We start from the raw sequence: 56154 nt of genomic DNA, 5'->3' as shown, positions 1-56154 counted from the left end.
TACGGCAATATCACTCCGGTTCCGATGATGCCGGGTTTTATTCGCGGCGTAATCAACCTCAGAGGAGCGGTAGTGTCGGTCGTAGACTTGAATGCCCGCTTTGGCAATGCACCTTCGGTCATCACTCGCCGCAGTTGCATCGTCATTATTGAGGGGGTGGCCCCGCAGGGCGATGAACCTGTAGGTCAGGATATTGGCGTTGTGGTGGATTCCGTATCGGAAGTACTGGGTATCCCACAAGCAGATATCGAGCCCCCACCCAGTTTTGGTGCCCGCATCCGGGCCGATTTCATCAGCGGCATGGGCAAGGTCAACGGCAAATTCGTCATCCTCATCGATACCGGGAAAGTGTTGTCACTCGATGAGATGGCTCAACTCAACGAACTGGCCCAGCCACAGGCAAGGTTGCCACAAGGCAACCTGCAACCCTCCTGAACAGGCCTCCATACTCCACGACATGTAGCATAAGGAAACGCTCATGACCCAATCACTCTTAGGAAAACTCTTCGGAGACAATGCCACCGAAGTGAGGCAGCGGACCCAGTTACTCGACGCAATCGGCCAGCTGCAACACGCAGTCTTGGCAGAGCAGGTTCCAGCACCACTCGATCTTTCCGGTATGGATAGCCCCTTGCGTGAAGTAGGACATGCCATCAACGAGGTGGTCACCTTGCTCAGTGACAAGCTGGAACAGAGCCGCAACGACATTAAAAAGAACCAAGTATTGCTCCATGAGAACCAGCTGGTTCGCAAAGCCCTCGACTGCGCCAGCACCAACGTGATGATTGCCGATACCAATCTCGACATTATCTATATGAACGAGGCTGTGACCGGCATGCTCAATCAAGCTGAGACCGACATCAAGAAAGAGCTCTACAGCTTCAACGCCAATCAGCTGATGGGCGCCAACATCGACAGCTTTCATAAAAATCCCGGCCATCAGCGCGCCATGCTGGCCAAACTCAACAGCACCTACCGCACCCAGATACAGCTGGGGGGGCGCACCTTCTCCCTGATCGCCAATCCGGTCTTCAACGATACCGGAGAACGGTTGGGATCCGTGGTCGAATGGGCCGACAGAACTAAGGAGGTAATGATAGAGAAAGAGATGTCCGACATTGTGCAGGCCGTGATCAATGGCGAGCTGCACCGCAGGATGGAACTTGCTGGCAAGAGCGGCTTCTTTCAGGCGATGGGAGAAGGGATCAACCAGATTGCCGAAGTGATCGACAGCACCCTCAACGACGTCATCCGGGTCGTGCAATGTCTGGCAAAAGGTGACCTGACCCAACAGATTGAGGCGGACTATCCAGGCGTGTTTGGCACCACCAAGGATGCACTCAACAAGACCATCGCATCGCTCACCAACATCGTCACCGAAGTGCGCGGCGCCTCTGACAACCTCTCCAGTGCCGCCGAGCAGGTAAGCGCGACCGCCCAGTCGATCAGCCAATCCAGCAGTGAACAGGCCTCCAGCATGGAGGAGACCAGCGCCTCCATCGAGCAGATGAGCGCCAGCATCAACCAGAATACCGACAATGCCCAGGTCACCGATGGCATGGCCAGCAAGGCAGCCAAAGAGGCCGTAGAGGGAGGAGAAGCGGTCAAACTGACTGTGGATGCCATGAAACAGATCGCCAGACGGATTGGCATCATCGATGACATCGCCTACCAGACCAATCTGCTGGCACTCAACGCAGCCATCGAAGCTGCGCGGGCAGGCGATCACGGCAAAGGCTTTGCCGTAGTGGCGGCGGAGGTGCGCAAGCTGGCCGAACGCAGCCAGGTGGCAGCACAGGAGATTGGCGAGCTGGCCTCCAGCAGTGTCGAGATGGCGGAAAAAGCAGGTCGTTTGCTGGATCAGATGGTTCCTTCAATCAACAAGACCTCGGATCTGGTGCAGGAGATCAGTGCCGCTTCGGTTGAGCAATCCACCGGTGTCAGCCAGATCAATCAGGCCATGAACCAGCTGAGTCAGGTTACCCAGCAGAACGCTTCTTGCAGCGAAGAGCTGGCTGCCACAGCAGAAGAGATGAGCAGCCAGGCTGAACAGCTGCAACTGGCCATGGAGTTCTTTACCCTGGAGGCCCACGCCAAAGAAGGTAAAGCAGCCACCTCGCATCTTCACCCCAATACCCGAGGTCGCTTCATGAACGAGAGCAATGCCAACAGTCGGGAACGAGCCGCCACAGTCCAACGCCCCACGGGCGATGGCGATTTTGTCCGGTTCTAGTTACGGGAGAGGCGTTGCCTCTCCCATCTCCGACAACACAGGTAGAGGGACAGTTTTTTGTATCAAACCCAGCTGCATGATGATGAGTTCTCCCGTTTCCAGCGCTGGCTTCATCAAACGGCGGGGATAGAGCTGTCTCCTGCCAAGAAGGCGCTGGTAGCCAGCCGCCTGGCGAAACGCCTCTGCCACTATGAGCTGGATAGTTATGACGACTACTTCCAGCTCATCATGAACGATCGCAGCAGCGAACTGCAGCTGGCGCTTGATCTCCTTACCACCAACGAAACCTACTTTTTCAGGGAGCCCAAACACTTCGAGTTTCTGACGCGGGAGATAGTCTCAGCGCTCCCGCCCGAGCAACTACTGCGGGTCTGGAGCGCTGCCAGCTCATCCGGCGAGGAGCCCTACAGTCTGGCCATGACCCTCGCGGAAAAACGCAGCACCTTCAACTGGGAGATCCTGGCCTCCGATATCTCGTCCCGGGTGCTGGAACAGGCGATGAGCGGTCGCTACCCCATCGAGCGGGCGCAAAATATTCCACTGCCCTTTTTGATGAAATATTGCCTCAAGGGTGTGGGCCTGCAGGAGGGCATCTTCATCATCGATCGCAAGTTGCGGGACAAGGTGCAGTTCATGCAGATCAACCTCAATCAGGATCTGCCAGACATCGGCATGTTTGACGTCATCTTCATCAGAAACGTGATGATCTACTTCAACAAGGAGACCAAAGGGCAAGTTTTGCAGCGGCTGGTACCCAGACTCAAACCCGGTGGCTACCTGCTGGTGAGCCACGCCGAAAGCCTGCATGGCCTGCACCACGGCCTGCAGCTTGTCTCTCCTTCCATCTATCAGAAGAGATAAGCCATGACTCGGGAGGTGATCCTGCAACCGGGAGAGCTCTTTTTTGGCAAGGAGGATGTAGTGGTCAGAACCGTACTGGGCTCCTGTATTGCCATCACCTTGTGGCATCCGGAGCAGAAACAGGGAGGAATGTGTCACTACATGCTGCCAAGTCGGCGCAATCCCTCTGCCAAGCTGGATGGGCGCTATGCCGATGAGGCCCTCGCCTTGTTGCTGCAAGCGGCCAGTCACTATCCCGCCCCCATCCATGAATATGAGGCCAAGTTGTTCGGGGGTGGCAACATGTTTACCGAGCCTCAATACGCACAGAGCGACAACAATGTCGCCGCCAAAAATATTCAGGCAGCCTGGCAGCTGACCCGACACCTTGGCCTTGATATCAAGGCTCATCATCTTGGCCATAGCGGCCACCGAAGCTTGCTCTTTGAGCTCAGCAACGGCAGTGTCTGGCTCCGCCATCATCGTCTGCCACATCAACGGGAGTCGCGAGAATGAAGCAGATCCGGGTCATGCTGGTGGATGATTCCGCCGTGGTCAGACAGGTATTGCAAGCGGTGCTGGAGCAGGAGCCTGATATCCGGGTGATAGCCACAGCATCGGATCCCTTGTTTGCCCAGGAAAAACTGAAGAAAGAGTGGCCTGACGTCATCGTGCTCGATGTGGAGATGCCCCGTATGGATGGCATCACTTTTCTCTCCAAGATCATGGCAGAGCATCCAACCCCGGTGGTGATCTGCTCCTCCCTCACCGAAAAGGGGGCCGAGACCACCTTGCAGGCAATGGCTGCCGGCGCGGTGGACATCATCACCAAACCGACCATGGGGATAAAAAGCTTTCTGCAAGAATCTGCCCACGACCTGGCCATGGCGGTACGTGCCGCGGCCCAGGCCAACCTCAAGCGCGTGGGCAAGCCCTCCTCTGTACCGGTCAGCACCAAGCTCAACGCGGATGCCATGCTGGCGCCCAACCAGCACGCCATGGCACAAACCACCGAGCGGCTCATCGCCATCGGCACCTCGACCGGCGGCACCCAGGCGCTGGAAGCCGTGCTGACAGCCTTGCCCCGGGTCAGCCCCGGCATTGTCATCGTGCAGCACATGCCAGAGAAATTTACCGCCATGTTTGCAGAACGGCTGAACGGGGTCTGCCAGATAGAAGTGCGGGAGGCGAGGAACAATGACCGGGTGATCCCGGGGCTGGCGCTGATAGCCCCCGGCGGCAAGCATATGCTGCTCAAACGCAGCGGTGCCTACTATCACGTCGAGGTAGTCGACGGGCCGCTTATCAACCGCCATCGCCCCTCGGTGGATGTACTGTTTCGCTCCGTCGCCAAATATGCCGGCAAGAATGCCACCGGCATCATCATGACCGGCATGGGGGATGATGGTGCCCGGGGATTGCGCGAGATGCTGGATGCGGGTGCCAACACCTATGCCCAGGATGAGGCCTCCTGCGTGGTCTTCGGCATGCCCAAGGAAGCGATCAAGCTGGGAGCTGCTCGCCATGTGCTCCCCTTGCAAGAGATGCAATACGCCATCCTCGGCAAGTTAGTATCATGACGCACCGCTGTCAGATAATGCCAACGACCACCAGCACAGACATAGCTGATATCGCTACACCTGATTGGGTTGCGGAACATCAAATTCGAGGGCCAGCAGCTTGGGAATGTCCGGTCGTTCTGACCGTGCCACCTTATAGCGGTGTGCGCCCGGCGGTTTGGATGCCAACCCGGCATCCTTCATCAGGGGCCGCACTTTGGATCGGCCAATCTGATACCCCAACGCCCGCATCATCGACATCAAGGCGCGGCTGCCCGCTGAGTTCCGGCTCTATTTGAACAAACGGCGCAACTCACAGCGCAGCTGCATACGCTCACGGTTAATCGTCCGCCTGCGGGCCAGATAGTCTTAAAAACAGGAAGTGGGCACATCGAAAGCGCAGCAGACCAGAGTGATGGAGGCCCGCTCCCTTAATCGGTCTATAAGCGCGTACGTGTGAACTCGTCCGCTATCAAGAGAGCAGTAGCTTTTAGTATGTCCTTTTCGCGCTCGAGCCGGTTGATGCGGGCTTCCAGCTCCTGGACTTTCTGCTGCTCCGGAGTCAGTGCTTTACTGATATGGGGAGTGCCGGTTCGTTCGGATTGGAGTTGCTGAACCCTGCGGCGAAGCACGGTTTCACCGACATCCAGTGAACGGCTTGCTTCGGGGGACTGAATATCCCTGGTAGAGCACCAGGGATGCGGCTTCCAGTTTGAACTCGGCAGTAAATGAGCGACGCAATCTTGTCATTAAACACCTCAGGTTATGGTGGCGACTGTACCACCTAAAATGGTATTCGGGATGGTTAAACCACAACAAATCAATCCCAAAAAGCGAACAACAATGTCATTAAGGCTTAACTGACTTACATTTGAGTCGAGAAGCTTCTTTTTGGCTGTTGTTACGATTCGGACTGATAAGTATCAGGCTGGAGCACTCTCCTGCGCAGACGGCGCAAAGGGGCGCAGCCGCAGGAAGAAGACCGGCAAGACCACCAGCACCATCAGGAAGAAGATGCCACCGCCGAGAGGCTCGAACAGCACGCCGCAGAGCGCCATCAGGGCCGCCACCGTCATGCCGAGGCCAAGGGCCGCATAGAGCGCCTGAGTCGGGATCAACTGCTCGGCGGGCAGCTGGCGAGTCATGAAGCGCACAGCCCCCAGATGGCTCATGCCGAACGTCACCGAGTGGAGCAATTGCCCCAGCACCAGCACCCACAACTCGGTCGAGGCACCCAGCAATACCCAGCGCACCACACAACCGATGGCACCGGCGATAAAGAGACTCTGGGCGCCAAAGCGCTGCAAGAAACGCTTGTCGGCGGCAAACATACAGATCTCCGCCACCACCCCGAGCGCCCAGAGATAGCCGATGATGGTGCCGCTATACCCTTGCGCCTTCCAGTAGATGGCACTGAAACCGTAATAGGCGGCGTGGCTCCCCTGCAGCAGCGCTGTCAGCAGCAGGAAACGGCGCACCGGTGCGCTGCGCAGGGTTGCCAGCAAGGACGCCTTGGCCCGCTCGCCCTGACTATCCTGTGGCGCCGGATAGAGCGGCAGCCAGCTGAGCAGCAGCATCAGCGCCAGCCCCGCCACCATGGTGTGCAAAATCCAGTCACTACCGAAGTTGCCCACCAGCGCCCCCACCAGGGTAGAGGCGACAATAAAGGCAAACGAACCGCACAGCCGCACCTTGCCGTAATCGAGGTGCGCCTGCACCACCATGCGGGTCGCCAGCGCCTCCCCCACCGGCATCAGGGTCGGATAGATAAAGTTCGCCAGCAGGGTCAAGCCCACCAGCCACCAGAGGTTATGACTGAGATAGAAGCCGAGAAACGCCAGCAGACTGAGCAGGGAGAGCAACCGGGTAACCGGCAGCAGATGGCCCGCCCCCTTGATCTGCCCCATCACCATCAGGTTGCCGGCAAAGCGGATCGCCATCCCTGCCCCCAGCAGGAGACCAATCATCTCGGCGCTGACGCCCACCCCCTCCAGCCAGAGCGACCAGAACGGCAAGTAAGCGCCGTAGACAAAATAGAAGGCGCCGAAAAAGAGCGCTAACCAGGAGAACGCGGGCATAAATCCTCTGCAACCGGATGACGGGAGCAGAATGATAACCCATCCGCCCCCGCAGATCCCGATGGAAACCCCGCGAAGAAAACGAAAAAACTTCAATAAAATTGAACTATTACCGAAGAGGTGGGGTCTACTTGGTAACACCTCCTCCTGGTTAGTGTTGCAATCCTTCCACCCGCCCATGGCGGGTTTCTTTTTAGGCAAACATCTGCTCTGCGCCATCGTCACAACATGGCGGCGACAAAAAAGGGGCCGAAGCCCCTTTGATCATCTGCGTCTGTTGTTTGCTCTTTAGAATACGTATTTGACCCGTGCACTCAGGTTGCGGCCCGGTTCGGTCATCATGCTGTTATCGGAGCCCTCGGCACGACCGGCGATGCGCTCGTAGCTGGTGTACTCCTTGTCAAACAGGTTGAAGACCCCGACATTAAGCTGCAGATCAGTCATCGGGTTGAACTGGGCATACATATCCACCACTCCCCAACCGGCCGCCTTCTCATACTCCTTGCCGTTCGCATCCTTGCCGACCTTGCCCATGTCGTCGGCAAAGCGCAGTGCTGTATTGAAGTTCCATTTTTCTTGCTCCAGACGGACACCGACACTGCCACTCAATGGGCTTAATTCATTGATATAATTACCGTTACCATCTTTACCATCGATATATGCCAAGTTCCCCCAAATATTGACAATGTCATTGAACCAGTAATCCGCCTTGGCCTCGATCCCTTTAGTCGTAACCTTACTCAAATTTTGAAATTGATAAACATCGGTGTCTCCTTCCTTACCAACAACAACGCGGCTGATGAAATCGTCAAACTTGTTGTAGAAGCTGGCCACTTCATAGCTGAAGCCATTGCTGTTGCCACGTACACCGAGATCGATGCCGTCGCTGCTCTCCGGGTTGAGGTTAGGGTTGGGCTCGACACGATACCTGTAAGCCTGATGGTTCAGGGTGGAGAAGGCGTTGTCATACATGGGGGCCTTGAAGCCGTGGCTGTACTGGGCGAACAGGTTGGCCGCCTCGTGGGCCTTAAACACCAGACCCAGCTTGGGTGACAGCTCCCCTTCCGATAACTTGTGCAGCTTGTCGCCTGTGTAAGCAGGGTCGTTGTCCGGAGTCATCCGGTAGTAGTCATAACGGGCCCCCGGGGTCAGCACCCAGCGCTCGCCAAACTTGATCTCGTCAAAGGCCCACAGGGCGCTGCGCTCGCTAGTGGTCGCCGGGAAGCTCAGCTCGTTGTAGCCGACAAAATCACCGGGAGTCGTAGGCCCCTTGTAACGGGTACGTTCGTTGTCGGTGTGCTCGTACTCAGCACCCCAGGCCAGGCGGTGGTTGGCGACTGCCTTGTGGAACTGCAACTGGGCGCCGATGTTCTTCTGATCGAACACATTGTGATCCAGCGAATTTTTGAACACATAGCGGCTACGCGGGTTAACCGGATACTGGGATGAGGCGTACTGATCCAGCGTCTGCTTGGTGCGGGCAAAGTAGACCTTGCTATCCATCCGGTCGGCCCAGCCTTGATTCAACGCGATGCCGTGATCCAGCACCACAGAGAGGTTATCAGTCTGCTTGTCGGTAATGGGCTGCTCGAAGACCTGCGCCATCCGGCTACCGACCTTGTTGAGCTTGACCGCATCCGGTTCCTCGCCATCGGTCAGGTAGTCAACGGTCAGCTTGAGGAACTGCTCATCGGAGAGGTTCCACTTGCTCTTGAGCAGCAGGGCGTGGGTACCGATATCGAAGTCGTTCTTGGTGGAGTCGAAATTCTGGGTCACACCGCCATCGCGCCAGGTGTAGCGCAGCAGGTTCTCCACTTCACCAGTGCGCAGGGCGCCGGTAAAGCCCGCCATCTTCTGGTGGCTGCTGGAGGCGTAACCGCTGGTCACGTCCAGATAACTATCCTTGCCCTTGAGGAAATCGCTGGCATCCTTGGTGGTGATGGCAATTACGCCACCCAGCGCATCGGAGCCGTAGGCGGCAGACGCAGGCCCCTTGGCCACTTCTACCTGCTTGATCATGTCGGTATCAAAGTAGCTCTGGCCAACACCGCCCTTGCTGTAAGCATCGTTCTGGCGCACACCGTCGCGCACCACCTTGACCCGGTTTTCCCCCATGCCGCGGATGATGAAGGTCTGGGTATCCCCCTCCCCACCCAGCGCCTTGACTCCCGGCTCCACCGTCGCGCACCACCTTGACCCGGTTTTCCCCCATGCCGCGGATGATGAAGGTCTGGGTATCCCCCTCCCCACCCAGCGCCTTGACTCCCGGCTCGTAGCGGAACAGGTCGGCGACGTTGGTGACGACCTGCTCTTCAATCTGCTTGGCGGTGATCACCGAGATGGGGCCGGAGACATCTTCCAGTTTTTGCTCCATCCGTGAGCCGCTGACGACCACGACTTCATCCGCCTTCTGGGTGGCAGCAAAGACCTGGGAAGAGAGACCGGCCGCCACGGCGAGGGCAACCAGAGAGAGTGCGTTATGATGGGTCACAGCGAATCCTTATTGAGAACTGTTATCAAACAGGCCGCATATTACCCGGCTCTCGACAAAGATCAACAAGAAACGAAATCATTCTCATTTGTTTTGAACCAAATTGGTTTTACACTGTCGTCCTGTGTTGCCCTTATTCTCTATTAGCCCCCCGAGATGCACCGGCATCCGGGCATATCAGCCGTGAGATCCCATGATTAGACGACTTCCCCTGCTCGCCCTGCCGCTGCTGCTGGCAGCCTGTGCCACCCCCACTCAACCGACCCAGTCATCACAGTTGCAGACGCTCTATGACTACCGCCTAAGCAGCGAGGGAGACGCAGACCTGACGCTGGAGCAGGCAATCGCGCGCATTGCCGACGCCGACATCATTCTGGTGGGTGAGCTGCACAGCCATCCCGCCGTGCATCTGTTGCAATCGCGCCTGCTGAGCGGGCTCTACACCGCTGGTCAGCAGCACGGTCGGCCATTGGCCCTCTCCATGGAGCAGTTCAGCCGCGCCGATCAGAAGACGCTGGATGCCTATCTGGCGAACCAGATTGGTGAAGCGGCCTTGATCCGCGAAGGCAACACCTGGCCCAACTATCCAAGCGACTACCGCCCGCTGGTAGAGTTTGCCAAGGCTCACCGGATGCCGGTGATCGCCGCCAACGCCCCCAAGCCGCTGGTGAGCTGTGTCGGTCAGGAGGGGGCTGAGTGGCTCGACAAACTGCCCGCGTCGCGTCGCAGCCAACTGGCCCGCCAGCTGACGCTGGGGGATGACCCCTATCGCCAGAAATTTATGGCCTCCATGCACCACGGCGATGCCGACAGCAACGCCCGCCGCTTCGCCGCTCAGACCAGTTGGGATGACACCATGGCCGAGAGCATGGTGGATTATCTCGTCAAGCACCCGGGCCAGCAGATCATGCATATCGCCGGCAATTTCCACGTCGAGGGGGGGCTTGGGCTCGCCAGTCGCATCGCCAGCCGCAATCCTGCCCTCAAGGTAGCGCTGGTCGTGCCTCGTACAGATGAGACCTCTGTTGCAGATCCCGCAGCCGATGTGCAGGTAACCATCATGCCGCTGCCTAAGCGCTGGCAAAACAGTGACGAGATGAAGCAAGATATGGGCGCGCTGCATCAATCCCGCAGTCGTGACTGCAGCCAGTGGCTGCAACCCTAATCTTCCAGGAAACGGCGGGTAAAATATGGATGTGTTACTGATCATCGATGTGCAGCAAGGCTTGTTCAACGAGCCCCGTTACCGCCAGGAGCAGGTGCTGGCCAATATCAATCGGGCTGCGGCCCATGTCAGGCAGCAACAGGGACGGGTCATCTATATCCAGCATGACTCGCCCCCCGGTACCGAACTGGAACCGGGCACCCCGGGTTGGCAGTTGCACAGTGCGCTGCAACCGGCCAAGGGAGAGAGCCGGGTGCGCAAGACAGCATGTGACAGCTTTCTCGATACCGAGCTCGCCTTCCTGCTGGCCGAGCAACCGGTCGATCGACTCATTCTCTGTGGCTGCGCCACCGATTTTTGCGTCGATACCACTGTGCGCAGTGCCGCCTCCCATGGGTACGAGGTGCTGGTGTTGAGCGATGGTCACACCACCGCCGATCGCCCCCATCTGAGCGCGGCACAGATCACCGAGCACCATCACTGGATGTGGCGCCACCTCAGCCTGCCGGAGGGGCGCAGTGTGACCCTGCTCACCACCGACGAGCTGCTGGCAGTAACACCCGCCCTGCAGCCGTGCTAATCTGCGAGCCTCGCTTCGTTTCTCACTGGAGTCTGTCGTGCGCCTGTTGTCTGCCACCCTGTTGTTGATTGTTCCCCTGCTGTCGGCCTGCTCCAGCTTGCCCGGACAGAAGTATGACGGGCCGGAGCCCCTGTTTCTGACCCACATCAACGAGGAGGGGAGCAAGCGCTTCACCTTTGAAGCCGCGCCCAACGACACCTTGCCGCGCGGCCTATCGGCAGCCCAGAGCCAGCGGCTGCTGGAGCAGCGGGAGGCGTTACAGGAGAATCTGCTGACCGAGACCCTGGCGACCAAGCAGTATTGCCGCCAGGGCTACATCGTACTGAGCCAGACCTCCTGGAAGGTACGGGGAGAGTGCAACGAAACGGCCACCGACGCCGATCGTCGCGCTTTTCCCAACAAGGCCAGCTGGCAGGATTGATCAGGCCGGATGAGATAACGCAATAAAAACGGGCAGCCAATTGGCTGCCCGTTTTGTTATGACGGCTGTCGTGGTTGACAGAGATTATCAGACAGGCGCATCGGCCGGGCTGGTGAGCTCGGCATCGTTGTCGATGCGCTTGTGCCCTTCCACCAGATGGACGAAATCCACCAGCTCGTCACCGGAAACCGCGAACGCCTGTCCGAAGCCCTTGACGAACAGCCCCTGTTCCGGCTTGAGGCGGAACAGTTTGAAATCCTTGAGGTTGGAGAGACCCTTGATGATCTCGCCAAAACGACCTTCCAGTGCCGCCACCGCCTTGCTCCAGCGGGCGTCGTCACGGGCCACCACTTCAGCCACCGCATCGAAGGTCAAGCGCTTGCGGGCAAACAGCTCGCGGGCACCGCTCTCATCCTCGATCAGCATCAGGGATACCCGGGGCACCTGTTGCAGGTTGCGGGCGTGGCGGGCGATCTCGGAGATCAGCACATAGTAGCCATCTTCCTGCAGCACGAACGGGGCATAGCTGGCGTTGGGATTGCCTTCGCCATCGACGGTGGCGAGCTGCAGGGTGCGGCAGCTGTCGCGAAACTCGCGGATCTCCGGTTGCAGACGGTTCTGCAGACGCTCCTGACGTTCACTCATGCTTTGACTTCCTCTTGAGAGTTGTGGCGCAGCGCCATAAAACGGGTGACCTGATCGGCCAGCAGCTGGCGTTTCTCGTCGCGACCCAGATAGACCTTGAAAATGCAGCGGCCGGAGTGACCGAAGAACTGGAAGGAGTGCCCCTCCTTGCCCATGAACAGCTTGCTGACCAGCGCAATCCCCGCCACGTTGTCGAGCTTGAGATGACCATGCAGCTCACCGTCGCGGCCCATCAGGTTGTAGTAACCGCGTGCGTCCTTGCCTTTCGGGAAGGGGGCTTTGACCTCGAAGATGGAGCCTTCAGATTCGACGATGGTGGTCACCGGGCCCCAGTCGGCCAGATCTTCCAGCAGACCTTGTGCGCGATCGGCGGGCAACAGGGTCACCAGCTCGGCGGGCAGATGGCGAACCACCTCCCATTCGCTGATGGCAAGCTGGGCCGCCAGGGTGGACGGATGAGCGCCGGGATCCTGCTCCAGCAGCGCGTGAATGCGTTGTGCAATGCTCATGTTTTCTCCCTCTGCGGGACCAGGTCGTCCCGCTGTTTATCATGGCGGCTACTCTAATAAAGCACCGAAACCAATGCAATTGATAATTGCTATCATTATCAGTGCATTTTTTCCAAAGCCTTGATATTCTCGGCGGCACACCCGTTTCATTCACCCCTTCGGAGGTTAGCATGGGCCGTCGTCTTGCCCTCGCCATCACCCTGCTCTGCAGTTCACTCTCTCCCTTCTTTGCCGTTGCCGCCGACGGCCAGAAAGAGCGTATCGTCAGTATCGGCCCGGCCACCACAGAACTCATTCTGGCCCTTGGCGGTGAATCGAGCCTGATCGCCACCGATGTCAGCAGCCCCTTGCCAAAAGGGTTGCCCAAGGTGGGTTATCACCGGGCACTGGCCGCCGAAGGGATCCTGAGCCTCTCCCCCACCCGACTGGTGGGCAGCGACGAGATGGGCCCGGCCCCGACCCTGGATCAGCTGCGTCGTGCCGGGGTCAAGGTGGAGGTGCTGGATACCGCGCCGACTCTCGCCAACCTCAATCAGCGTATCGACACCCTCTCCAGCCTGCTGGGCGATAAAGCCGCTGGCGATCGCCTGAAGGCAGAGATCCAGGCCCAGACCGATCAGCTGGCGGCGCAAGCCAAACAGAACAAACCGCTCAAGGTCGCCTTCCTGCTGCTGCACAAGGGGCAACCCACCAGCATCGCCGGGGGTGACACCACCGCCAGCGCGCTGATCTCGCTGGCGGGCGGCATCAATCCGGTCGCCGAATTGCGCAACTACAAGCCGGTATCCGCAGAATCCCTCATCGAGATGCAGCCCGATCTGGTACTGGTCAGCGGTCGTGACTGGCAGCAATATGCCGATCCGGCCAAGGTGCTGGCAGAAGTGCCCGCCCTGGCCGCCACCCCGGCTGGCAAGCGTAACGCCATTCACGCCATCGACGGCCACGCCCTGCAAGGGGGCCTGAGCCTCAACTCCCTGCAACAGGCGAACCAGATCGCCCAGTGGATCAAGCAGGGGTCATGATGCGGTTACCCCTCTCCTGGCTGCTGGCCTTCACCACGGCCGCACTGGCACTGTTGCTGCTCGGTTCGCTGGCAACCGGCCCCATGACCCTCACCCTGGGCGAGAGTCTGCGGGCGCTGTTTGCCGGGCAGGAGAGCGGGATTGAGTCACACAAGCTGCTGATCGTGCAGGAAATTCGCCTGCCGCGTACCCTGCTCTGCATCGCAGTGGGGGGGATCCTCGGGCTATGTGGCGCAGTGATGCAGGGGCTGTTTCGCAACCCCCTGGCTGACCCAGGCATCATAGGTGTCTCCGGCGGTGCGGCGCTCGGCGCGGCGCTCGCCATCGTGCTGCTGGCCCCCCTCGGCCAGCAGCTGCAAGCCACCATAGGGGTTGGTCTGCTGCCGCTGCTCGCCTTTCTCGGCGGCGCGCTCACCACCACCCTGGTCTATCTGCTCGGCACCCGTGAGGGGGGCACCTCGGTCACTGTCATGCTGCTGGCCGGGGTCGCCATCACGGCGCTCTCTGGTGCTGTGATCGGCCTGCTCACCTATCTGGCGGACGATCAGATGCTGCGCAACCTGAGCCTGTGGCAGATGGGAACGCTGGCGGCAGGCAAACCGGCCGATGTGGCGCTGGCCCTGCTCACCCTGGCGGCCCTGCTGTGGCTCTTTATGCGCGATGCCAATCCCCTCAATGCCCTGCTGCTGGGTGAAGGGGAGGCTCGTCATCTGGGGGTCAATGTGCAATCCCTCAAACGTCGTCTGATTCTGCTCACCGCCGCGGGCGTCGGGGTGGCGGTGGCGGTATCGGGGATGATCGGCTTCGTCGGGCTGGTAGTACCCCATCTGGTGCGCCTGCTGGCAGGCCCCAACCATGTCAGGTTGCTGCCACTCTCGGCCCTGCTGGGTGCCGCCCTGCTGCTGGCAGCCGATATGCTGGCACGCACCCTGCTGGCCCCGGCCGAGCTGCCGGTGGGCATCATCACCGCCCTGCTCGGCGCTCCATTCTTCATCTGGCTGCTGGTAAAAGGCCGCCGCGCCCTGTGATACGGACTGTTATGCAATCACTCTCATCCTCACACTCCTCCCCCCTGTTGAGCTGCACACGACTCAGCCTGCGCCGTGGCCAGCGCCAGATCCTGGATGGGCTCGATCTTAGTCTCGAGAGCGGCACCCTCACCGCCCTGCTCGGCCCCAACGGGGCGGGCAAGAGCTCGCTGCTCAAGTGCCTGACCGGCGAGCTGGAATATGAGGGTTCCATCACCCTGTTTGGCGCAGATCGCCAGCAGTGGGACAGCAGCCAGCTGGCCCACCGGCTCGGGGTATTGCCGCAAAGCTCCTCCCTCAACTTCCCCTTTCTCTGCGAAGAAGTGGTCGCCATGGGGCGCTTGCCCCACAGTGAACCGGCGGCGCGGCGTGACGAGATAGTAGCGGCGGCCATGACCCATGCCGGGGTCGAGCATCTGGCCAAGCGGCTCTATCCGGGGCTCTCTGGCGGCGAGCGGCAGCGGGTGCAGTTTGCCCGGGTGCTGGCGCAGATCTGGCAGGCCCCCTCTCCGACCGGGCAGGCCGAGCAACCCCGCTTGCTGCTGCTCGACGAGCCCACCTCGGCGCTGGATCTGAAATACCAGCATCAGCTGCTCACCATGGCGCGCGCCCTCGCCAGCCGCAATACTGCGGTGCTGGTGGTGCTGCACGACCTCAATCTGGCGGCGCGCTATGCCGATCGGCTGGTGATGCTGGAGCGGGGCAAGCTGATGGCCGATGGCACGCCTGCCGAGGTGCTCACCCCTGAGCTCATCGCCCGGCTCTATGACTATCCGGCACAGGTGATCCACCACCCCGAGAGCGGCCTGCCGATGGTGGTGTGACAAATTCAGAGTGCGGTAACGGCTGGAAGCGCGCTATTCATCCCGGAAACTGCAGCGTATAAACCGGTTTTTCACACCCCATGTCGCCCTGCTAACATTCATCATCGCCAGATATGTGGTGTGAATACCCTCACACTTTGCTCAGGCAAAATCCCCGCAGCATCGCCGTCTACTTATAATGGCGCCGCCTCACAGAAGGCATAACTCATTGATGCTACGGAATAATTACAATTAATAATATCAACAAGACCCTACTGGCTGCCGCCATTTCCCTCGGGATGCTGGCTGGCTGCAACAGCGACAACGACTCAAAGGCAGCTGATCCCATGGTTCGTTTTGCCACCTTCAACCTCTCTTTTGACCGCACGGCCGCCGGTATGCTGACCGGTGAGCTGGCCTTGACCCGCACCGAGCAGGATGCCCTGCTGGCCCGCCTCGCCGAAGGGAGCCTGAGCGGCGCCACTGAAACCAAAGCCAAGAACGTGCAGCAGATCCGCAACGTGGCGGAGATCATCCAGCGCACCCGCCCGGATGTGTTCCTGCTCAACGAGTTCGACAACGACGGCAAAGGCGAGAGCACCGCCGATCTGAAAGCCTTCAACGACAACTATCTGGCCCATGCCCAGCATGCCGAAGTGACCGCCATCAGCTATCCGGTGATGCAGAACTTCGCCACCAACACCGGCCTGATGAGCGGTTATGACCTCAATCTGGATGGCAAGGTTAACAGCGGCCCCGACGATGCCTGGGGCTTTGGCAACTACCACGGCCAGTACGCCTTTGCGGTGATGTCCAAATACCCCATCGACACCAAGCAGATCCGCACCTTCCAGCACTTCAAGTGGAAGGATATGCCGGGCGAGCAGAATCCCATCATCGATGACTGCAACAATCCCAAGGTCAAGATCCCGGCCAGCCGCCAGTGTGGCGATGCCTGGTATTCAGACGCAGCCTGGCAGCAGTACCCGCTCTCCTCCAAGAACCACGCCGATGTGCCGGTACGCATCAAGACCGAGAAGGGTGAAGAGGTGATCCACTTCCTGATCTCCCACCCGACCCCGCCAATCTTTGCCAACGCGGCGCGCCACACCGTCAAACACAACCGCGCCGAGATCGCCTTCTGGAACGACTACGTCAAGGGTCTCAACTACATGACCGATGACAAGGGCACCAAGGGTGGGCTGGCCAAAAACGCCAAGTTCGTCATCGCCGGCGATCTCAACGCCGATCCGCTCACCGGTGACGGCGACCTGACCGCCATTCAGGATCTGCTAAACAACCCGCTGATGAATCAGGCCATCACCAATGGCACCCTGATCCCGGTCAGCGAAGGGGGTCCGGAGTGTGTCAGCAAGGGGGCCGACTGCAAACGCAACCTCAATCGCCCCAACCCGGAACGCATCACCAACTCCAGCGTGCTGCAGCTGGATCACGTCATCCCCTCCGCCAACCTCAACGCGGTGAAGAGTGGTGTCTTCTGGCCTGCCAGCTTCGAGGCCGGTTATCACCTGGTCTATGATGCGAAACTCGGCATCGCCAAGGGAGTCAGCTCGGATCACCGCATGGTGTGGGTCGATCTCAAACTCGACTAACTCTGCCATGACCCCGCTGCGGCGGGGTCTTTTATTGGCGATGGCAGCGAGCGGAGCGCTGCTTATTAATCCACCAGCTGGCATTGAGTTATCCATCCATAACTCCTCCATAGCCGTTGAATGGGCCTCGCGATCACAGAACCGCCGCGCCAATGGTGGTAGCATGCCTCCTCTTGCCATCCGGCCGCACGGCGGCTCCGGTGGCCCTCCCTCCTCCGCTTTCACTTTTTGAGGACATATCTGATGGAACTGCTTCTGCTTAGCAACGGTAAAGCCAACGAATTTCCGGGTCTGCTCGGCTGGGCCCGAGATCGGGTTCAAAGCCTGCTCGCGCGCAAACAGGTCAAGCGCATCCTGCTGATCCCCTACGCGGTGATCCGCAGCGACTGGGATGCCCGCGCCAACGAGCTGCAGGAGAGTCTGGGAGTCGATGCCATCAGCATCCACCACTTCGATGATCCGGTTGATGCCATCAATCAGGCGGACGCCATCTTTATCAGCGGCGGCAATACCTGGCGCCTCAACCAGATGCTGCACGAAAACGGCCTGATCGTGCCAATCCAGCGAGCCGTGCGCGAGCGGGGTGTCCCCTATGTGGGCTGGAGCGCTGGTTGCAACGTGGCGACCCCGAGCATCCGTACCACCAACGACATGCCGGTTTGCAGCGCCGCCGTACTGCCCGCACTGGGCCTGTTCCCGCTGCAGATCAACCCGCACTATCTGGACGCCAGCATCAGCGGCCACATGGGCGAGACCCGCGACGAGCGTCTGGCCGAGTTCTGCGCCATCAACCCGAGCGAGCACGTGGTGGCCCTGCGCGAAGCGAGCCTGCTGCAAATCACCGGAGAAAACGGCAGCGAGCGTCTGGAGTACTGGAGCACCCGCGAGCAGGATTTCAAGATCTTCAAACACGGTCAGGAGCCGCAAGCCTTTATGGACGCAGCCCCGCTGGCCGAGCTGACCCCCTTCAAGGTCGGCTGAGCCACGCAGAGCGCCGTGCCACTGGCAAGCGGATAGCTCGCGAAAGCGCAAAAACAAAAGAGGGATGGCTCAATGCCATCCCTCTTTTTTATCGTCGTTTTCGGCTGGTTGCAGCCTGATTACTCACCCTGCAGGGTCACCAGTACCTTGCGGGCACTACCATCGACGCGATGTTCGCCAAGCCAGATCCCCTGCCAGGTGCCGAGCGCCAGCTGACCATCACGGATCGGCAGCAGCAGGCTCACCCCGAGCAGGGAGGATTTGATGTGGGCGGGCATGTCATCCGGCCCCTCATAGGTGTGGCGATAGTAGGGGGCATCCTCCGGCGCCAACCGGTGCAGATGGGCCTCCATATCGCTGCGCACACTCGGATCGCAGTTCTCGTTGAGAGTGAGCGAGGCGGAAGTGTGTTGCAGCAGCAGGTGCGCCATGCCAATCCGGTAATCCGCCAGCATCGGCAGCTTGGCCACCAGCTCGTCCGTCACCAGATGAAAGCCCCGCGAACGGGGCTTCAGAGTCAGCAGGCACTGCTGCCACATCAGACGTACTCCATAAAGACGCGGGAGGTGAGCTTGGTGATGAGTTCGTAGGGGATGGTGCCAATCTCGTCGGCCACCCGCTCCACCGGCAACCCCTCGCCCCACAGTACCGCCTCGTCGCCGGGCTTGTCGGTGGCGCCCGGGCCCAGATCGACGGTGCTCATATCCATGGAGACACGCCCCACCAGCGGCACGATGCGGCCGTTGACCAGCACGGATGTGCCGTTGGGTGCCATGCGCGGATAGCCGTCACCGTAGCCGATGGCGATCACCCCGAGCCGGGTATCGCGATCCGACACCCAGTTGGCGCCATAGCCCACCGGCTCGCCCGCCTTGTGATCCCGCACCGCAATCAGCTGTGTCTTCAAGGTCATCACCGGCTGCAGGTCATAATCGGCCGCCACCGTGTTGGGGAAGGGCGACACGCCGTAGAGGATGACGCCGGGGCGCACCCAGTCGCAGTGGGAGTCCGGCCAGGCCAGAATACCCGCCGAGTTGGCCATGGCCCGCTCGCCTGCCAGCGGTGCGGTCAACTTGCTGAAGAGGTCGATCTGCTCGCGGGTGGTGGGCTGCTCCAGCTCATCGGAGCGGCTGAAGTGGGTCATGATGTTGAACGGCTGCACCACGTTCTTGCACTTGCCGAGTCGCTCGATAAAGGCGGGCATCTCGTCGGCACGCACCCCGAGGCGGTGCATGCCGGTGTCGAGCTTGAGCCAGGCCACCACGGGCGCTGGCAGCTCGACCTGCTCCAGCGCTTCGAGCTGCTCCCAGGTATGAACCGCCGTCTGCAGGTTGTTGGCCGCCAGCACCGGCAGATCGTCGGCGGAGAAGAATCCCTCCAGCAGCACTATGGGTTTGACCACGGCGCAGGAGCGCAGCATCAGCGCCTCTTCGATACGGGCCACCGCATAGGCATCCGCATCCACCAGGGTGCGGGCGACCGGCAGCAGTCCGTGGCCATAGGCGTTGGCCTTGACCACAGCGATGATCTTGCAAGCGGGGGCGTGGCGCTTGACCACGGCGAGGTTGTGGCGCAAGGCCGCAGTATTGATTTGGGCAGTAGCCGCTTTCATGGTTTTCCCTTACGAGGGCACAAATGGTCTCCCCCTCATCGGGCAGAAGACCGCCACTCACTTATCGTCGTCGAAGGCCGGACCGGCATAATTGTCGAACCGGGAAAACAGGCTCTGACGGGCTGCCTTGCAGTGAATGGCAAGCGGGTCAGAGCGGTGGTGGCAATCCTGACCACAGGATTGCCATGATTGTTACTTATCAATAATCGTCGTCAAACGCCGGACCGGCATAGTTGTCGAACCGGGAGAACTGACCCTGGAAGGTGAGGCGCACTCTTCCGATAGGGCCGTTACGCTGCTTGCCGATGATGATCTCGGCAATTCCCTTGTCAGGGCTGTCATCGTGATAAACCTCATCACGATAGATAAACATGATCAAATCCGCATCCTGCTCGATGGAGCCCGATTCACGAAGGTCCGAGTTGACCGGGCGCTTGTCGGCCCGCTGTTCCAGGCTTCGGTTCAGCTGGGAGAGCGCCACCACCGGACACTGCAGCTCTTTGGCCAGCGCCTTGAGGGAGCGGGAGATTTCACCGATCTCCAAGGTACGGTTGTCAGAGAGCGCCGGCACCCGCATCAGCTGCAGGTAGTCCACCATGATCATGCTGATGCCGCCGTTGTCCCGCGCCACCCGACGAGCGCGGGAGCGCACTTCGGTCGGGGTGAGGCCGGAGGAGTCATCGATATACATCTTGCCCTTCTCCAGCAGCAATCCCATGGTGGAGGAGAGACGGGCCCAATCCTCGTCGTCGAGCTGACCGGTACGCACCTTGGTCTGGTCGATACGCCCCACCGAGGCGAGCATACGCATGATGATCTGCTCGGAGGGCATCTCCAGCGAGAAGATAAGCACCGGCTTGTCGGCGGTGAGGGCCGCATGCTCGCACAGGTTCATGGCAAAGGTGGTCTTGCCCATGGAGGGACGGGCCGCCACGATGATCAAGTCCGAACGCTGCAAACCGGCGGTCATCTTGTCCAGATCGTTGTAACCGCTCGATACCCCGGTCACCCCGTTGTGGGGGGTCTTGAACAGCTCTTCAATCTTGTCGACGGTCTGCTCGAGGATCAGCTTGAGCGGCTGGGGGCCTTCGTTGGCGCTGGTGCGCTGCTCGGCGATCTGGAATACCTTGCTCTCGGCCAGATCGAGCAGATCGTTGGAGGTACGGCCCTGCGGCTCGTAGCCCGCTTCGACGATCTCGTTGGCGACCGAGATCATCTCCCGCACCACCGCCCGCTCCCGCACGATTTCCGCGTAAGCGTTGATGTTGGCGGCACTCGGGGTGTTCTTGGCGATCTCCACCAGATAGGCAAAGCCGCCCGCCTCTTCCAGCTGTTCGGAGCGCTCCAGCTCCTCCTGCAGGGTAATGAGGTCGATGGGGTTGCCCGCGTTGGAGAGGCGGGTCATGGCCTGGAAGATCAACCGGTGCGGACGGCTGTAGAAATCCTGATCGATAACCCGTTCGGCAACCCGATCCCAGGCATCGTTATCCAGCATCAGGCCGCCCAGTACGGACTGTTCGGCCTCAAAAGAGTGGGGAGGAACTTTCAGCTGTTGTGTCTTGGCGTCTTTTTTCGCCGTCACTTGCTCTGCCATACACATAAAAACCGCAGCGGGAAGGGGACGGGAATTTTACAAAAGAAAGCCAACTACGGCGAGCCCTATCTGGCGGCTCATACCATCATAAAGGGCCAAACCAGAGTCTGCTCTACCTTGACCATTTTGATTTTGCTTCGCATTTTGCGCTCCTTGCGACTCAATCTTCTGCTTTTCATCCGGTTTACTCCTCTTGTTTGACGCCGTATCGCGGCAACCTCGTTCATGAATAATTCATGCCAGAGGTGATATTGATGAATACAAGCTGCGACACAATTAGGGACAGGCAGCCTGCCATGCGCCTTGCTGAGCTTGCCAAAGCGGAGCATGCCCCACCCACAGACGAGAGTGAAAAGAGTCAAAATGAAAAAGATGCTGACCCTGTTTGCCGTGATCCTGGCCATTGGCCTGGGGGCACCTCACGCCGAAGCCAAGAAGTTTGGCGGCGGCAAATCCTTTGGTAAAAGTTACAAAACTGCGCCGGCCCAGCCTGCGGCCAAACCGGTCGACAACAAGAATCCGACACTGAATGCCCAGACTCCGCCGAAAAAGAGCGGCATGATGGGTGGCCTGCTCGGCGGCCTGCTGGCCGGTGGCCTGTTTGCCTACCTGCTGGGCAGCGGTGCCTTTGAAGGTCTGCAAGGAATGGACTTCCTGCTGATCGCTCTGCTGGCGCTGGGTGCTGTCTTCCTGATCCGTACCCTGCGCAAGGGCAAGGTCGCGACGCCACAGCCACAACAGGCAGCCTATGCGGGCTACCAGCCACCGCAATCCGCGACCCCGCAGCAGTTTGAGCAGAGCAACAGCGCACCGCAAGCCACTGGCTTTGCCGACAGCGACGTGCCGTTCCGCCTGCCGCCGGGCTTTGACATGAACAGCTTCCTGGCCGGTGCCCGCGATCACTATCGCACCCTGCAAGAGGCGTGGAACAAGAACGATCTGGAAAAAGTGCGCGAATACGTCAGCCCCGAGCTGTTTGAACAGCTCAAAGCCGAGCGCGCCGAACTGACTGGCGACCAGCATACGGAAGTAATGTATGTGGATACCCAGCTGGTACGCGCCGACTACGGCAGTGACTGGGCTCAGGTGAGCGTGCGCTTCAGCGGCCGCTACATGGACCGTCAGGAGCAGGTCGAAGAAGATATCAAAGAGGTGTGGCACCTCGAGCGCGATCTGGCCAAGAACAATGCCCCCTGGCATATCGTCGGTATCGAGCAGCTGTAAAGTTTAGATTGCCACTACGCAAGAGGCGGCCAACGGGCCGCCTCTTTTCATTTCATCCCCTCACCTGACCTCATACAGGCGATTGCTATCGTCATTGATGATTGAAGAGTTGTAACCGCTACCCAACCAACGACAAAGGGCAGCCACTGGCTGCCCTTGGGGATCACATCTGGAGTTAAACGCACCGCTGACGAATCAGTTGCACCCTTCGGTAGATGCTGAGTTCAGATAGCTCACCTCATTGCCTGGCTGATAATCCGCAACGTTGATGGTCTTCTTGATCTCGATGTACTCCTTCAGCACGGCAGCATCCACCAACCCGGCGTTGATGGTATCGATCTTCGGATAGCCGTCACCACCGGAGGCGCTGAAGCTCGGGATCGCGAAGCTGTAGGTTGCTGCCGGATCAAACGCCTTGCCACCGATACTGGTGATATTGACGCTCTTGGCCTGGCAATCCACCGCCATGTTGATACCGCCAAACTGGGCATAACCACCGGTATTGCGGGTCTTGCTTGCCACCTGGCCCAGATAGGTCGCCAGTTCGCTTCCCTTCATGACAGCCTTGTTGACCGTGTTGCCAAACGGGTGCACCAGCAGCACGCTGCGGTAAGTGATATCACCGGCCGGGATGCTGTCACGCACGCCGCCTGAGTTGACGATACCAAAGTCGACACCCAGCTTGCTGCTGGTCGCCGTGGTGATGAGGCGACCCAGGTTGGTCTGCTTGTTGCGAACCGAGTTGCGATCACCAACCAGCAAGCCATCTGCCGAGCCAATGACGACATTCAGCTCTTGCTGACCTTTCTCCTGATAACCCAGCAGGGTGTTATACAGCTCGGGATCCTTGGTGATCTCGTCCTGTACGAACTGCATCTTGGCCGGGTCCTTGGTCACGGCGCCGTTGGCATCGATCGCCTCGCCCTTGGCGTTGCGCTTGATGAGGTTGACCGGGATCAGGTCATAGCTGGTCAGGGTCAACTTGCCATTCTGGTACTCAAACTGGGCACGGCCCACATACTTGCCCCACTCGTGAGCCTGCATGATCCAGGTGCCGTTTTGCTGATCCGGCTGGCAGTTATCACCCGGTTTGAAATTGGCGTACTTGTTGGCGGTACCCGGTTCCATACAGACCGGATTCTGAGAGTGGCCACCAATGATGGCATCCAGAGTCCCTGCCGGCAGTGCACGAGCCATCTCTACATCGCCCGGCGCATTGCTGCCGTGCTGACCATTCTCGTAATGGCCCATGTGAGTGATGGCGAAGACCAGATTGGCCTCCTTGTTGCTGCGGATCTGCTGGCCCAGTTTGGCTGCCTCGCTGGTCGGATCGCGGAACTCCAGGGTCTGCACGTTGTTGGGATCAACCAGCTGGGCGGTATCCTCGGTGGTCAGACCCAGTACGGCGACCTTGAGACCGCTCTCCAGCTTGAACACCTTGTAGGGGTCAAAGTAGTGTTTGCCACTTGCCTTGTCATAGATGTTGGCCGAGAGCATGGGGAACTGGGCCCACTTGCGCTGCTTCTCCAGCACGCTGAGGGGGTTGTCGAATTCATGGTTGCCCACTGCCATGGCATCGTAGCGAATGTTGTTCATCGCCATGAAGTCAGGCTCGGCATCCTGCAGATCTGACTCCGGCACGCCGGTATTCACATCACCACCGGAAAGAACCAGTACGTCACTGCCAGCAGCCTTGGCATCGGCACGCAGCTGTTCGACCAGGGTCTTCTGGGCAGCCATACCATACTCATTTTCAGCGTTGTGCCAGAAACGGCCGTGGGTATCGTTGGTGTGCAGTATGGTCAGTTTGCAGACATTTTCGGTGCAGGGTACCACGCTGTCGTTTTTGGAGATATTGCAACCCGTCAGTGCCGCCAGCACGGCCAGGGCCACGCTGCCTTTGATAACGTTATTATTCATTTCCATATCACCTTGATTGTTTTGTTATTTAGTGACCCTATCCAGCAGGTCGGGCCCAAATATAACAAACAACGAAGAAGAAATTTTCATCAGCGACTCACAAATGTTGTTAATTGTGATCGACGGCCAAACTTGCCCTTTGCTGCTGATTTTTAAATGCTTTTATTGATCTATTCCTCATTTGTAGCCATACCTGACCTAGCCCCACGATACGCGGTTTTATGGCATACTCCCTCCCCCCATGCCCGAGGAGATGATTTGATGGCCAAGTACGACAAGATTTCCCCCGAGACCCAGCAGGAGGCGATGAAAATTGCCCGTGCCAACCAGAAGCCGGGGCAGACCAAGGAACAGACCCAGCTTATCGCGCAAGGGATCCAGAAAGGCATCGACGAGTACAAGAAGCAGATGAAGGCGCGGGCCCGTGAAGCGAGCCGCCAGAAAAAATTGCAGGCCAAAGCCAGGCAGCCACAGGGCGCGCCCCAAACCGAAGAACAAGACGATCAGCTGGAGCTGGTTGAAGTAAGCCATCAGCATCCCCTTCCCTGGATATTGCTGGTGCTGAGCTGGCTGGGATTTGCTGCAGCCTGGTTCTGGTTGCACTAAAAGTGCGCTAGCAAACCTTTATCCGGGATACTCTTCACAGCCCGGACCCGGGCTGCTGGTGATTACCTACGAAGAGTGATTAAATCCCGCGCCTCTTGCACCGGACTCCCTGTTTTTTGACGATCAGTTTTCAGGAAAGATGTTATGAACCCCGCTCCGCTCTATCTGCTGGCCCCTTTTGTTCTGTTCCTTGTGACCATGCTGCTCTATCGCATTTCGCCGCTGCGGGCGGTCGCCGCCGGCGGGGTACGCTGGTTTATCCTCCCCGCCTTCACCCTGTTTATTTTGCTGATCATCATCAATGGAGCCGCCGATCCCACCCTGCGCGATCCGGCATTCCACTGGTTGATGCCGGGCCTTGGCTTTGCCCTGAGCCTGTTTCCGGCCCTGCCCAAGGCGCTGGTGCCACGGCTCGCCATCAAGGAGGGGGCCTTTGCCGCTCTCGGTCTGATGCTGATGAGCCTTGCCATGGTCTACTGACCAACCGGCCACAGCAGTTAGCATGATGCAAGGGGCGCTCTGTGACGGGCACCCCTTGTACAAACAATGGCCTGCAGGCATCTTGGTGACAGGATAACCAGCAAGGAGGCCAGATGGACAATCCGCCCGATTTCATGGCGTTGTGGGATTATCAGGATCCCGCCGCCAGCGCCCTGCGTTTTCACACCCTTCTTCCCGAAGCGCGTGCCGCCGCCGACCTGCAACTCGAACTGGAGTTGCTGACCCAAATTGCCCGCACCCATTCACTGCAGCGCCAGTTTGCCGAAGCCCATCAGCTGCTCGACGAGATAGAGCCTCGCCTCACAGATAAAACCCCCAGAGCGCGGATCAGGGCCCTGCTGGAGCGAGGCCGCACCTTTAACTCGGCGGGCGACAAAGCCAGCGCCAAACAGCTGTTTGAACAAGCCTGGCAATGGGGGCTCAAGGAGAAGGAGACCTATCTCGCCATCGACGCCGCTCACATGATCGCCATCGCCGCACCGCTGGAAGAGCAGAGCCGCTGGCATCAACTGGCGATGGAGCTGGCGGAACGCAGCAGTGACGAGAAGGTGCGTGGCTGGCTGGCCCCCCTTTACAACAATCAGGGCTGGACCCTGTTCGAACTGGGCCGCTTTGATGAGGCGAAAATCCAGCAGCAGAAGTGTCTGGCCTGGCATCTGCAACATAACCAGCCGGCCAAGGCGTTTATCGCTCGCTGGAGTCTGGCTCGCCTGACCCGGGCCCAGGGTCAGCACCAGCAGGCGCAGGCAGAGCTGCACCAACTCAAGGCCGATATGGCCGAGGCTGGCGAACCTGAGGATGGTTATCTGTTCGAGGAGCTGGGGGAGAATGCCTTGGTACTCGACGATCCGCTGGCCGCGGAATACTTCTCCCGCGCCTGGTTTCTGCTGTCACAGGACCGCTGGTTCAGCGCCAACGAGGGGGAGCGACTGGCCCGCCTCAAGCGCCTCGCCAAACTCTGATCCCCCAAATAGCAAGGGCGGCACGCTAGCCGCCCTTTCTGCGGGCAAGATGGTTCAGGCCCGATTGGACTCTTCCCACCCCTGCTTTTTACGGTAAATGGTGGAGGGGCTGATCTCGAGCAGGGCCGCCGCCTTGGGAATATTGCCATCACAGCTGGCGATGGCCTGTTCAATCACCTCTTTCTCCACCAGCCAGAGCGGACGAATTGGCCCGTTAGCCACCCCGGTGGTGGCCGGAGCCGATGTCACCGCTGCCGCAATCGCAGCCGGCAACTGGGGACGAACTCCATTGAGTGGTGGCGGCAGAATATCCGGGCTCACCAACTCCTTATCGTTGAGCACCACGATATTGCGCACCACGTTTTGCAACTCGCGTACGTTGCCGGGCCAGGGGTAGTCGAGCAGCACTCGCGCAGCCTCGACATCAAAATCCTTGAAGCGTTTGTTCTCCTCCTTGGCGTAGCTTTGCAGCAGGGTACGCGCCAGCAGCAGGATATCCTCGCCCCGCTCCCGCAGCGGCGGCAGGGTGAGGGGAATGACGTGGAGCCGATAGTAGAGATCCTCGCGAAAACGGCCTGCTTTCACCTCCACCAGCGGATCCCGGTTGGTGGCGCAGATAAAGCGCACATCCACCGTCTCGAGCTTGCCGCTGCCGACTCGCTGCACTGTGCCGGTCTGGATAAAGCGCAGCAGCTTGCTCTGCAGATCCAGGTCCATCTCGCAGATCTCGTCGAGAAACAGGGTACCGCCATCGGCCAGACTGGCCGCCCCCTTGCGATCCCCCTGGGCGCCAGTAAAAGAGCCCTTCACATGACCGAAGATCTCGCTCTCCATCAAATCATGGGGAATGGCGGCGCAGTTGAGGGCGATAAAGGGCTGTTCGCTGCGGGGACTGCACTGGTGAATCGCCTCGGCACACACCTCTTTGCCGGTGCCGCTCTCGCCAGTGATAAAGACGGTCGCCTTACTGGGCGCCGCGCTCTCGATGATGCGATAGACCGCCTGCATCGACATGGAGGCACCGATAAAACCGAAGAAGGAGCTACGCTCGAAGTTTTCCCTATAGTGGGCAACCAGCGAGCTCAACTGCTGGTGTTTCAAGGCATTGCGAACGGTGGCGCAGAGCCGCTTACTGTCAAACGGCTTGGTCAGAAAATCGAAGGCACCGAGGCGCATCGCCTCCACCGCCACATCCACCGAGCCGTGGGCGGTGATCACCACCACCGAGCAGGGCAACTGCTGTTCGGTGATCATTTGCAGAATATCCATACCGGACATATCCGGCAGCTCCAGATCCAGCAGCACCACGGGGGGAGGACTTGCCAGCAACTGTGCCAACGCTTGCTGACCACAGTCGGCCAGCACTACCTCGTACCCCTCCTGGCGCAGGTACTGTTCATAGACCACCGCCAGACTACGGGTATCTTCCACCAGCAGGACACGCGATTTATTTTCAGCCACTGGACTCATCCTTGTATTTGATTCTGCGATCTATTTTGCCTTATTTTCGCGCGCAAACCCAACGCCAAGACAGCTCTGTTATCCCGCGATTGCAGGGAATACACAAGTAAAAACGGCTCCTTAAGGAGCCGTTTTTAACTACAAGAAGGGATTACTTCTTGGCGTCGTCTGCAGTCGGCTTCTCGATAGCCAGCAGCTCAACGTCAAACACCAGCACGGCGTTCGCCGGGATGGAGCCTGCACCGTGCTCGCCATAGGCCAGCTTGGACGGCAGGAAGAACTTGAACTTGGAGCCAACCGGCATCAGCTGAACACCTTCGGTCCAACCCGGGATAACCTGGTTGAGCGGGAAGGTAGCCGGCTCGCCGCGATCGACGGAGCTGTCGAACTTGGTGCCGTCGGTCAGGGTACCGGTGTAGTGAACCTTGACGATGTCGGTAGATTTCGGCTTGGCGCCAGTGCCCATCTTCTCGACCACGTATTGCAGGCCGGATTCAGTGCTCTTAACACCCTCTTTCTTGGCGTTGGCAGCCAGGAACTCTTCGCCCTTCTTCAGATTCTCAACGGCGTCTTTCTCGGCCTTGGCCTTGGTCAGCTCGTTGATCTTGGCGTCGTAATCCTGCAGTACCTTCTGGATCTCTTCATCAGTCATCTTGGCTTCTTTGCCCAGACCGTCAGTCACCCCTTTCAGGATCACGGCGTTGTCCAGTTTGATGCCCAGTTCCTGCTGACGCTCCAGGGTATTGGCGATGTAACGACCCATGGAGAGGCCAATTGCGTAGCCAGATTGCTCTTCAAAGCTCTTGGCTTCGGCCTTGGTCGCCTCTGCCGGCTTGCTGGCTTCTGCCTTCACTTCGGCGGTATTGGCCGCAGCAGGCTTCTCGTCTTTTTGGCAAGCAGTCAGACCGACGGCAACGGCCGCCGCCAACAGGGACACCTTCAGAAATTTGTTCATCAGTTTCTCCAAACTCCAAATACCGCTCTCGGTTCCATCGTGAAATGAGAGGTTTATCGTGATAAGCGCCTTATACTAACGCCGTGATCGCAGGTAACAAAAGCGTGAGACCGCAAAAATGATAAAAAGTGCCATTTATCTGGTGAGCCTCTGTTTAATGCTCACCGGTTGCGAGCAAAGCTCCCAACCCAACCAGCAAATGACCCTCGCCAGCACGGGTCTGCTGACAGCAGATCTCTCCAGTGATGGCAAGCAGGCCATCGTCTCCAGCATCAGCCAGGGCATCATCGTCTGGGATCTGGAACAGAACCGTCAACGCTGGCGCTGGAAGCAATCCGATTCACCGGATGATCTGGTATTCATTACCCGTTTTTCCGAAGGCAACAGCCATGCCGTCACCGCCACCCCAGACACCTTTGCTACCTGGCGGCTGAACGACGGGCAATCACAAGGCTACTACTCACTTCCTGAATCTAGGCTGAGGGACATCGCGCTCTCTGCCGACGGTCGTTATGTGCTGATCGGGCGGGAAGATGGCAAGGCCGAGTGGCTCGATACCCGAAGCGGTCGTCGTCTGCAGTTTCTGGGGCACACCGAACAGGTCAATACCGTGGATCTCTCCGCCAACGGTCGCTACGCCCTGACCGGCGGCAACGACTACAGCGCCTATCTGTGGGATACCCGTAGCGGGCAGGTAATTTGGCGCTTCAACCATGGTGGCCGGGTGATCATGGCCAGACTGGAGCCGAGCGGCCGCTACGCCTTCACCGCCGACAGCAGCCGGGCCAGCATCTGGGATCTGAAAACCGGCAAAGAGGTGAGTCAGCTGCAATATGATCACCGCTTCGAGGTCTACACCAGCGCCCGCTTTGCCAACGATGGCAAGTGGCTCATCACCGGCGCCCCTTCCCGTCAGCTATCCCTGTGGCAAGTGAGCGATGGTGCCCTGCTGCAGAGCTGGCGCGTCTCGCCGCAACCCAAGGTGAAACCGCCCAGCGCAGTGGTCTACGGCGTCGCTTTGCGCGACAATAGCCACCTTGTCAGTGCCAGCTCCAGTGGTCTGGCCGAAATCTGGACAATCAAGTAAGGACCCGAAGGCCCATGAGTCAGCAACTTAACGATCGCATCGAAACCCTGGAAACCCGTCTCGCCTATGCGGAATACACCATAGAGCAGCTCAACGACGAGGTAACCACCCAGGGCCGTGAACTCGATCGGCTCAAATACCAGATCCAGCTGCTGATCGACAAACTGCAAAGCGTACAGCCCAGCCAGATTGCCAGCATGGCCGAAGAGACCCCGCCGCCGCACTACTGATCCGGCACTATCTCTGGTCAGGCAACATGGCTTGGCACAGCTGTCAGCTAATAAAAAACCCGCGATAATCGCGGGTTTTTTATCATCGGCGTGGCCGTGATCAGTGGTGATGGCCCTTGCCACCACAACCGCCGCCACCGCAGCAGCCGCCGTGACCATGGCCGTCACCGTGATCGTGGCCATGATCGTGACCGTGGCCAGCACCGCCGCAGCAACCGCCCTGGCCGTGATCCTCATCGTGGTCGTGACCATGACCGCCACAGCAGCCGCCGTGATCGTGGTCATGACCGTGATCGTGACCGCAACCACCGGCACCGTGAACGTGGCCGTGGGCCAGCTCTTCGGCAGTGGCAGCGCGCACGTCCTTGATCTCGACCTTGAAGCCCAGGGTTACGCCAGCCAGCGGATGGTTGCCATCCACCTTGACGAACTCTTCGGACACTTCAACCACGGTCACCGGACGGTGGCCATCGTCGGTTTCAGCCACAAAAGTATCCCCTTCGGAGACTTCCATGCCGTCGAACAGCTCGCCCGGTACTTCTTGTACCAGTGTCTCGTCATATTCGCCGTAGGCCTGGCTCGGTGCCAGAGTCACTTCGAAGGCTTCACCTACCGCGCGACCTTCCAGCTCGGCTTCCAGGCCAGAGACCAGGTAACGGGTGCCGTGCAGATAGACCAGCGGCTCTTTGCCGACAGTGCTGTCGATGACTTCACCGTGCTCGTCGGTGACTGTGTATTCCAGCGTAACCACGCTCAGAGGAGCTACTTTCATGTCAGGATCCTGCGGATAGAAAAAAACGGGCTCAGAATACCCTAAAAAGCGGGCCGCGCATATGCCGTGCGGCGCCACGGAGTGACGAAAAAAACGGCAACAGCGTCAGCAAGGAGACCCGCATTCCACCCGCCGTTGCCTTATCAGGGGCGAAACACCCCGATCACCTCTTCCGCCTCGCGAGTCTGCTTGTCGACCTCGGCGGGTGTTTGTACCTGGGTATCGCCACAGGCGACGCAGGTCACCTTCTCGACTCCATGCTCCAGATACAGCATCATGTTGTCCAACTTGCCGCACGCCGGGCAAACTGCACCGGCAATGAAGCGTTTTTTACGTCTGGTTTCCATATTTGTTACCTCCAGGCAGCATCATATCAGGGTTTTTACATGCATCACGCCATCGAGTATCACCATTTTTCCTGCCAGGGCCTGCACGCCGGCAACCGCAAACGAACTCCGGTCGGGCAGCTGTTGCGGATCACCCGGGGCGCCGCACTGCTGAGACTGGGCCAACATGAGCTGTTGCTGCCGGCAGGCAGCAGCTTCTGGCTCTGCGCCGATGCCCTCGCGGCCTTCAGCCCCCTCAGCGGTTGCGAGTACGATCAGCTGAATGTCTCTTTGCGCGTGGCTCAGCCGCAGCAAGCAGGCTGGCTGCTGGCCACCCCGCAGCTCGATGCCCTGCTCGACTCGCTGGCTCGGTGGCAACGTCCGAAAGAGTGGCAAGGAGCCTATGGTCAGCGACTGCAGGTGATCCTGGATGAGCTGCAACAGTGCGCCATCAGCCAGCAGGGTCACGGTGAGCTGCAAGCCTGCTGGCAAGCGCTGGCCAATGGCCAACCGGAGTCTCTACAACAGTGGGCACAACAAGCCGATGCGCCGGTGGAAGGGAGTGAATTGCAACAACAGTGGCAACTGCTGCAGGCACTCAGATTGCTCAAGGGCGGCAGCAAGCCCGCACAGGTGGCCAGCAAGCTGGGTTATGCCGATGAGGCCGCATTGCAAGCGGCCTGCCAACAGTGGGGAATTGGCGAGGATAGCGTTCAATAACCGGACGCCGGTGTGAGTGTGCCAACGAAATTGGCTGAATGAGTCCAGTTTTTTGCCAGATGGTCGTTAACAAGGAAGGGCCATTCCCCCCGTAATCCTTTATGCTAGAGGCCTGAAGTGACTGCCAACGTTTCGACCAACAGGACATCTGCCATGACGAGCAAAGCCAATCAATCCCAGGGCATGTTGCTGTTTCACCTTTCAGCCAAACAATCCTTTGCCATCGGTACCCTCAAGGTGAAGGAGATAGTGCCCTACACCCAGCTGACGGCAATGCCCCACTCGCACCCGACCGTGTTGGGGGCTGCCAATATGCGCGGCTCCACCATTCCGGTGATCGACATGGCGATGGCGGTGGGCTATCGCCCCATCAGCAAGGAGGAGATGCCCCACTGCTTCATCATCATTACCGACTGCCGCCGCACCCTGGTGGGCTTTCTGGTACGGGGCATCGACAAGATCACCGAGTGCAACTGGCGCGATATCGAATCCCCCCCCGCCTCGCTCGGTCACAATGTCTTCGTAACCGGCGTGACCCGGGTCAATGACCAGCTGATCCAGCTGCTGGATGTGGAGCTGATCCTCTCCCGGGTCTATCCGGACGATCCGAGCCACCTCTATCCGGTGCTGACCGATGTGCAGCGGGAGCGGATCAAGCCAATGCGGATCCTCCTGGTCGATGACTCCTCGGTCGCTCGCCGTCAGCTTATGGCCGCGCTGGACTACATCAATATCCCCTATGAGGTCTGCACCAATGGCAAGGATGCACTGACCCTGATGCAGACGCGGGCGAGCCAGAAGACCCCGATCGACATTCTGGTGAGCGATATCGAGATGCCCGGGCTCGATGGCTATGAGCTGGCCTTCGAAGTGCAGAGCGACAGCAAACTGGCGGGGGCCTACATCATCCTGCACACCTCGCTCTCCAGCGAGATCAGCGTGGAGCGGGCCCATCAGGTGGGTGCTCATGAGGCGCTGACCAAGTTCGAGGCCAATGAGCTGATCCAGGCCATGCTGCGCGGCGCCGAACATCACGATCGCCTGCTGAAATAAGCCAATGACTGGCGGGAGGAACACGCCTCCCGTCCTCCTTATCTTCGACCCAGACCGACTGACCCCATGCTGACCGAGAGCCACTTCCACGCCCCCTGGTGGGCACGCAATCCTCATCTGCAGACCATATTGCCCAAATGGCTGCGCCGCACCCCAGCCCGTTTTGTGGCGGAGCGGTTTGAACTGCAGGATGGGGACTTTGTCGACCTCGCCTGGAGCGGGGAGGTCTGCCTTGACGAGCGGCCACTGGTGGTGGTGTTTCACGGGCTGGAGGGGAGCATTCACTCCCACTATGCCAAGGGATTGTTCGCCCACCTGCAGCAAGAGGGCAGAGAGGCTGTGCTGATGCACTTTCGCGGTTGCAGTGGCGAGCCCAATCGCCACCTGCAGGCCTATCACTCCGGCGCCATCGGTGATGCGCAGGAGCTGATTGCCGAGCTGAGCCAGCGCTTCCCGGGCAAACCGCTGATCGCCATCGGCTTTTCACTGGGTGGCAATATGCTGGTCAATCTGCTGGCGCGGGGTTGTCCTGCGGCATTGAAAGCGGCGGTGGTGGTCTCGGTCCCGCTGCAACTGGCGAGCTGCGCCGAGCGGGTCAATCAGGGCTTCTCGAAGGTCTATCAGAACTATCTGCTACGCACCATGCGCCGCAACCTGCTCAACAAGATCAGCCAACAGCAGAAAGCGAGTGAACGCTGGCAACCTCGACAAGTGGGGCAGATTGCCACCCTGCGCGATTTTGACGAGCTGGTCACCGCGCCACTGCACGGCTTTCACAGCGCAACCCACTACTACCAGAGCTGCTCGGGACTACCGCTGCTGGCTCAAATCCCCATCCCTACCCTTATCCTGCACGCCGCCGACGATCCCTTTATGTCACACGCGGTCATTCCCCGGCCAGAGCAACTCTCGCCCACGGTGCGCTATGAGTTGAGCCAGCGTGGCGGCCATGTCGGCTTTCTGCACGGCACGCCCTGGCGGCCACGGTTTTGGCTGGATGAGCGGATCAGTCGCTGGATTGCGGAACAGAGTCACTCCGCAACACAGAACTGATTGCGTCCCGACTCCTTGGCCCGATAGAGGGCCTGATCGGCCCGCTCTAGCAACTGGCTAGCCCCTTCGCCGGACACATTGCTGGCAATCCCCTGACTCACCGTCACCCAGGGGGCAACCTCGGACGCCAGATGCTCCAGCTGCAGGCTGGCCAAGCCATCTTGCAGCCGCTGCGCCACGCTGGCCGCAGCCTGACGGTCGGTATTGGGCAGCAGCAGCACAAACTCCTCTCCGCCATAGCGGGCAACCAGATCAGATGGCGTGCGAACCGCACGGTTGAGCGCTTGTGCCACCTCCTTGAGGCACATATCCCCTACCTGATGGCCATAGTGGTCGTTGAAGCGCTTGAAATAGTCCACATCGATCAGGATGAGCGATAGCGGAGCGCCGCTCTCCTGTCTATGGGCCAACGCGCGATCCAGCTCGATATTGAAATGCCGCCGGTTGGCGACAGCGGTCAGAGGATCTTGCTTGGCGAGCTGATCAAGTTGGCGCAGCAGCGTCAGATTTTCATGCTCCCGCATGATCGCCAGCTCAAACCAGCGGTGCAGCATGCGGCGGCCAACCTCCAGCGCAATCACGCCAAACAACACGCCAAGCAGGTAGATCTGGGGAAAATCGACGCGCAAAAAGAGCTCCAACCCTACACCCACCGTCATCGGGCCCAAGAGATAGCCATACAACACCTTGCGATCGGGATAAAACGCGATGAGCGCGGCCAGCAGGTTGAGCCGCATGATCCCGTTGGCATAGCTGACCCCTCCCCGCAGCTCTACCTGACCAATCGTGTAGATGTGCAGCGTCCAGAGTCCGCCCCATAACACCATCACCAGCGCAGCCATCCGTAACCAGAGGCGGTCCTGCAAATGGTCACAAAAGAGGCTGACAACAGGTAGTAGCAATAGCACCACCATGACCAGGGCCAGCTCACTCTGAAAGCGCCAGGGCAAGCTGTCATCACTGGCGAGCCCGACCTGACTGTAAACCTCGTAGCGTATCGAAAGAAACAACACCACCAGCCAGTTCAACAACCAGAACCACACCATGCCTCGGGCAATCGCCTCTCGACGTGCGCTGTCCAGATGCTCAGTCAGGGTTAACGGCGCGCTGCGCTGCGCTTCAGACAACATCTCTCAGACTCCGGTGAAAAGGTAAAAAGTGATTGCATTCGCGGGATTCAACACAACAATAGCCTGACGATCACCTCTTTTGCTGTGAGACCTTTAAATGATCATTCCCTGGCAAGAACTGGACGGCGACACCCTGACCAACCTGATCGAACACTTTGTGTTGCAGGAGGGAACCGAATATGGAGAGCAGGATGTACCGCTTGGCGTCAAAGTCGATGCAGTGAGAGAACAATTACAGCAAGGCAAAGCTGTCATCGTCTATAGCGAGCTGCACGAATCGGTGAATATCGTGATGAAAGACCGCTTCATCGAGCAATCTTGACCCAACCGCAATCCGGACCTTATAACGGAATTCCCAAGGAAGAGAGAATCCCATGTCGGCCAAGCACCCCATTATTGCCGTTACCGGTTCGTCCGGTGCCGGCACCTCCACCTCCACCAACGCCTTTCGCTCCATGTTCCATCAACTGGGATATACCGCGGCTGTGGTGGAAGGTGACAGTTTTCACCGCTACACCCGACCGGAAATGGACGTAGCGATCCGCAAGGCGCGCGAACAGGGGCGTCATATCAGCTATTTTGGCCCTGAGGCCAATGACTTCGGGCTGCTGGAGAGCTTTTTTCAGGGCTATGGGCAGGATGGCAATGGCCAGTATCGCCGCTACCTGCACAGCTTTGACGAGGCAGTGCCCTTCAACCAGATGCCCGGCACCTTTACCCCCTGGCAGCATCTGCCCAGCAATACCGATCTGCTGTTTTATGAAGGGCTGCATGGTGGTGTGGTCACCGAGGATCACAATGTGGCGCGCCACGTGGATTTTCTGATAGGCGTAGTGCCCATCGTCAACCTGGAGTGGATCCAGAAGCTGATCCGGGATACCTCGGAGCGAGGGCATTCCCGCGAGGCAGTGACCGACTCCATCGTTCGCTCCATGGATGACTACATCAACTTCATCACCCCACAGTTCTCGCGCACCCATATCAACTTCCAGCGAGTACCGACGGTGGATACTTCCAACCCCTTCAGCGCCAAGGTGATCCCGAGTCTGGACGAGAGTATGCTGGTGATCCGGTTTCGCGGTATCAAGCAGGTGGATTTCCCCTACCTGCTGTCGATGATCGATGGCTCATTCATGTCGCGGATGAACACCATAGTGGTGCCGGGTGGCAAGATGGGCTTTGCGATGGAGCTGATCCTGCGCCCGCTCATCCAGCAATTGATCGAAACCGGCAAAATAACCTGATTCAAAGGAGTTCACGATGCGGCTTGCTTATCTCTCTGTGGCACTGCTCGCCCTGCTTGGCGGTTGCAGCAGCGGGCCGGCGGCCCCCACGCTGGAGTCCGGCACCATGCTGGTTCGCCCGATGGGCAACTGGACCTATGGTGCAACCCCGCGCTACGCCCTGGCCGAACAGTATCAATTTGCCGGTGAGTTGGCGGAAGGGTGGCTGGAGCCGATGCAACAGGCGGTAAGCCGGGAGCTCAATGGCAAGGGGTGGCAGAGTGCACCGCTCGACGAGGCGGATCTCTGGGTCGCTATAGGCGTCGCGGGCGGCAAGGATATGAGTGACGGCGAGATTTTCGCACGTCTTGGCATGACGCCCGGGGTATATGCCTCGGCCAACCAGCGCAAAGGGTCGCTGGCCATCGTGCTGCTCGATCGCAAAACCCAGAAAGCGGTCTGGAGCAGCATCATCCAGCTGACCAGCGATGTGAGCATTGCAGACAGCCAGCGTCAGGCACTCAGCCAGCAGCTCGCGGCCGAGCTGCTCAATCGCGTCCCCACCAACTAGCGCTTGTTTAGTGATAACGGATGGATAGAAAAACGGCTTGCCTCCCGGCAAGCCGTTTTTTGTGGTCACAACCTCCTGACCCAATCAGGCCTAGGCCAGACCCGGGCACAAAGCTGCACACCTTCAGCTATCTGTGGTCACTTATTTAAGCGTACAGGTCAGCAGCGTCACCCCTTTCTGGGTGAGAAGAGCCTGTTTGTCCTGATTCCAGAAGGTGGTGACACTATCGGAATATTTGGCGCCAGATTCAGACTCAACACGCGCCAGCTTGTGATAAACCCCGGCATAGGGGAACTGCACCATGTCAGCCTGGGCATCATAGGTAACGGCCAGCATCTCTTCGCCACACTGGTATTGGCTGTATTGATACTGGGTAGGTTGCGGGCTGCTGCACGCCGCCAGACCCAAAAGGGGAAGCAGAGCGATCAATTTTTTCATTGCACTTTCCTTATGTAATGGCTTTATGTCATGGCCTTGTGCAGTGGCCTTACGTAACGGCCTTATGCCAGGGTACCAACGAAACAATCGTTATCAAGCTTCAACAATTTGATAACTATGGGTAATTTGTACCGCTTTTTCCAACATCAGGGAAACAGAACAGTATTTTTCCATCGACAGATCGACCGCTCTGGCCACCTGTTTCTCTGCCAATCCCTTGCCTGTCACCACGAAGTGCAGATTAATCTTCTCGAAAACCCGGGGCACGCTATCGACCCGTTCGCCACTGACATCGACATGGCATGCGGTCACCGACTGGCGCGCTTTTTCGAGGATGGAAACCACATCAATGGAGCTGCAGCCACCGACTGCCAGCAGGATCATCTCCATCGGGCTGGCCCCCTCACCGGGGTTGGCACCATCCAGGATCACCTTGTGACCGGATTCACTCTCACCCACAAACTTCATCCCTTCCACCCAGCTGACCTTGGCTTTCATCTCGCACTCTCTCCTGTTAATCATGATGATGGATCCCTAGCATAACCCAGTCGCTTATCTCTGCCGAACAGGGGGAGTTGGGATGGAAATAGATCAAAATCAACATCTCCGACCTCTATCTTCCCTAGAATGGCCGGAGCGGCGCAGCAGGCATTACTCAAAGGGCTCTGTCAAAAGCCCGCAAAGCCTTGTCAGCACAGGCAAAGGCTCTTATCCTACTGCGACCAATACAAGGAATGGCAAGATTGGCAGCTTGCCCGGACGCACAAGTCCATAAAAAGACACTACAGAGGAATTCTCATGGTCATTGGCAAACCGCAAAGCGATCCCACCCTGGAATGGTTCTTGTCGCACTGCCACATTCATAAGTATCCCGCCAAGAGCACCCTGATCCATGCGGGTGAAAAAGCGGAGACCCTCTACTACATCGTCAAGGGCACTGTGGCCGTCTTGATCAAGGACGATGAGGGCAAAGAGATGATCCTCTCCTATCTGAATCAGGGCGATTTCCTGGGCGAGATGGGGATGTTCGAGGAGAACGAGAATCCCGAGCGCTCCGCCTGGGTTCGCGCGAAAGGCTCTTGCGAAGTGGCAGAGATCTCCTACAAGAAGTTCCGCCAGCTGATCCAGGTCAACCCGGACATTCTGATGCGTCTCTCTGGCCAGATGGCCAAGCGCCTGCAACACACCAGCCAGAAAGTGGGTAACCTCGCCTTCCTGGATGTGACCGGCCGGATCGCCCAGACCCTGCTCAACCTGGCCAAACAGCCGGATGCCATGACCCACCCAGATGGCATGCAGATCAAGATCACCCGTCAGGAAATCGGCCAGATCGTCGGCTGCTCTCGTGAAACCGTGGGCCGCATCCTGAAGATGCTGGAAGAGCAGGAGCTCATCTCTGCTCACGGCAAGACCATTGTGGTATTTGGCACTCGCTGATGACCCGTCCGCAGGCCTGACTGAGGCCTTGGGATAAAAAAGGCTGCTACGGCAGCCTTTTTTGATCCTCTCCCCTATAATCCCGAACGCCCTTCACTGTTCCGGCATTCGCCCAGAGAGTTACTATGCACCTTCAATGTCCCCGCTGCCGCAGTCCGCTCCATCTTCATGAAGCCTCCCAGGGGCGCTATTGCGACAACAAGCATCACTTCGATCCGGCACCGGAAGGTTATCTGGATCTCATCCCCGGCAAGAAAAACCCCAAAGACAGCGACAGCCGTGCCCTGATGCGCGCCAAGCATCATTTCCTGGAAGCCGGCCACCAATTGCCGCTGGTTGAGGCCATGGCCGGCCTGCTCGCTCCGCTGGCCCCACAAGAGCTGATCCATCTTGGGTGCGGTGAAGGCTACTACTGCCGCGCGCTGGCAGAGCGGCTGCCCGGCTGGCAGTTTGCGGGGGTTGATATCGCCAAGAACACCATCTTTGCCGCCAAAAAAGCGCAGCCGGACGGCCAGTTTGTCATTGCCGATCCCGTTCGCGCGCCGTTGCAACCGGGCTCGGTGCGGGTGCTGCTGGTCAACGATCTCAAGGTCAAGACCGAGCAGCTGGTCAGCTGGCTGGCCCCCGGTGGCTATCTGCTCTATCTGCAGCCAGGCCCGCGCCATCAGTGGCAATTGCGGGTCAGCCTCAACCCGGTGAGCATGGAACACCCCCTCAGCTGGCCAACCCTCGGTGGCCTCAATCCGGTGGCTCAACAGCGCTGCCAGTTCAGCCTCACCATGGATCAGGCCATACGCAGCTTTATTCTGGAGACCAGCCGTCTTGGCTGGCGGGCAACCGGTGAGCAGCGTCACGCTTTCGCTCAACAGGGCCCGAATGAACTGGAACAGGATCTGCTGCTGACCCTGTGGCAAAAGCCCCTCTGATCACTGGGGGGAGCCTTGCANTTTCCCGCCCCGCCCCATTCTCCCCTGCGTGATCTAGCTCACAGCTTGAGCCATCGACCTTGTTGCTCAGAACAGCCTTGATGTCAAAAAAGTCACTAGAAAATAATTCATTGAATTTAATCTCTTTTTATCTTGTCAAAAACCGTCACACCCAGTCTTGATAACGACCTCGTTACCTCAATTAAACAACGATGGATTCAGGCCCAGTCAAGGTTGGGACGCCTACCGTGTGGCTATCGGACTATTTCCGATTTCACAGAACCGACAACAAGTTCGGAAGTGTTTACATCAGAGGAATAACGCATATGAAGAAGTCTGCACTGACTATTGCCATCTCCAGCCTGCTGCTGGCGAGCGGCGCCCATGCCGCTACCGTTTACAACCAGAACGATACCAAGCTGGAAATCGGCGGCCGTGCACAAGGTGCTTACTACGGTACTGACAACAACGGTGCCGAAGGTGACCAGAGCTACTTCCGTCTACACGTTGCTGGCGAGACCAAGATTGCTCCCGAGATGAAGGCGTTCGGCTTTGCCGAGTACAACCTGCCGACCTCCGGTTCTGACAACGACGAGCTGCGTTATGCCTATGCCGGCATCAAGCACGACCGTTTCGGCGCCTTCAGCTATGGTCGTCAGGATGGCCTGTTCACCAAGGCCGTCAACAACTATACCGACGTCCTGCCTGAGTGGGGCGGTGACGGCCTGGGTAAAAATACCGAAGTATTCGGTACCGGCCGTACCAACGGTCTGGCCCAGTACATCTACACCTATCAGGGGCTGACCCTGGGTGCCCAGTTCACCGGTAACAATGATCCGCAGAATTCTGGTCGCACTGCGACTGATAAAGATTTCAGCGTTGACCACGTAGACGGAACCACTATCGCTGATAACGCAACCTGGAATAGCACTGGATCCAAAGAGGGCTTCGCAGTATCTGCCAACTACGATTTCGATATGGGCCTGAGCCTGGGTGCTGCCTATAACCAGGCTGGCAAGACCGACGAGCAAGCTCGCTATGCAGCCTTCGGTGGCGACAAGGATGCCAAGCTGATGGGCTTTGGTGCCAAATATGCAACTGGCGACCTCTACCTGGCTGCAACCTACTCCCACGGTGAAGACCACCTGTTCGCCAAGAACGGTTACGCCGAGAAGATGGATGGCTACGAAGCCGTTGCCCAGTACAGCATTGGCAAGTTCAAGCCTTCTCTGGCCTACCTGCGCACTGATGTAAAAGACACTGCTCACGGTATCGATGATACCTACACCGAGTACGTATCTATCGGTGCCTGGTACAACTTCACCGAGAACTTCAACGCCTACGTTGATTACAAGCTGAACCTGCTGGACTCCGTAAATGGCAAGTCCACCAACTCTCTGGGCCAGAACACCGACGACGTAGTCGCGGTTGCCCTGCAGTACAACTTCTAAGTAATTGGAAGTCAGTTATACCCTGTGATACCAATGTCTACTGTTTGAATTACTTCCGGCCGCTCTGCGGCCGGTTTTTTTATTGCGCCTTTTCAGCACCTTGCATATAACTATCGAGCGGATTGATGGCAATATCCGCGTCGTTGACAGGGAGTGACAAGGAGATATTCACGGATGAGACAAGCGCGCGGGAACATAGACTGGCAACGCGGGTGGCTGCTGTTGCCACTGCTGTTGATATCGCTCATCTGGAGCAGCACGGCAGATGCCAGCTGGGATCAGAGCCTCTATCGTCAACTGGGTCTGGCCGGCAAGCTGGATAAACAGACCTTTCGTCAGGCACTCAACAGTTATCAAACTGTGCGCCACAAACGCAAACCCATTCTCACCATCATCGATTACAGCAAGCCATCCACCCAGCGCAGACTGTTTGTCATCGATATGAAGCGCCACAAGCTGCTCTATCACACCTGGGTCAGTCATGGCCGCAACTCAGGTGAACTGGCAGCAAAACACTTTTCCAACCAGCTCAACTCCCGCCAAAGTTCTCTTGGCGTCTATCGCACGGCGGAAACCTATCAGGGCAAGCATGGCTACTCCCTGCGGCTGGACGGACTCAGCCCCGGCAAGAACAGCAATGCCCGCAAGCGTGCCATCGTAGTACATGGCGCCGCCTATGCCAGCCCGACCCATCTGCGCAAATATGACAAGCTGGGCCGCAGTTGGGGTTGCCCCGCCCTGCCCAAAGAGCAGGCCAGAGCCATCATAGATACCATCAAGGGAGGGAGTGTCATCTACGCCCACGGCTAGCGGGCACAACACCAGAAAACGCAAGGCCAGCAATCGCTGGCCTTGTTTGTTACGCTTTTCACACTAAACGTGGCGCGTTATTGGCGCACCACCAGTACCGGACAGGGTGCATGACGCACCACAGACTCGGCGACACTGCCTACCAGCAGATGGCTGATACCGGAGCGACCGTGGCTGCCCATCACGATCAGCTCAACCTCATCCTCCTTGGCCTGAATGACAATTTCATCGGCGGCACGGCCAAAGCGAATATCAAAGGTGGCCGGGATCGGCAGGGTGGCAACCAGCTCTTTGAGCTGGGTTCTGGCCTGACGCTCCATCTCGTGGGTGATCTCGATGGCCGTCATATGAAGGATCTTGTAACTATCAAAACCGTGCAGTTGATCAACCACGTGGATCAGCTTGAGCTGGGCCTGATGGCTCTGTGCCATGAAAACGGCATAGTCGAGTACCGCGCGAGACATTTGGGAAAAATCGACTGGACAGAGCAGAGTCTTGATCGATGGCATAATGCAGTCTCCTCTACTTATTGGGGTGCTATTGAATCTTTACTCGATCATAACGATCCGACCGCAAATAACCCTCGACCCTGTCGCAAAATGGAGATGAGGAATGTTTTCTCCGCCCGCCACTATCAATGGCATGGTATAAATCAGGTGACAAAATGCTCTCCTCACCCCTGCGAGGATAATGCTGACCATGCTGCGCATCGGTTGTTTGCTGCTTTGCTCTCTGTGTGCGATCGCCCACGCTCGCACAGCCGATATTCACGTCTATTGCGATGGCTGGCCCGGTTTCTGCCAACCGGATGGCCACGGTATCTATCTCGATCTGGTGCGAACCATCTACCAACCCCACGGCTATCAGATCGTGCCCCATATCGTGCCCTACAAACGCGCCGTCGCCATGGTAGCCAGGCAAGAGGGGGATATGGCGATGAGTGTCTATCGGGACGAGATCAAGGGGGTCAAACAGCCCCGTCAGCCCGCCTCCGCCGATGATGTGACCGTCTTCATGCTCAAGCAGTGGCAGCCACAATGGCGGGGAGAGCGCAGCCTGGAGGGAGAAACCGTACTCTGGCGGCGAGGATGGGTGCTGGATAAATATCTTCCGGTCACCATGCGATGGCATGAGATCGACAACCATGAGATGGCCCTGCAGCTGATTGGCAAGGGGCGCTATCGCTATTACCTGACTGCTGGCGTGCTCCATTCTACCGATGAGATCCCGGCCAATATGTACCGCACCATTTTGCGCTGGATCCCGACTTACCCCATTTTTGCCGATACCGAGCAGGGCGACCGGCTACTGCAGTTGTGGGATCAAGAGATGGTGAATTTGATCCGTCGCGGCACGCTGGCCGAGATATATCGCCATTATCACCTCTATGACTACTACCGCGACTTTCTCGAGGAGCAGGCGGTCAAGGCTGGCGAAAACTGATCCCACCATAGGGGAAAGAGAAGGATACCGCAGCCCCGTCAACAGTGACCACCGCCAGCAACCTGCCCATAAGCAACACCTTGTCCATTGCGGTTTGAGTCACCGTTGCCACGCCACAACTCAGGGTTGCCGGTACCCCTTCGCCAAGCGGTCATAGAGGATCACATTGACCGAGGCGGCCAGATTCATGCAGCCCTGGGTCGGCACATAAACCACATCTTTCACCGCGCCATAGAGGGCGGGATCGAGCGTACCATCCTCCGGCCCGAAGATATAAAAAGCGCGTTCCGGATGGACATAGTCGGGGAGCGGCGTAGCGCCATCGATCAGATCGACCACCACAGGCACGCATCCCTGCGGGATAAACGCCATCAGATCATCCACCCCGAGCAGCGGGATCTTCTCCACCATCTGCTTGGTATCGGTGGCAAACCGGCGCGCCAGCTCGAAGCGGTTGCCGGTGTAGTAGACCTCGTCCACCCCGTAGCAGCCCGCAGCCCGCATCACTGAGCCGACATTTTCCGGAGACTTGGGATTGACCAGCCCCACGCAGCAGAATGCACTCTTTTCCATCATCTCTCCTCATCTTGCGGCGGCCATTATAAGCCGTTGCAGGGCCACCGACCCGTTAAAAGTCCCCTCCCCGGCTAAACCGCTTGCCAACCCAGCTTTGAATGTCGATTTTTTGTGCGCAAGCCGACAAATTTTGTACAAGCTAATAGCCAGCAAACGTTTCCCAGCAACAATAGACAAACGTTTGTAAGTGGATGTTTGTCTATGACTGAGCGTGAACAAGAGATCCTCGCCCTGCTGCGTCAGGATCCCATGATTGCCCAGCAGGAGCTGGCCGATCGCCTCGGCATCAGCCGCTCCGCGCTGGCCAGCCACATCTCCAGCCTGATCCGGCAGGGATATGTGCAAGGCAGAGGTTATGTACTGCGAGAGGGCCCCTACGTAGTGGTGATCGGCGGTGCCAATATGGATATTTGCGGCACCAGCCATGACAACCTGCTGCTTGGCGACTCCAACCCGGGCAAGGTACGCACCTCGGCGGGCGGCGTTGGCCGCAATATCGCCGAGAATCTGGCGCGGCTCGGCAGCGACACCCGGCTGCTGACAGCGGTCGGCAACGACCAGTATGGCCACCATCTATTGGAAGTGAGCCAGCGGGCCGGCGTCGATGTGCGCCAGACTCTGGTGCTCGATGGCCACGCCACCTCCTGTTATCTCAGCCTGCATGATGGCAGCGGCGAAATGAGCTGCGCTATCAATGACATGGCCATCATAGAGCAGCTCACCCCTGCCCGCCTGACCCCCCTCGCAGGCTTTCTCGGCGGTGCCCGGCTTTGGGTGCTCGACACCAATCTGGCCATCCACACCCTCGACTGGCTGTTCGAGCGACAGGGGGAGCACGCCATCTTTGTCGATACCGTTTCGGTGGCCAAGGTGGAGAAGATCCGCCCCTGGCTCGGCAAGATCCACACCCTCAAACCCAATCGCAGTGAAGCCGAGCAGCTGTGCGGCATGACCATCGCCGGGCCCGAAACCTGGCCCATGGTGGCCGCCTGGTTCCACCGCGCCGGGGTAAAGCGGCTGTTCCTCAGTCTGGGTGAACAGGGGATCTTCTACAGCGATGGCGAGCAGCAGGGCCATCTGCCAGTGCTGGGCAGTCCGGTACTCAACGTCACCGGCGGCGGGGATGCCTTTATGGCTGGCCTCGCCCACGCCTGGCTGCAACAGCTCGACATTGCCCAGACCACCCGCTTTGCCCTGGGCTGTGCCGCCCTCACCGTCAATTGTTCCGATACCGTTTTTTCCGGTCTGAGCAAGACCGCCGTTGACCGCATACTGGAGGAGTACTCATGCTGAACGCTTACCTCGATATCCAACCGGAAGTGGCTGCCGCGCTGGCTGCTGGCAAACCGGTCGTTGCCCTCGAATCCACCATCATCTCCCATGGCATGCCCTATCCGCAGAACGTGGAGACGGCCCGTCAGGTAGAGCAGGTAGTGCGCGACAACGGCGCCATTCCGGCGACCATCGCCATCCTCGACGGCCGCCTGAAGGTGGGTCTGGATTCGGGTGCGCTGGAAGCGCTGGGCCGGGCAGGCCACAGCGTGACCAAGTGCAGCCGCCGCGACATTCCATTCGTGCTGGCGCGCAAGGGGATGGGGGCCACCACCGTCGCCTCCACCATGATCATTGCCGCCATGGCGGGGATCCGGGTCTTTGCCACCGGCGGGATCGGCGGGGTACATCGCGGCGCGCAGGAGACCTTCGATATCTCGGCCGATCTGCAGGAGCTGGCGCAAACGCCAGTGGCCGTAGTCTGCGCCGGAGCCAAGTCGATCCTCGATATCGGGCTGACGCTGGAGTATCTGGAGACCCAGGGCGTGCCGGTGATCGGCTATCAAACCGAAGAGCTGCCCGCCTTCTACACCCGCGAGAGCGGCTTCAAGGTCGATTATCGCCTCGATACCCCGGCAGCCATCGCCGAGGCGCTTCGCCTCAAGTGGGAGCTGGGACTGGCGGGCGGCGCCGTGGTGGCCAACCCCATCCCGACCGCACACGCCATGCCCAAAGCCGATATCGACGCAGCCATTGCCCGGGCACTCCATGAAGCGGACGAGCAGGGGATCAAGGGCAAGGCGTCAACCCCCTTCCTGCTGGCACGTGTCTGCGAGCTGACTGGCGGCAACTCGCTGGCGGCCAACATCCAGCTGGTACTGAACAACGCGGCACTTGGCGCCCGCATCGCCGCCAGCCTCTGATCGCTCGCCGATACCTCGCCATGTAAAAGAGGGCCTCGCGGCCCTCTTGTTGTTTTTGCTATCTGCTGCGCTATTGCAACGCTGTGTTATTGCAGTACCACGCGCCCATTGAGCGGTTGCACCGGTCGGTTGTTGGGGTGGTGCATCACCGCCTTGAAGGCGTCGATCTGGGCCTGACTGACCTCAACCGGCTGCTTCATCACCAGCCAGCGCACTCCTTCCGAGCAGGGAGGCGTAGTAAGGGAACCGCTGAAGCGATAGTAGTCACGACTCTCGGGCAGCAGTTGCTCAGCAGAGAGCGGCGCCTTGAGGGCCTGGATCTCCCCCACCTTGGCAGGTAATGCACTCCAGGCTGCCGCCAGCGTCGGATTGGCCTTGCCAGCCTCGAACATCACCGCCACCACGGCGATCTCTCCCTTGTCACTGACATGCACCAGATGCCCTTCCAGCGGATAGGATTTGCCCTCGATGAGGTTTTCACTCGGGGCGTGGAAGTGGAACTGCTTGAGCTCAAACCAGGTGCCATCGAGTTGCAAGGTGCTGCCCGGGGCATAACCGACCTGCACGGTATGACCGTTGTTGACCACTGTGTTGCCACCCGCCTGATAGTGGAGTACCAGCGGGGCCAGTTTGGCCTCGACCAATCCGTTCAGGTTAACCGGCGACTGATTGCTGCCCGCACACTGGCCAAACTCAGGGGTCAGCTTGGCCCAGTGGGCAGGCCCCGCCTCACCGCTATATTCCCAATGGGGGGTGGCAGCAAACACGACAGGGCACAGCAACAGGGAGCAGGCCAACAGAGACTTTCTCATCATACATCCTTATCTTGATTGAAAAGCACGACCATCCCCTCCCCCGGATAGCGGGGCATGCAGAGATGGCATATCAGATACGCGGAATACAGAGCATCGGAGCGACTTTCTAATGGTAACGAGCACGGGTTGGTCAATCGGTTTGACCGCGGCTCAATACAGAGTCGTTTGGCAAGTATATGGTGAGGGATCGGCAGATACAGTGAAAGAGGGAGAAATTAATCAGCCAGCTATCCACTCATCGTCTGGCGGATACGAGTCAAAGTTCAGGGAGTCACGCTTTCATAACAACCATCCATCACAACCATCCATCACAACCATCGCGGGAGTCCGGGCTCCCGCGATGGTTGCCGATAACGGCAATTAACGGTCGCGATTCAACGCGATCAGACGATCAAGAATCGCTTCACCATCGGCACGCAAACCGTTGTGCTCATACTCATTGGTGATCCAGGCGCGACTGTTGCCAAGGCCACGCAGGGTTTCGCGACTGTAGTCAAACTCCACATACATATCCTCGGCATAGACGGCGCAGGCTACCGGCACCTGGTTGCGGGCCAGCTGGGCCGGGTCATAGAGCGCCCCCCAGTCCGCCTTGTTGGCCAGCAGATGGGCCGCCTCTTTCAGGGGCAGCAACTCGCGGAACTGCTCGAACATCCAGGGGTAAACCATCTCGCCGGTGAAGGCGAAATCCTTGCCGGGTGCCCAGTTCACCGCAGGAAACTCCCCTCTGACCCGATCCGCCGCCCAGCGAGTCGCCTCCCCTTCGGTATAAATAGCTTCGTGCAGGATGGCGAACAGCGGGTTGGTATTGAATGGCTGCATGCTCTGCACCTGATAGAGAAAGGCCGGGCTCAGCTTGTCACCGATAAAGGCCTCTTCCAGCAGGTAATAAAGCTCCTCGAAAGCACCCGTAGCGCCGAGATCCAGCCCTTGCTGCTGGAACTGCTCCACCGTCAGGCGCTGGCCGTTGGGCAGCCGCACATCGTGATGGTGCAGATGGTTGGCCAACCGGTTGGCAATCCCCTGAGCGTGGGGGAAGCGGGCGAAGAAGGCTCGGTTCTTGTCAGCCACCCGCTGATAGGTGGCGCGGTAGACCTCCTCGGCACTGCGGCCGATCGGCGCGATGCCGCCGGTGATATAGACCTCCCGCAGGCTATCGGGGAAGAGCGAGAGATAGGTCAGGCAGCAAAAACCGCCAAAGCTCTGACCAAGCAGGCTCCAGCGATGCTTGGGGCTGAGCTCCTGCCGGATGAACTCGGCATCTTGCACTATGCTGTCGGCGCGAAAATGGCCGAGATACTCCGCCTGCTCGGTCGGTGTCATTTTGGCCAGAATCTGCCCGTGAATGGGGCTCGACATCCCGGTGCCCCGCTGATCCAGCAGCAGCACTCTGAACTCCTGCAACGCCCGCTTGAGCCAACCACTGTTGGCCGTCGGACGCGGCGCCCCGAATCCCGGCCCACCTTGCAGAAACAGCAGCCAGGGGAGCTTGTCCTCGAGCTTGTCTTTGCGGCAGAGGGTGCGGGCAAACAGGGTAATGCTGTCACCATCCGGCTCATCATGATCGAGGGGAACGGTAAAAAAGTGCGGCTCGCAATGAATGCCGTCCAGTACATAGCTCAAGGGGCTGTTCATCTGGGATCTCTCCGTCAGGATGGGAACATCATTGACCCCATCATATCCCCGCCCAGCCACAGGGTCACTCCGGTTTTCCAAAATGTTAACAATGGCTTAAAGGTCGAAACATCACCCGACAAGCCGCTCTTCAACGGTGCTGAATTAATTGTTTTGCGGGGGAGATTGACGCCATGGCGCCATTCAACAAAGATGGCTCGCCTGCACAGGAGTGCAGCCATTCAGGCCGACAAAATGGATAAGGGAATGTGATGAAACCGAAGTGGATCAGGGCCAGAAAAAGAGAGAAGAAGCCATGCCCTGGCAGCATGTTGCAAACCGGAATGCTGCTGTTCAGTGCCACCTGTGGCGCGACGCTCTTTTTGGCCGCATGCAACAGCAACTAGAAATGAAAAAGCCCGCTCGATTGAGCGGGCTTTTCGAATTTGGCTCCTCCTACTGGACTTGAACCAGTGACATACGGATTAACAGTCCGCCGTTCTACCGACTGAACTAAGGAGGAATTGTGGTGCCCAGAGACGGAATCGAACCGCCGACACGGGGATTTTCAATCCCCTGCTCTACCGACTGAGCTATCTGGGCAACGGCGCGCATTAAACCCTTTCCAGCGCAGAGTGTCAACCATGATGGCACGATAAAAAGCGCGTTCGCTCAACAACCGAACGAAGCGGCCATTTATTATCCATTTCAGTCTTGTTTGCCGTACTTGCTGGCCTCTGCACACCCTGCAGGCTGCGCCAATATGATGGAAATTCGAGGTTCAGTGGGTCCGCCGCATTGAGCCGAATCCACTCTGCGAGTATGCTTTGCCGCAATGATACCGCCTGGAGGCAACATGAGTCTGAATATGCAAGAGTGGCGTGATGAGACCACCGAGATCGTCAACGAACTGCTGGCCGATGGCAGCAATCCCGATGCGGATTACGACATCGAGCACCACTTCGCCTGCCAGGATTTCGACCGTCTGGAAAAAGCAGCGGTTGACCTGTTCAAGGCCGGTTTTGAAGTGACCGATGCCGAAGAGATGGAGCTGGATGACGGCGCCACCATCTTCTGCTTCGATGCCACCATCGAGTGCAAGCTGAATGTCGAAGCGATCGTCGCCGATATCGCCAAGATGCTGCCCATCCTGGAAAAATATGGGGTGGATTACGATGGTTGGGGCACCTACTTCCAGGATTGATCCTGCCTCCATCGTAAAACAACAAGGCCACCTTGCGGTGGCCTTGTTGTTTCTGACGATCTCTCACGCCAGATAGCTGGCAGCGAACTCTGCCGGCGGCAGGGGGCGACTGAACAGATAGCCCTGGAGCCGATCACACCCCGCCTCGGTCAGCCACAGCTGCTGCTCGGGCGTTTCCACCCCTTCGGCCGTAATCCGGATCCCCAGCTCATGGCCCAACCCGATGACTGAGCGCACGATAGCGGTGGTCGCGCTATTGCTGGCGAGCCCCTGAGTGAAGCTGCGATCCAGCTTGAGGGTCGCCACCTGCAAACGCGGCAGATAGGCCAGTGAACAGTAACCGGTACCAAAGTCGTCGATGGCCAGCTGAAAACCGGCGGCAATCAGGTTATCGAGGTTGGTCTCAATCTCGTCGGCGTTCTCCATCAACACCCCTTCGGTGATCTCCAGCTCCAGTTGACTGGCCTTGAGACCATGGCGAGCGATGCAGGCAGAGACCCGCTCACAAAGCGCCGGATCACGGAACTGCAGCGGCGAGAGGTTGATGGAGAGCACCATATCCGGCTGCGCAGTTTGCCACTGCGCCAGCTGGGCACACCCCTGCTCCAGCATCAGCTGACCAAGCTGGCCGATGATCCCCATCTCTTCTGCCAACGGAATAAACTCGTCGGGGGAGATCATCCCAAGCTCGGGATGGGGCCAGCGACAGAGCAGCTCGGCGCCGTGCAGCCGGTGGGTGCGGGTACAGATGATCGGCTGATAGACGGCAACCAGCTGGGCGGACTTGATAGCGAGCGGCAACTGGGCGGCGATCAGCTGACGCCGCTTGAGCCGGGCATGCAGCTCGGGATCAAACAGGGTGCAGTACTGCTGCTGCCGTTTGCCCTGTGCCAGCGCAGCCTCGGCATGACTGAGCAACCGCTCGGCATCGCTTGCCCGCCCCTGGGCCAGCCCCAGAAACACCGGGATCTGGATCCGGTGATCTTCCACCTGATAGTGCTCCATCAACTGCTGCTGCAGATGCTGGCTCCACCCCTGCAATGGCTCGTTGAAGTCGGGCAACAGCAGGCTGAAGTCATCGGCAGCGACCCGACAGAGCAGAGAACGCGGCGGTACCAGCTGCTGCAACCGCTTGGCCACCTGGCTGAGCAGGCGATCGGCAATCCGGATCCCGAAGCGATCGTTGATTTCACGAAAATGGTGCAGATCGACCAGCACCAATGTGGCACTGCGTCCCCCAAGATGGCGGCTGGTCTGCAAGAACCGGGAGAGTTTGAGCAGTCCGGTCAGACTGTCGTAGTGCTGCTCCTGCTGCAACTGCGCCTGAGTGGTGCGCAGGCCGGTGATGTCACGCCCCAGCGTCAGGATCCCGAGGGAGTGGCCGTCACCATCGGGGACATCGACCCGGGTGATCTCCATGTGTCGCCCCTGCCCGCTGGCATCCAGCAAACAGCACTCGCCATGGCCCATCCCTTGCGGGGCCGCCAACCGGAACGGCAGCTGCTGACCCAGCACCTCATCGGCCCCATGGCCGATAAAGTCGAGAAACGCCTGATTGCACTCCAGCAACACCCCGTTGTGATCATCGAAACGGATCAGGTCAGGAATGGCATCGAGCAGAAAACGCTGCAACAACTGCTGCTTTTTGACCGTCTGTTCAAGACTTTTGCGCTGGGCAATCTCGTTAACAACGCCGAACACTGCGCAAGCTTCCCCCTGCGGGGTGTAAAGAGGCACCTTGTGCACCTCCATCCAGCAGGTATTCCCGCCCCGGTTGCAATGAAGCTGCTGATACAGCATCGGCACGCCTCCGGCAAGCAGCTGCTCATCCTCACTGCGAAAGAGATCGCCCCATGGCATCTCTGCATCTGCCTTGCCGACTACCTCGGCAGGCGACTCCAGCTTGGCTTCACGGGCGAACTCACGATTGGCGAACAGGTAACGCCCATGACTATCTCGACAGAAGATACTCATTGGCAATTGGTCGATGATCTGCTGCAGCAGATCCGGGGTGAGCATGTTGGTCACAGGGGTGCTTATGGAGGAATTTCGAGCAAATCTATGATAGCAAACCAATTTTGTAAAGCACCCCGATCACCTCCCCATAACACCGAACGCTGGATGGTTGCTGACAGAGATTGTCGCTCCGGCGATAATAGGCGCCGGTTGGCCAATGGCCTGGTGATATGGACGAGAGAAACAAGATGAAAAAGATTATGGGGAGCGCATTGGCGCTGCTGCTGGTTGGTTGTGCTGGTGACAATAACGGCGGTGAGGAGTATCGCTACAACCCGCCAATTGCCAAGGCAACCAACAACACTCAGGAAATGGCAATCCCGGTGGATCTGGTGTGGGCTCGCGCCGAGAAGTGGTTCACCGATCACGGCCTCACCATCGAAAACAGCCAGCGTGGCTCCGGCCTGATGACCGCCAACGTCAACCAGTCAGCCGACGGGCTGGAGTGGCTGGACTGCGGCACCATGGGTTCCAAAGTTGCACTGGGCAACCCGAACCTGCAGATCAATCTGATCATCACCCAGAGCGGCAACAGCAGCGTGGCCACCGTCAACGTCAAGGGCAACACCGAGCTGTTCTTCGTTGAACCCTCAGGCGAGCGCGTACCGGCCCCGTCCATCAAGCCGGTCTGCGTCTCCCGCGGCACCCTGGAGCAGAGCCTGTTTGCCACCCTCGGCAACTGATTTCGCTTCCCTGCAAAGATAAAAAAAGCGGCAGATTGCTCTGCCGCTTTTTATTGCCCAGTGTTGGGCTTACTTATCGATATCAAGCAAGTGGTTTTGCAACATATAGTTGATTACCTGCTCGGATGTTGATCCCGTAGAACCATAAACATGATTGTCATGATCTCCGGTTATGGACTCGAAGGTACTGTCAAGCAAGACAATCTCTTGTCTCACTTTGCTGCCATCAGCAGTCTTCACCTGCAAATGAACGTCACCCTCCTTCTCAAATACTGAAAGCAACGTAGCCAGGTTGGACTCGTTTTTGTTACCACTGTGATCCAACAGATCGGATAAGTCCAACTTGTCTGAACGTGCAATATCCACATCCTTGAAATAATTAGCCTTATTACTGCTCAACTGCCAGCCATCGCCATGCTGGACCTGGAAGTCAGTGATGTAATCAACTGGATGGGTTGGAAGCATATTTGAATTGCCTGAACCCTGAACTAATGCATCATCCCCCTGCTGCCAAAGGAAGGTATCGGCCCCCTCCTCACCGCGCAGGTAGTCACTACCGGCCCCACCCAGGATCACATCATCACCACTGCCACCACGGATGAAGTCTCGATCCTTTCCACCATCCAGATAGTCGTTACCTGACCCCCCAAAGAGCAAGTCCACACCATCCTCGCCAAACAGGAAATCATTGCCCTGAGCGCCTTGCGCCACATCCCCCCAAGCCACAGAGGCTTTGGCTGGGATCAGGTCACCATCCTCACGGGCAACACCATCAGCAGGCCGCAGGGTAATGGTGGCAACATCAGCTGTGACAAAATCAATTGCCTTGCTTAAATCGGGAGGATTGCTGCCGCTATTTCCCAAATACACCACATCATTGCCACGCCCACCTTCGACATGATCATTACCACCATAGGTATACACGGTATCGGCACTGTCTTTGTTGATGACTACACCAGCAGTACCATCCAGATAAATACCAGGTTGAGAGTAGTGGATGCCATTTACTTCGATGGCCGTATGAGAAGCTACGGAAGGCCTATCGCTACTCAAATATACCGAGTCATTCAACTCGCCCGTCTTGATCGTATTACCCTCCGGCAATACCTCAACCGGCAAGATAACTGTGCTAACGGCACTATCCAGAACGGTACCGCTAGATGTAACCTCCGTCGCTGTTGCCTTGACAACAAGGTTGTAATGACCAGGATCATTCACTTTCAGTTGCAGAGTGGACAGATTCCAACCTGTCACATCCACCTTGCGGGAGTCACCCACGATCACGCTGTGGTTGGCCGCATCTTTGAGCACAGCCCCCACCGGCAATCCTTCGATCTCGACAGACAGGCGTTCAGAATCATCTCTATCTACCAACTCTGCCTCGATCTTACCCAGCTTGATGAAGCTGTCTTCATACCCCTTGTTGTCGACTGCCTGAAACTTGACATTGTCGAGGACTGCCCCGTAAGAATCTCCATTTCCTGAAGCATCCTTGGACTCAAATACCAGTCGGTATGTGCCGGTTTCCGGCACATTCAAGCCGACACTCTGCCCCTTCAACCAACCGACAGACTTAGGTGAAAAATCATATAGCTCGATACGTTCCCCGGACACTGGTTGCCCATTAACAATCTGAATCAGATAGACTTTCAGGCCGCAGGTTTCAATCTTTATACCATCCGTTGTTCGGGCGCTGATATCAAAGTTCAGCTGATAGAAACGGCCTGACTCACACTGAATGTCAGTGTAGAGCTGACTCACATTCCTGCTACTTTCGATTTCCATAACCTGGTTCGTTGTACTGGTTGCCTTATTGCCCAAATAGACGGATTCTTTACCCACCTCAATCAGTCCACTGCCATTGGCGTGCCATTGACCAATAGCACCGGCACCATTAATAGAGTTGGGGTTAATGTTATCTTTCCATCCTCCAGTACCGACCCCCACATTCTCAAAATCCATGGCAGCCAGGGAACTAAATGTCCCAACCTTCAGCGTCGGAGCATCAGCTTTCGGCGTCAGATCCACCACAACGCTTTTATCACTGGCAATAACCTGATTTCCCTTCAGTACATCAAACTTGATACTGGTGAGATCGTGGCCTTTGTTACCGACGCCTTTGTCATCCCCGTAAACATCGGCACCAGACACGTTATCTTCCGGGTCAAATTTCACCTTGCCACTGTCGATATCGGCCCTGGTAAAGGTTTTGGTCTCGTTTTTACCCAACTCTTTGTACTGGTTGGTGCTTGCATCCAAATACCGGATCGTGCCGGTGCCGTCCTGGTTACCGGAAATCCGGACGGTAGATGCGTTATCCGAGATCCCGAAAGACGCCCATGTCAGAGGGACATCCGTATCCTCCACTCCCATCAGCATGGTTGGAGCTACGGTCGTCGGAACATTGCCATTCAGGGTCAGCAGCGCTGAATTGGACACATCTCCATCGTTATCCTTGACGGTATAAGTAAACTCTTCTGTTACGGCACCAATAGCAGGCGTGTACTTGATCGAATCAACGACATAACCGTTCTGGTTACCGCTATAACCCAACACCAGATACTGGAAGGGGGTATTGGTCGAGATATTGAATGATTGCAAACCTCCATTACTGGAAGACGATACCAGGGTACCGGAACCGACCAGCACGCCATTCGCATCATAGGCTTTCCAACTTGCGTTACCCTGTCCGCTATTAAGCTCGTTGATACCGATCTGAGCAAAATTGGATAGCGCCTTAAGCCCAATCACCAGCGATTCACCACTACCAATATCGTTGGTACCGCCACCGCTTTGGGAGACACCAATACCGGGCTTGGCATTGTTGCCGCTGGTACGAACATCCACGAGTGCCGTTGCGCTATCGGTCAGGCCAGTCAAATTCAGTGAGGTGCCATTCAGCGGCAGCGAGTTATTCAGGAAGCCATATACAGCAAAGGCAGATTTCACCGCTGCGCCACCTTCGGCAGCCTGCACATCGGTATCCAGCTTGCTGGTATAGGTGTAGCTGCCATTGGCATTCACCGTAAGATCCCCATACTTTCCAGCTACGGTCACACTACCAGCTGCGCCCAACTCGACAGCAGTACCATTCAAGCCTGTCACCGAGTGGACCGTGGCAGGTTTGGCAACCGAACTATCCACTACCATGTCGTTTGCCAACAGGCTGGTGCTTCCAGCGGTCTGGACATTCAAGCCTACGGCGAAACTACCACTATCATTGGCCGCCAGCGGGTTGGTATCCAGAATGTTGATGTTGTATGTCACCGTCGAACCATCGGCCTTGGTGTAGGTAAACGAGTCAGTGTCCGCAACCGAGTCAGCATGATCCCGTACCGGCGCCTGGTAAACATACTTGCCATTCACCAGCGAGACAGTCCCTCCCAAGACTGTCGCACCTGTAAAAGCAACACCATCAGCCACGTTCAGGACATTACCGGTTGTCCCCTCAACGACATCTTGCAGGACAACTACAAAATCGTTGTCCACAATGGTGCCACTGCCACTGTCCGCTCCGCTCACCAGCGGATTGCCACCCGGCGTCGCCGTCAGCACCACGCTCTCGTCCTGCTCGGTCA

The 56154-nt window shown here is 58.3% G+C and carries 54 protein-coding genes, 2 tRNA genes and 2 pseudogenes (1 of these 58 only partly in view); 34 read left to right on the top strand and 24 right to left on the bottom strand.

What is annotated here, in order from left to right; genetic code table 11:
- The 5 genes in view from AB5Y76_RS07720 to AB5Y76_RS07700 are tightly spaced (at most 57 nt apart) and all read left to right on the top strand, a layout consistent with a single transcriptional unit that may run on beyond the window.
- Window positions 1-435 carry the 3' portion of a chemotaxis protein CheW gene (locus AB5Y76_RS07720; RefSeq protein ID WP_042080654.1) on the top strand. 135 nt of this gene lie to the left of the window's left edge, so the window shows 435 of its 570 coding nt (coding positions 136-570); its start codon lies beyond the left edge, outside the window; its stop codon occupies window positions 433-435.
- A gap of 43 nt (window positions 436-478) precedes the next feature.
- Window positions 479-2233 (top strand): methyl-accepting chemotaxis protein, encoded by a 1755-nt coding sequence (locus AB5Y76_RS07715; protein ID WP_201945756.1) that lies wholly within the window; start codon window positions 479-481, stop codon window positions 2231-2233.
- Window positions 2234-2290: 57 nt separating this feature from the next.
- On the top strand, window positions 2291-3094 hold the full coding sequence (locus AB5Y76_RS07710; protein ID WP_042080652.1) for a protein-glutamate O-methyltransferase CheR: 804 nt from the start codon (window positions 2291-2293) through the stop codon (window positions 3092-3094).
- A 3-nt stretch (window positions 3095-3097) separates the two neighbouring features.
- Window positions 3098-3589: a chemoreceptor glutamine deamidase CheD gene (cheD, locus tag AB5Y76_RS07705; RefSeq protein WP_005338793.1), complete on the top strand. Its 492-nt coding sequence runs from the start codon at window positions 3098-3100 to the stop codon at window positions 3587-3589.
- Window positions 3586-4653, top strand: coding sequence for a chemotaxis response regulator protein-glutamate methylesterase (locus AB5Y76_RS07700; RefSeq protein WP_263717402.1), 1068 nt, complete (start codon window positions 3586-3588; stop codon window positions 4651-4653). The genes cheD and AB5Y76_RS07700 overlap by 4 nt, the downstream gene beginning before the upstream one ends.
- Window positions 4654-4664: 11 nt before the next feature.
- Here AB5Y76_RS07700 and AB5Y76_RS07695 read toward each other — a convergent pair.
- From AB5Y76_RS07695 to AB5Y76_RS07685, 3 genes and pseudogenes are all read right to left on the bottom strand, one after another.
- Window positions 4665-5382 (bottom strand): annotated as a pseudogene (locus AB5Y76_RS07695) (transposase); the annotation flags it as partial.
- Between the two features lie 173 nt (window positions 5383-5555).
- Complete coding sequence (locus tag AB5Y76_RS07690) at window positions 5556-6710, bottom strand: 3-phenylpropionate MFS transporter (protein WP_150997682.1); 1155 nt, start codon at window positions 6708-6710, stop codon at window positions 5556-5558.
- A gap of 288 nt (window positions 6711-6998) precedes the next feature.
- Window positions 6999-9201, bottom strand: a pseudogene (locus tag AB5Y76_RS07685) (TonB-dependent hemoglobin/transferrin/lactoferrin family receptor).
- Between the two features lie 193 nt (window positions 9202-9394).
- Between AB5Y76_RS07685 and AB5Y76_RS07680 the strand changes: the two are divergent.
- Genes AB5Y76_RS07680 through AB5Y76_RS07670 form a run of 3 tightly spaced genes read left to right on the top strand, consistent with a single transcriptional unit; the run spans window position 9395 to window position 11367 of the window.
- Window positions 9395-10366: a ChaN family lipoprotein gene (locus AB5Y76_RS07680; RefSeq protein ID WP_263717400.1), complete on the top strand. Its 972-nt coding sequence runs from the start codon at window positions 9395-9397 to the stop codon at window positions 10364-10366.
- Between the two features lie 25 nt (window positions 10367-10391).
- The gene (locus AB5Y76_RS07675) at window positions 10392-10946 is read left to right on the top strand and encodes a cysteine hydrolase family protein (RefSeq protein ID WP_005348211.1); all 555 of its coding nucleotides are present in this window, start codon (window positions 10392-10394) and stop codon (window positions 10944-10946) included.
- Window positions 10947-10983: 37 nt separating this feature from the next.
- Window positions 10984-11367 (top strand): hypothetical protein, encoded by a 384-nt coding sequence (locus AB5Y76_RS07670; protein ID WP_005335256.1) that lies wholly within the window; start codon window positions 10984-10986, stop codon window positions 11365-11367.
- 87 nt (window positions 11368-11454) lie between these two features.
- On the opposite strand, the gene hutZ is transcribed toward AB5Y76_RS07670, so the two are convergent.
- A complete protein-coding gene (gene hutZ, locus AB5Y76_RS07665) occupies window positions 11455-12012 on the bottom strand; it encodes a heme utilization protein HutZ (RefSeq protein ID WP_263717399.1) in 558 nt (185 codons plus the stop codon).
- Window positions 12009-12521 (bottom strand): heme utilization cystosolic carrier protein HutX, encoded by a 513-nt coding sequence (gene hutX / locus AB5Y76_RS07660; protein ID WP_005362516.1) that lies wholly within the window; start codon window positions 12519-12521, stop codon window positions 12009-12011. The genes hutZ and hutX overlap by 4 nt, the downstream gene beginning before the upstream one ends.
- 170 nt (window positions 12522-12691) lie before the next feature.
- On the opposite strand from hutX, the gene AB5Y76_RS07655 reads away from it, so the two are divergent.
- From AB5Y76_RS07655 to pepE, 5 genes are all read left to right on the top strand, one after another.
- Window positions 12692-13543: a hemin ABC transporter substrate-binding protein gene (locus AB5Y76_RS07655; RefSeq protein ID WP_263717398.1), complete on the top strand. Its 852-nt coding sequence runs from the start codon at window positions 12692-12694 to the stop codon at window positions 13541-13543.
- Window positions 13540-14571: an iron ABC transporter permease gene (locus tag AB5Y76_RS07650; protein WP_005335261.1), complete on the top strand. Its 1032-nt coding sequence runs from the start codon at window positions 13540-13542 to the stop codon at window positions 14569-14571. Before AB5Y76_RS07655 ends, AB5Y76_RS07650 begins: the two co-directional genes overlap by 4 nt.
- A gap of 11 nt (window positions 14572-14582) precedes the next feature.
- Window positions 14583-15395: a heme ABC transporter ATP-binding protein gene (locus AB5Y76_RS07645; protein WP_266134374.1), complete on the top strand. Its 813-nt coding sequence runs from the start codon at window positions 14583-14585 to the stop codon at window positions 15393-15395.
- 230 nt (window positions 15396-15625) lie between these two features.
- Window positions 15626-16987 (top strand): endonuclease/exonuclease/phosphatase family protein, encoded by a 1362-nt coding sequence (locus AB5Y76_RS07640; RefSeq protein WP_263717494.1) that lies wholly within the window; start codon window positions 15626-15628, stop codon window positions 16985-16987.
- A 243-nt stretch (window positions 16988-17230) separates the two neighbouring features.
- Window positions 17231-17968, top strand: a complete 738-nt coding sequence (gene pepE, locus AB5Y76_RS07635; RefSeq protein WP_263717397.1) for a dipeptidase PepE — start codon at window positions 17231-17233, stop codon at window positions 17966-17968.
- A 119-nt stretch (window positions 17969-18087) separates the two neighbouring features.
- Here the strand turns inward: pepE and AB5Y76_RS07630 are convergent, their stop codons facing one another.
- The 3 genes from AB5Y76_RS07630 to dnaB form a co-directional block, all read right to left on the bottom strand.
- Entirely contained in the window at window positions 18088-18507 is a 420-nt protein-coding gene (locus tag AB5Y76_RS07630; RefSeq protein ID WP_263717396.1) for a secondary thiamine-phosphate synthase enzyme YjbQ, read from the bottom strand.
- On the bottom strand, window positions 18507-19580 hold the full coding sequence (gene alr / locus AB5Y76_RS07625; RefSeq protein ID WP_201942336.1) for an alanine racemase: 1074 nt from the start codon (window positions 19578-19580) through the stop codon (window positions 18507-18509). The genes AB5Y76_RS07630 and alr overlap by 1 nt, the downstream gene beginning before the upstream one ends.
- Before the next feature lie 199 nt (window positions 19581-19779).
- Window positions 19780-21174: a replicative DNA helicase gene (dnaB, locus tag AB5Y76_RS07620; protein WP_150389545.1), complete on the bottom strand. Its 1395-nt coding sequence runs from the start codon at window positions 21172-21174 to the stop codon at window positions 19780-19782.
- Window positions 21175-21537: 363 nt separating this feature from the next.
- On the opposite strand from dnaB, the gene AB5Y76_RS07615 reads away from it, so the two are divergent.
- Window positions 21538-22398, top strand: coding sequence for a Tim44 domain-containing protein (locus AB5Y76_RS07615; RefSeq protein ID WP_111901204.1), 861 nt, complete (start codon window positions 21538-21540; stop codon window positions 22396-22398).
- A gap of 195 nt (window positions 22399-22593) precedes the next feature.
- Here the strand turns inward: AB5Y76_RS07615 and ushA are convergent, their stop codons facing one another.
- Window positions 22594-24318 carry a bifunctional UDP-sugar hydrolase/5'-nucleotidase UshA gene (gene ushA, locus AB5Y76_RS07610; protein WP_263717394.1) on the bottom strand — a complete coding sequence of 575 codons (1725 nt, stop codon included), beginning with the start codon at window positions 24316-24318 and terminating at the stop codon, window positions 22594-22596.
- Between the two features lie 261 nt (window positions 24319-24579).
- Here ushA and AB5Y76_RS07605 point away from each other — a divergent pair, with 261 nt between their 5' ends.
- The 3 genes from AB5Y76_RS07605 to AB5Y76_RS07595 all read left to right on the top strand — a co-directional run bounded on the left by AB5Y76_RS07605 (window position 24580) and on the right by AB5Y76_RS07595 (window position 26387).
- A complete protein-coding gene (locus AB5Y76_RS07605; RefSeq protein ID WP_005349520.1) occupies window positions 24580-24924 on the top strand; it encodes a DUF2956 domain-containing protein in 345 nt (114 codons plus the stop codon).
- 144 nt (window positions 24925-25068) lie between these two features.
- Window positions 25069-25404 (top strand): hypothetical protein, encoded by a 336-nt coding sequence (locus AB5Y76_RS07600; RefSeq protein WP_005335280.1) that lies wholly within the window; start codon window positions 25069-25071, stop codon window positions 25402-25404.
- Between the two features lie 113 nt (window positions 25405-25517).
- Entirely contained in the window at window positions 25518-26387 is an 870-nt protein-coding gene (locus AB5Y76_RS07595) for a hypothetical protein (RefSeq protein WP_263717393.1), read from the top strand.
- Window positions 26388-26441: 54 nt separating this feature from the next.
- Here AB5Y76_RS07595 and AB5Y76_RS07590 read toward each other — a convergent pair whose 3' ends face one another.
- Window positions 26442-27848, bottom strand: coding sequence for a sigma-54 dependent transcriptional regulator (locus AB5Y76_RS07590; RefSeq protein WP_005335282.1), 1407 nt, complete (start codon window positions 27846-27848; stop codon window positions 26442-26444).
- 151 nt (window positions 27849-27999) lie between these two features.
- Window positions 28000-28803 (bottom strand): FKBP-type peptidyl-prolyl cis-trans isomerase, encoded by an 804-nt coding sequence (gene fkpA, locus AB5Y76_RS07585; protein WP_005335283.1) that lies wholly within the window; start codon window positions 28801-28803, stop codon window positions 28000-28002.
- Window positions 28804-28921: 118 nt separating this feature from the next.
- Between fkpA and AB5Y76_RS07580 the strand changes: the two genes are divergently transcribed.
- The gene (locus AB5Y76_RS07580; protein WP_139743392.1) at window positions 28922-29890 is read left to right on the top strand and encodes a hypothetical protein; all 969 of its coding nucleotides are present in this window, start codon (window positions 28922-28924) and stop codon (window positions 29888-29890) included.
- 14 nt (window positions 29891-29904) lie between these two features.
- Window positions 29905-30120: a SlyX family protein gene (locus tag AB5Y76_RS07575; RefSeq protein WP_005335285.1), complete on the top strand. Its 216-nt coding sequence runs from the start codon at window positions 29905-29907 to the stop codon at window positions 30118-30120.
- Window positions 30121-30220: 100 nt separating this feature from the next.
- Here the strand turns inward: AB5Y76_RS07575 and slyD are convergent, their stop codons facing one another.
- Together slyD and AB5Y76_RS07565 are read right to left on the bottom strand one after the other, a co-directional pair.
- Complete coding sequence (gene slyD, locus AB5Y76_RS07570; RefSeq protein WP_042052790.1) at window positions 30221-30892, bottom strand: peptidylprolyl isomerase; 672 nt, start codon at window positions 30890-30892, stop codon at window positions 30221-30223.
- 143 nt (window positions 30893-31035) lie between these two features.
- Complete coding sequence (locus AB5Y76_RS07565) at window positions 31036-31239, bottom strand: YheV family putative zinc ribbon protein (RefSeq protein ID WP_005335287.1); 204 nt, start codon at window positions 31237-31239, stop codon at window positions 31036-31038.
- A 39-nt stretch (window positions 31240-31278) separates the two neighbouring features.
- On the opposite strand from AB5Y76_RS07565, the gene AB5Y76_RS07560 reads away from it, so the two are divergent.
- The 3 genes from AB5Y76_RS07560 to AB5Y76_RS07550 all read left to right on the top strand — a co-directional run bounded on the left by AB5Y76_RS07560 (window position 31279) and on the right by AB5Y76_RS07550 (window position 34044).
- Entirely contained in the window at window positions 31279-31938 is a 660-nt protein-coding gene (locus AB5Y76_RS07560) for a hypothetical protein (protein ID WP_263717392.1), read from the top strand.
- Between the two features lie 153 nt (window positions 31939-32091).
- Window positions 32092-32991: a chemotaxis protein gene (locus AB5Y76_RS07555; RefSeq protein WP_005335289.1), complete on the top strand. Its 900-nt coding sequence runs from the start codon at window positions 32092-32094 to the stop codon at window positions 32989-32991.
- Window positions 32992-33057: 66 nt separating this feature from the next.
- Window positions 33058-34044 carry a hydrolase gene (locus AB5Y76_RS07550; protein ID WP_263717391.1) on the top strand — a complete coding sequence of 329 codons (987 nt, stop codon included), beginning with the start codon at window positions 33058-33060 and terminating at the stop codon, window positions 34042-34044.
- On the opposite strand, the gene AB5Y76_RS07545 is transcribed toward AB5Y76_RS07550, so the two are convergent.
- Window positions 34023-35174, bottom strand: coding sequence for a GGDEF domain-containing protein (locus tag AB5Y76_RS07545; RefSeq protein ID WP_263717390.1), 1152 nt, complete (start codon window positions 35172-35174; stop codon window positions 34023-34025). The two genes, AB5Y76_RS07550 and AB5Y76_RS07545, sit on opposite strands and share 22 nt — an antisense overlap.
- 97 nt (window positions 35175-35271) lie before the next feature.
- Between AB5Y76_RS07545 and AB5Y76_RS07540 the strand changes: the two genes are divergently transcribed.
- The 3 genes from AB5Y76_RS07540 to AB5Y76_RS07530 are packed head-to-tail and all read left to right on the top strand — an operon-like array spanning window position 35272 to window position 36968.
- The gene (locus tag AB5Y76_RS07540; protein WP_005335298.1) at window positions 35272-35496 is read left to right on the top strand and encodes a YheU family protein; all 225 of its coding nucleotides are present in this window, start codon (window positions 35272-35274) and stop codon (window positions 35494-35496) included.
- 52 nt (window positions 35497-35548) lie between these two features.
- Window positions 35549-36418, top strand: a complete 870-nt coding sequence (locus AB5Y76_RS07535; protein ID WP_005335299.1) for a phosphoribulokinase — start codon at window positions 35549-35551, stop codon at window positions 36416-36418.
- Between the two features lie 16 nt (window positions 36419-36434).
- Window positions 36435-36968 (top strand): DUF4136 domain-containing protein, encoded by a 534-nt coding sequence (locus tag AB5Y76_RS07530; protein WP_005335300.1) that lies wholly within the window; start codon window positions 36435-36437, stop codon window positions 36966-36968.
- Window positions 36969-37109: 141 nt separating this feature from the next.
- Here the strand turns inward: AB5Y76_RS07530 and AB5Y76_RS07525 are convergent, their stop codons facing one another.
- Together AB5Y76_RS07525 and AB5Y76_RS07520 are read right to left on the bottom strand one after the other, a co-directional pair.
- On the bottom strand, window positions 37110-37406 hold the full coding sequence (locus tag AB5Y76_RS07525; protein WP_040067985.1) for an MliC family protein: 297 nt from the start codon (window positions 37404-37406) through the stop codon (window positions 37110-37112).
- A gap of 93 nt (window positions 37407-37499) precedes the next feature.
- Window positions 37500-37904: an OsmC family protein gene (locus tag AB5Y76_RS07520; RefSeq protein WP_005362569.1), complete on the bottom strand. Its 405-nt coding sequence runs from the start codon at window positions 37902-37904 to the stop codon at window positions 37500-37502.
- A gap of 300 nt (window positions 37905-38204) precedes the next feature.
- Between AB5Y76_RS07520 and crp the strand changes: the two genes are divergently transcribed.
- The 4 genes from crp to AB5Y76_RS07500 all read left to right on the top strand — a co-directional run bounded on the left by crp (window position 38205) and on the right by AB5Y76_RS07500 (window position 42030).
- Window positions 38205-38843 carry a cAMP-activated global transcriptional regulator CRP gene (gene crp, locus AB5Y76_RS07515; RefSeq protein ID WP_005335304.1) on the top strand — a complete coding sequence of 213 codons (639 nt, stop codon included), beginning with the start codon at window positions 38205-38207 and terminating at the stop codon, window positions 38841-38843.
- A gap of 125 nt (window positions 38844-38968) precedes the next feature.
- Window positions 38969-39769 (top strand): putative RNA methyltransferase, encoded by an 801-nt coding sequence (locus tag AB5Y76_RS07510; RefSeq protein WP_263719246.1) that lies wholly within the window; start codon window positions 38969-38971, stop codon window positions 39767-39769.
- Between the two features lie 326 nt (window positions 39770-40095).
- Window positions 40096-41220 carry a porin gene (locus AB5Y76_RS07505; RefSeq protein WP_263719245.1) on the top strand — a complete coding sequence of 375 codons (1125 nt, stop codon included), beginning with the start codon at window positions 40096-40098 and terminating at the stop codon, window positions 41218-41220.
- A 174-nt stretch (window positions 41221-41394) separates the two neighbouring features.
- Window positions 41395-42030: a murein L,D-transpeptidase catalytic domain family protein gene (locus tag AB5Y76_RS07500; protein ID WP_216975750.1), complete on the top strand. Its 636-nt coding sequence runs from the start codon at window positions 41395-41397 to the stop codon at window positions 42028-42030.
- Window positions 42031-42107: 77 nt separating this feature from the next.
- On the opposite strand, the gene AB5Y76_RS07495 is transcribed toward AB5Y76_RS07500, so the two are convergent.
- Complete coding sequence (locus AB5Y76_RS07495; protein ID WP_005335309.1) at window positions 42108-42539, bottom strand: universal stress protein; 432 nt, start codon at window positions 42537-42539, stop codon at window positions 42108-42110.
- A gap of 190 nt (window positions 42540-42729) precedes the next feature.
- Between AB5Y76_RS07495 and AB5Y76_RS07490 the strand changes: the two genes are divergently transcribed.
- On the top strand, window positions 42730-43473 hold the full coding sequence (locus AB5Y76_RS07490; RefSeq protein ID WP_263719249.1) for a hypothetical protein: 744 nt from the start codon (window positions 42730-42732) through the stop codon (window positions 43471-43473).
- 120 nt (window positions 43474-43593) lie between these two features.
- Here AB5Y76_RS07490 and AB5Y76_RS07485 read toward each other — a convergent pair whose 3' ends face one another.
- Window positions 43594-44046, bottom strand: a complete 453-nt coding sequence (locus AB5Y76_RS07485) for an RNA methyltransferase (RefSeq protein WP_236381877.1) — start codon at window positions 44044-44046, stop codon at window positions 43594-43596.
- 204 nt (window positions 44047-44250) lie between these two features.
- Here AB5Y76_RS07485 and AB5Y76_RS07480 point away from each other — a divergent pair, with 204 nt between their 5' ends.
- Together AB5Y76_RS07480 and AB5Y76_RS07475 are read left to right on the top strand one after the other, a co-directional pair.
- Complete coding sequence (locus AB5Y76_RS07480) at window positions 44251-45342, top strand: PfkB family carbohydrate kinase (RefSeq protein ID WP_021230795.1); 1092 nt, start codon at window positions 44251-44253, stop codon at window positions 45340-45342.
- Window positions 45336-46244: a pseudouridine-5'-phosphate glycosidase gene (locus AB5Y76_RS07475; protein WP_263719244.1), complete on the top strand. Its 909-nt coding sequence runs from the start codon at window positions 45336-45338 to the stop codon at window positions 46242-46244. Before AB5Y76_RS07480 ends, AB5Y76_RS07475 begins: the two co-directional genes overlap by 7 nt.
- A gap of 86 nt (window positions 46245-46330) precedes the next feature.
- Here the strand turns inward: AB5Y76_RS07475 and AB5Y76_RS07470 are convergent, their stop codons facing one another.
- The 4 genes from AB5Y76_RS07470 to AB5Y76_RS07455 form a co-directional block, all read right to left on the bottom strand.
- The gene (locus AB5Y76_RS07470; RefSeq protein ID WP_263719248.1) at window positions 46331-47056 is read right to left on the bottom strand and encodes a carbonic anhydrase; all 726 of its coding nucleotides are present in this window, start codon (window positions 47054-47056) and stop codon (window positions 46331-46333) included.
- A gap of 363 nt (window positions 47057-47419) precedes the next feature.
- Window positions 47420-48694, bottom strand: a complete 1275-nt coding sequence (locus AB5Y76_RS07465; RefSeq protein WP_263719243.1) for an alpha/beta hydrolase — start codon at window positions 48692-48694, stop codon at window positions 47420-47422.
- Between the two features lie 426 nt (window positions 48695-49120).
- Window positions 49121-49196: transfer RNA gene (locus AB5Y76_RS07460), tRNA-Asn, on the bottom strand.
- 4 nt (window positions 49197-49200) lie between these two features.
- Window positions 49201-49276: transfer RNA gene (locus AB5Y76_RS07455), tRNA-Phe, on the bottom strand.
- Window positions 49277-49541: 265 nt separating this feature from the next.
- Here AB5Y76_RS07455 and rraB point away from each other — a divergent pair.
- Window positions 49542-49877, top strand: coding sequence for a ribonuclease E inhibitor RraB (rraB, locus tag AB5Y76_RS07450; protein WP_026034893.1), 336 nt, complete (start codon window positions 49542-49544; stop codon window positions 49875-49877).
- Window positions 49878-49940: 63 nt separating this feature from the next.
- Here rraB and AB5Y76_RS07445 read toward each other — a convergent pair whose 3' ends face one another.
- Window positions 49941-51896 (bottom strand): EAL domain-containing protein, encoded by a 1956-nt coding sequence (locus AB5Y76_RS07445; RefSeq protein WP_263719247.1) that lies wholly within the window; start codon window positions 51894-51896, stop codon window positions 49941-49943.
- Between the two features lie 185 nt (window positions 51897-52081).
- On the opposite strand from AB5Y76_RS07445, the gene AB5Y76_RS07440 reads away from it, so the two are divergent.
- Complete coding sequence (locus AB5Y76_RS07440; RefSeq protein ID WP_263719242.1) at window positions 52082-52576, top strand: hypothetical protein; 495 nt, start codon at window positions 52082-52084, stop codon at window positions 52574-52576.
- 69 nt (window positions 52577-52645) lie between these two features.
- On the opposite strand, the gene AB5Y76_RS07435 is transcribed toward AB5Y76_RS07440, so the two are convergent.
- Window positions 52646-56134, bottom strand: coding sequence for a type I secretion C-terminal target domain-containing protein (locus AB5Y76_RS07435; RefSeq protein WP_368177706.1), 3489 nt, complete (start codon window positions 56132-56134; stop codon window positions 52646-52648).
- Window positions 56135-56154: the final 20 nt, after the last annotated feature.

The sequence above is a fragment of the Aeromonas sp. R1-2 genome, from assembly GCF_040908505.1.
GTDB lineage: Bacteria > Pseudomonadota > Gammaproteobacteria > Enterobacterales > Aeromonadaceae > Aeromonas > Aeromonas veronii.
This window is presented reverse-complemented; position numbering and strand designations above follow the sequence as displayed.

Excerpts from the sequence above, each read along its gene's own strand:
- AB5Y76_RS07715 (WP_201945756.1), top strand. The coding sequence starts at position 479 with ATGACCCAATCACTCTTAGGAAAACTCTTCGGAGACAATGCCACCGAA.
- cheD (WP_005338793.1), top strand. The coding sequence starts at position 3,098 with ATGACTCGGGAGGTGATCCTGCAACCGGGAGAGCTCTTTTTTGGCAAG.
- AB5Y76_RS07700 (WP_263717402.1), top strand. The coding sequence starts at position 3,586 with ATGAAGCAGATCCGGGTCATGCTGGTGGATGATTCCGCCGTGGTCAGA.
- AB5Y76_RS07690 (WP_150997682.1), bottom strand. The coding sequence starts at position 6,710 with ATGCCCGCGTTCTCCTGGTTAGCGCTCTTTTTCGGCGCCTTCTATTTT.
- AB5Y76_RS07680 (WP_263717400.1), top strand. The coding sequence starts at position 9,395 with ATGATTAGACGACTTCCCCTGCTCGCCCTGCCGCTGCTGCTGGCAGCC.
- AB5Y76_RS07675 (WP_005348211.1), top strand. The coding sequence starts at position 10,392 with ATGGATGTGTTACTGATCATCGATGTGCAGCAAGGCTTGTTCAACGAG.
- hutZ (WP_263717399.1), bottom strand. The coding sequence starts at position 12,012 with ATGAGTGAACGTCAGGAGCGTCTGCAGAACCGTCTGCAACCGGAGATC.
- hutX (WP_005362516.1), bottom strand. The coding sequence starts at position 12,521 with ATGAGCATTGCACAACGCATTCACGCGCTGCTGGAGCAGGATCCCGGC.
- AB5Y76_RS07655 (WP_263717398.1), top strand. The coding sequence starts at position 12,692 with ATGGGCCGTCGTCTTGCCCTCGCCATCACCCTGCTCTGCAGTTCACTC.
- AB5Y76_RS07650 (WP_005335261.1), top strand. The coding sequence starts at position 13,540 with ATGATGCGGTTACCCCTCTCCTGGCTGCTGGCCTTCACCACGGCCGCA.
- AB5Y76_RS07645 (WP_266134374.1), top strand. The coding sequence starts at position 14,583 with ATGCAATCACTCTCATCCTCACACTCCTCCCCCCTGTTGAGCTGCACA.
- pepE (WP_263717397.1), top strand. The coding sequence starts at position 17,231 with ATGGAACTGCTTCTGCTTAGCAACGGTAAAGCCAACGAATTTCCGGGT.
- AB5Y76_RS07630 (WP_263717396.1), bottom strand. The coding sequence starts at position 18,507 with ATGTGGCAGCAGTGCCTGCTGACTCTGAAGCCCCGTTCGCGGGGCTTT.
- alr (WP_201942336.1), bottom strand. The coding sequence starts at position 19,580 with ATGAAAGCGGCTACTGCCCAAATCAATACTGCGGCCTTGCGCCACAAC.
- dnaB (WP_150389545.1), bottom strand. The coding sequence starts at position 21,174 with ATGGCAGAGCAAGTGACGGCGAAAAAAGACGCCAAGACACAACAGCTG.
- AB5Y76_RS07615 (WP_111901204.1), top strand. The coding sequence starts at position 21,538 with ATGAAAAAGATGCTGACCCTGTTTGCCGTGATCCTGGCCATTGGCCTG.
- ushA (WP_263717394.1), bottom strand. The coding sequence starts at position 24,318 with ATGAATAATAACGTTATCAAAGGCAGCGTGGCCCTGGCCGTGCTGGCG.
- AB5Y76_RS07605 (WP_005349520.1), top strand. The coding sequence starts at position 24,580 with ATGGCCAAGTACGACAAGATTTCCCCCGAGACCCAGCAGGAGGCGATG.
- AB5Y76_RS07600 (WP_005335280.1), top strand. The coding sequence starts at position 25,069 with ATGAACCCCGCTCCGCTCTATCTGCTGGCCCCTTTTGTTCTGTTCCTT.
- AB5Y76_RS07595 (WP_263717393.1), top strand. The coding sequence starts at position 25,518 with ATGGACAATCCGCCCGATTTCATGGCGTTGTGGGATTATCAGGATCCC.
- fkpA (WP_005335283.1), bottom strand. The coding sequence starts at position 28,803 with ATGAACAAATTTCTGAAGGTGTCCCTGTTGGCGGCGGCCGTTGCCGTC.
- AB5Y76_RS07580 (WP_139743392.1), top strand. The coding sequence starts at position 28,922 with ATGATAAAAAGTGCCATTTATCTGGTGAGCCTCTGTTTAATGCTCACC.
- AB5Y76_RS07575 (WP_005335285.1), top strand. The coding sequence starts at position 29,905 with ATGAGTCAGCAACTTAACGATCGCATCGAAACCCTGGAAACCCGTCTC.
- slyD (WP_042052790.1), bottom strand. The coding sequence starts at position 30,892 with ATGAAAGTAGCTCCTCTGAGCGTGGTTACGCTGGAATACACAGTCACC.
- AB5Y76_RS07565 (WP_005335287.1), bottom strand. The coding sequence starts at position 31,239 with ATGGAAACCAGACGTAAAAAACGCTTCATTGCCGGTGCAGTTTGCCCG.
- AB5Y76_RS07560 (WP_263717392.1), top strand. The coding sequence starts at position 31,279 with ATGCATCACGCCATCGAGTATCACCATTTTTCCTGCCAGGGCCTGCAC.
- AB5Y76_RS07555 (WP_005335289.1), top strand. The coding sequence starts at position 32,092 with ATGACGAGCAAAGCCAATCAATCCCAGGGCATGTTGCTGTTTCACCTT.
- AB5Y76_RS07550 (WP_263717391.1), top strand. The coding sequence starts at position 33,058 with ATGCTGACCGAGAGCCACTTCCACGCCCCCTGGTGGGCACGCAATCCT.
- AB5Y76_RS07545 (WP_263717390.1), bottom strand. The coding sequence starts at position 35,174 with ATGTTGTCTGAAGCGCAGCGCAGCGCGCCGTTAACCCTGACTGAGCAT.
- AB5Y76_RS07540 (WP_005335298.1), top strand. The coding sequence starts at position 35,272 with ATGATCATTCCCTGGCAAGAACTGGACGGCGACACCCTGACCAACCTG.
- AB5Y76_RS07535 (WP_005335299.1), top strand. The coding sequence starts at position 35,549 with ATGTCGGCCAAGCACCCCATTATTGCCGTTACCGGTTCGTCCGGTGCC.
- AB5Y76_RS07530 (WP_005335300.1), top strand. The coding sequence starts at position 36,435 with ATGCGGCTTGCTTATCTCTCTGTGGCACTGCTCGCCCTGCTTGGCGGT.
- AB5Y76_RS07525 (WP_040067985.1), bottom strand. The coding sequence starts at position 37,406 with ATGAAAAAATTGATCGCTCTGCTTCCCCTTTTGGGTCTGGCGGCGTGC.
- AB5Y76_RS07520 (WP_005362569.1), bottom strand. The coding sequence starts at position 37,904 with ATGAAAGCCAAGGTCAGCTGGGTGGAAGGGATGAAGTTTGTGGGTGAG.
- crp (WP_005335304.1), top strand. The coding sequence starts at position 38,205 with ATGGTCATTGGCAAACCGCAAAGCGATCCCACCCTGGAATGGTTCTTG.
- AB5Y76_RS07510 (WP_263719246.1), top strand. The coding sequence starts at position 38,969 with ATGCACCTTCAATGTCCCCGCTGCCGCAGTCCGCTCCATCTTCATGAA.
- AB5Y76_RS07505 (WP_263719245.1), top strand. The coding sequence starts at position 40,096 with ATGAAGAAGTCTGCACTGACTATTGCCATCTCCAGCCTGCTGCTGGCG.
- AB5Y76_RS07500 (WP_216975750.1), top strand. The coding sequence starts at position 41,395 with ATGAGACAAGCGCGCGGGAACATAGACTGGCAACGCGGGTGGCTGCTG.
- AB5Y76_RS07495 (WP_005335309.1), bottom strand. The coding sequence starts at position 42,539 with ATGCCATCGATCAAGACTCTGCTCTGTCCAGTCGATTTTTCCCAAATG.
- AB5Y76_RS07490 (WP_263719249.1), top strand. The coding sequence starts at position 42,730 with ATGCTGCGCATCGGTTGTTTGCTGCTTTGCTCTCTGTGTGCGATCGCC.
- AB5Y76_RS07485 (WP_236381877.1), bottom strand. The coding sequence starts at position 44,046 with ATGGAAAAGAGTGCATTCTGCTGCGTGGGGCTGGTCAATCCCAAGTCT.
- AB5Y76_RS07480 (WP_021230795.1), top strand. The coding sequence starts at position 44,251 with ATGACTGAGCGTGAACAAGAGATCCTCGCCCTGCTGCGTCAGGATCCC.
- AB5Y76_RS07475 (WP_263719244.1), top strand. The coding sequence starts at position 45,336 with ATGCTGAACGCTTACCTCGATATCCAACCGGAAGTGGCTGCCGCGCTG.
- AB5Y76_RS07470 (WP_263719248.1), bottom strand. The coding sequence starts at position 47,056 with ATGAGAAAGTCTCTGTTGGCCTGCTCCCTGTTGCTGTGCCCTGTCGTG.
- AB5Y76_RS07465 (WP_263719243.1), bottom strand. The coding sequence starts at position 48,694 with ATGAACAGCCCCTTGAGCTATGTACTGGACGGCATTCATTGCGAGCCG.
- rraB (WP_026034893.1), top strand. The coding sequence starts at position 49,542 with ATGCAAGAGTGGCGTGATGAGACCACCGAGATCGTCAACGAACTGCTG.
- AB5Y76_RS07445 (WP_263719247.1), bottom strand. The coding sequence starts at position 51,896 with ATGCTCACCCCGGATCTGCTGCAGCAGATCATCGACCAATTGCCAATG.
- AB5Y76_RS07440 (WP_263719242.1), top strand. The coding sequence starts at position 52,082 with ATGAAAAAGATTATGGGGAGCGCATTGGCGCTGCTGCTGGTTGGTTGT.